At 33.8% G+C, this 57,671-nt stretch carries 50 protein-coding genes (2 of these 50 running past the window's edge); 32 read left to right on the forward strand and 18 right to left on the reverse strand.

All coding sequences use genetic code 11. From position 1 onward, the window contains the following. The 9 genes from IPN70_02560 to IPN70_02600 all read left to right on the forward strand — a co-directional run. A protein-coding gene (locus tag IPN70_02560; GenBank protein ID QQS61775.1) for a DUF87 domain-containing protein crosses the window boundary here: on the forward strand, nucleotides 1-327 show its 3' end. 1,479 nt of this gene lie to the left of the window's left edge; only the last 327 of its 1,806 coding nucleotides appear in the window; its start codon lies off the left edge, out of view; it ends in the stop codon at nucleotides 325-327. Between the two features lie 5 nt (nucleotides 328-332). Then, nucleotides 333-956, forward strand: a complete 624-nt coding sequence (locus tag IPN70_02565) for a hypothetical protein (protein QQS61776.1) — start codon at nucleotides 333-335, stop codon at nucleotides 954-956. Between the two features lie 17 nt (nucleotides 957-973). Further along, a complete protein-coding gene (locus IPN70_02570; protein QQS61777.1) occupies nucleotides 974-1,639 on the forward strand; it encodes a hypothetical protein in 666 nt (221 codons plus the stop codon). Between the two features lie 43 nt (nucleotides 1,640-1,682). Further along, on the forward strand, nucleotides 1,683-4,685 hold the full coding sequence (locus tag IPN70_02575; protein QQS61778.1) for a hypothetical protein: 3,003 nt from the start codon (nucleotides 1,683-1,685) through the stop codon (nucleotides 4,683-4,685). A gap of 19 nt (nucleotides 4,686-4,704) precedes the next feature. Further along, nucleotides 4,705-5,841 carry a hypothetical protein gene (locus IPN70_02580; protein QQS61779.1) on the forward strand — a complete coding sequence of 379 codons (1,137 nt, stop codon included), beginning with the start codon at nucleotides 4,705-4,707 and terminating at the stop codon, nucleotides 5,839-5,841. A gap of 165 nt (nucleotides 5,842-6,006) precedes the next feature. Then, a complete protein-coding gene (locus IPN70_02585; protein QQS61780.1) occupies nucleotides 6,007-7,134 on the forward strand; it encodes a hypothetical protein in 1,128 nt (375 codons plus the stop codon). Between the two features lie 10 nt (nucleotides 7,135-7,144). Next, nucleotides 7,145-7,699 (forward strand): hypothetical protein, encoded by a 555-nt coding sequence (locus IPN70_02590; GenBank protein ID QQS61781.1) that lies wholly within the window; start codon nucleotides 7,145-7,147, stop codon nucleotides 7,697-7,699. 151 nt (nucleotides 7,700-7,850) lie between these two features. Beyond that, nucleotides 7,851-9,065, forward strand: a complete 1,215-nt coding sequence (locus IPN70_02595; protein QQS61782.1) for a hypothetical protein — start codon at nucleotides 7,851-7,853, stop codon at nucleotides 9,063-9,065. A gap of 9 nt (nucleotides 9,066-9,074) precedes the next feature. After that, a complete protein-coding gene (locus IPN70_02600) occupies nucleotides 9,075-9,791 on the forward strand; it encodes a hypothetical protein (protein ID QQS61783.1) in 717 nt (238 codons plus the stop codon). Here IPN70_02600 and IPN70_02605 read toward each other — a convergent pair. The 9 genes from IPN70_02605 to rpmH form a co-directional block, all read right to left on the reverse strand. Beyond that, on the reverse strand, nucleotides 9,730-10,998 hold the full coding sequence (locus tag IPN70_02605; protein ID QQS61784.1) for an O-antigen ligase family protein: 1,269 nt from the start codon (nucleotides 10,996-10,998) through the stop codon (nucleotides 9,730-9,732). The genes IPN70_02600 and IPN70_02605 overlap by 62 nt on opposite strands. Continuing rightward, nucleotides 10,995-12,281, reverse strand: coding sequence for an O-antigen ligase family protein (locus IPN70_02610; GenBank protein ID QQS61785.1), 1,287 nt, complete (start codon nucleotides 12,279-12,281; stop codon nucleotides 10,995-10,997). The genes IPN70_02605 and IPN70_02610 overlap by 4 nt, the downstream gene beginning before the upstream one ends. After that, entirely contained in the window at nucleotides 12,278-13,087 is an 810-nt protein-coding gene (locus tag IPN70_02615; GenBank protein ID QQS61786.1) for a glycosyltransferase, read from the reverse strand. The genes IPN70_02610 and IPN70_02615 overlap by 4 nt, the downstream gene beginning before the upstream one ends. Then, a complete protein-coding gene (locus tag IPN70_02620; protein ID QQS61787.1) occupies nucleotides 13,077-13,937 on the reverse strand; it encodes a glycosyltransferase family 2 protein in 861 nt (286 codons plus the stop codon). The genes IPN70_02615 and IPN70_02620 overlap by 11 nt, the downstream gene beginning before the upstream one ends. A 32-nt stretch (nucleotides 13,938-13,969) precedes the next feature. Further along, nucleotides 13,970-15,397, reverse strand: a complete 1,428-nt coding sequence (locus IPN70_02625; GenBank protein ID QQS61788.1) for a flippase — start codon at nucleotides 15,395-15,397, stop codon at nucleotides 13,970-13,972. 111 nt (nucleotides 15,398-15,508) lie between these two features. Continuing rightward, nucleotides 15,509-15,997 (reverse strand): hypothetical protein, encoded by a 489-nt coding sequence (locus tag IPN70_02630; protein QQS61789.1) that lies wholly within the window; start codon nucleotides 15,995-15,997, stop codon nucleotides 15,509-15,511. Between the two features lie 18 nt (nucleotides 15,998-16,015). After that, complete coding sequence (locus IPN70_02635; GenBank protein ID QQS61790.1) at nucleotides 16,016-16,768, reverse strand: membrane protein insertase YidC; 753 nt, start codon at nucleotides 16,766-16,768, stop codon at nucleotides 16,016-16,018. Next, entirely contained in the window at nucleotides 16,765-17,103 is a 339-nt protein-coding gene (gene rnpA, locus IPN70_02640) for a ribonuclease P protein component (GenBank protein QQS61791.1), read from the reverse strand. The genes IPN70_02635 and rnpA overlap by 4 nt, the downstream gene beginning before the upstream one ends. A gap of 19 nt (nucleotides 17,104-17,122) precedes the next feature. After that, nucleotides 17,123-17,254 (reverse strand): 50S ribosomal protein L34, encoded by a 132-nt coding sequence (gene rpmH / locus IPN70_02645; GenBank protein QQS61792.1) that lies wholly within the window; start codon nucleotides 17,252-17,254, stop codon nucleotides 17,123-17,125. A gap of 440 nt (nucleotides 17,255-17,694) precedes the next feature. Between rpmH and dnaA the strand changes: the two genes are divergently transcribed. The 3 genes from dnaA to IPN70_02660 all read left to right on the forward strand — a co-directional run bounded on the left by dnaA (nucleotide 17,695) and on the right by IPN70_02660 (nucleotide 20,829). After that, the gene (dnaA, locus tag IPN70_02650; protein QQS61793.1) at nucleotides 17,695-19,092 is read left to right on the forward strand and encodes a chromosomal replication initiator protein DnaA; all 1,398 of its coding nucleotides are present in this window, start codon (nucleotides 17,695-17,697) and stop codon (nucleotides 19,090-19,092) included. 300 nt (nucleotides 19,093-19,392) lie between these two features. Next, on the forward strand, nucleotides 19,393-20,535 hold the full coding sequence (gene dnaN / locus IPN70_02655; GenBank protein QQS61794.1) for a DNA polymerase III subunit beta: 1,143 nt from the start codon (nucleotides 19,393-19,395) through the stop codon (nucleotides 20,533-20,535). 9 nt (nucleotides 20,536-20,544) lie between these two features. Continuing rightward, nucleotides 20,545-20,829 carry a hypothetical protein gene (locus IPN70_02660; GenBank protein ID QQS61795.1) on the forward strand — a complete coding sequence of 95 codons (285 nt, stop codon included), beginning with the start codon at nucleotides 20,545-20,547 and terminating at the stop codon, nucleotides 20,827-20,829. 114 nt (nucleotides 20,830-20,943) lie between these two features. Here IPN70_02660 and IPN70_02665 read toward each other — a convergent pair whose 3' ends face one another. The 6 genes from IPN70_02665 to IPN70_02690 form a co-directional block, all read right to left on the reverse strand. Beyond that, nucleotides 20,944-23,544: a PBP1A family penicillin-binding protein gene (locus IPN70_02665; protein QQS61796.1), complete on the reverse strand. Its 2,601-nt coding sequence runs from the start codon at nucleotides 23,542-23,544 to the stop codon at nucleotides 20,944-20,946. 92 nt (nucleotides 23,545-23,636) lie between these two features. Beyond that, nucleotides 23,637-25,052 carry an ATP-dependent zinc protease gene (locus IPN70_02670; GenBank protein ID QQS61797.1) on the reverse strand — a complete coding sequence of 472 codons (1,416 nt, stop codon included), beginning with the start codon at nucleotides 25,050-25,052 and terminating at the stop codon, nucleotides 23,637-23,639. Between the two features lie 9 nt (nucleotides 25,053-25,061). After that, nucleotides 25,062-25,709, reverse strand: a complete 648-nt coding sequence (locus IPN70_02675) for a hypothetical protein (protein ID QQS61798.1) — start codon at nucleotides 25,707-25,709, stop codon at nucleotides 25,062-25,064. Nucleotides 25,710-25,730: 21 nt separating this feature from the next. After that, the gene (gene ruvC, locus IPN70_02680; GenBank protein ID QQS61846.1) at nucleotides 25,731-26,213 is read right to left on the reverse strand and encodes a crossover junction endodeoxyribonuclease RuvC; all 483 of its coding nucleotides are present in this window, start codon (nucleotides 26,211-26,213) and stop codon (nucleotides 25,731-25,733) included. Nucleotides 26,214-26,276: 63 nt separating this feature from the next. After that, nucleotides 26,277-27,005, reverse strand: coding sequence for a YebC/PmpR family DNA-binding transcriptional regulator (locus IPN70_02685; protein ID QQS61799.1), 729 nt, complete (start codon nucleotides 27,003-27,005; stop codon nucleotides 26,277-26,279). Between the two features lie 259 nt (nucleotides 27,006-27,264). Further along, complete coding sequence (locus tag IPN70_02690) at nucleotides 27,265-27,747, reverse strand: hypothetical protein (GenBank protein ID QQS61800.1); 483 nt, start codon at nucleotides 27,745-27,747, stop codon at nucleotides 27,265-27,267. A gap of 338 nt (nucleotides 27,748-28,085) precedes the next feature. Between IPN70_02690 and polA the strand changes: the two genes are divergently transcribed. From polA to IPN70_02710, 4 genes are all read left to right on the forward strand, one after another. Continuing rightward, nucleotides 28,086-30,800, forward strand: a complete 2,715-nt coding sequence (gene polA / locus IPN70_02695) for a DNA polymerase I (protein QQS61801.1) — start codon at nucleotides 28,086-28,088, stop codon at nucleotides 30,798-30,800. A gap of 258 nt (nucleotides 30,801-31,058) precedes the next feature. Further along, complete coding sequence (locus tag IPN70_02700; GenBank protein QQS61802.1) at nucleotides 31,059-32,327, forward strand: DUF3048 domain-containing protein; 1,269 nt, start codon at nucleotides 31,059-31,061, stop codon at nucleotides 32,325-32,327. A gap of 9 nt (nucleotides 32,328-32,336) precedes the next feature. Then, complete coding sequence (gene holA, locus IPN70_02705) at nucleotides 32,337-33,308, forward strand: DNA polymerase III subunit delta (GenBank protein ID QQS61803.1); 972 nt, start codon at nucleotides 32,337-32,339, stop codon at nucleotides 33,306-33,308. Between the two features lie 30 nt (nucleotides 33,309-33,338). Then, complete coding sequence (locus IPN70_02710; GenBank protein ID QQS61804.1) at nucleotides 33,339-33,974, forward strand: thermonuclease family protein; 636 nt, start codon at nucleotides 33,339-33,341, stop codon at nucleotides 33,972-33,974. A gap of 111 nt (nucleotides 33,975-34,085) precedes the next feature. Here the strand turns inward: IPN70_02710 and rpsT are convergent, their stop codons facing one another. Further along, complete coding sequence (gene rpsT / locus IPN70_02715) at nucleotides 34,086-34,364, reverse strand: 30S ribosomal protein S20 (protein ID QQS61805.1); 279 nt, start codon at nucleotides 34,362-34,364, stop codon at nucleotides 34,086-34,088. A 52-nt stretch (nucleotides 34,365-34,416) separates the two neighbouring features. Between rpsT and ruvA the strand changes: the two genes are divergently transcribed. From ruvA to IPN70_02730, 3 genes are all read left to right on the forward strand, one after another. After that, on the forward strand, nucleotides 34,417-35,085 hold the full coding sequence (ruvA, locus tag IPN70_02720) for a Holliday junction branch migration protein RuvA (GenBank protein ID QQS61806.1): 669 nt from the start codon (nucleotides 34,417-34,419) through the stop codon (nucleotides 35,083-35,085). Between the two features lie 193 nt (nucleotides 35,086-35,278). Continuing rightward, the gene (locus IPN70_02725; GenBank protein ID QQS61807.1) at nucleotides 35,279-36,262 is read left to right on the forward strand and encodes a peptidoglycan bridge formation glycyltransferase FemA/FemB family protein; all 984 of its coding nucleotides are present in this window, start codon (nucleotides 35,279-35,281) and stop codon (nucleotides 36,260-36,262) included. Next, nucleotides 36,259-37,551, forward strand: coding sequence for a UDP-N-acetylmuramoyl-L-alanyl-D-glutamate--2,6-diaminopimelate ligase (locus IPN70_02730; protein QQS61808.1), 1,293 nt, complete (start codon nucleotides 36,259-36,261; stop codon nucleotides 37,549-37,551). Before IPN70_02725 ends, IPN70_02730 begins: the two co-directional genes overlap by 4 nt. Before the next feature lie 97 nt (nucleotides 37,552-37,648). Here IPN70_02730 and IPN70_02735 read toward each other — a convergent pair whose 3' ends face one another. Next, entirely contained in the window at nucleotides 37,649-38,098 is a 450-nt protein-coding gene (locus tag IPN70_02735) for a divergent PAP2 family protein (GenBank protein QQS61809.1), read from the reverse strand. A gap of 110 nt (nucleotides 38,099-38,208) precedes the next feature. Between IPN70_02735 and IPN70_02740 the strand changes: the two genes are divergently transcribed. The 9 genes from IPN70_02740 to IPN70_02780 all read left to right on the forward strand — a co-directional run bounded on the left by IPN70_02740 (nucleotide 38,209) and on the right by IPN70_02780 (nucleotide 47,475). Then, on the forward strand, nucleotides 38,209-38,766 hold the full coding sequence (locus tag IPN70_02740; protein QQS61810.1) for a LemA family protein: 558 nt from the start codon (nucleotides 38,209-38,211) through the stop codon (nucleotides 38,764-38,766). A 157-nt stretch (nucleotides 38,767-38,923) separates the two neighbouring features. After that, nucleotides 38,924-39,823, forward strand: coding sequence for a M48 family metallopeptidase (locus IPN70_02745; protein QQS61811.1), 900 nt, complete (start codon nucleotides 38,924-38,926; stop codon nucleotides 39,821-39,823). Nucleotides 39,824-40,168: 345 nt separating this feature from the next. After that, nucleotides 40,169-40,636 carry a CBS domain-containing protein gene (locus IPN70_02750; protein QQS61812.1) on the forward strand — a complete coding sequence of 156 codons (468 nt, stop codon included), beginning with the start codon at nucleotides 40,169-40,171 and terminating at the stop codon, nucleotides 40,634-40,636. Further along, nucleotides 40,633-42,297, forward strand: a complete 1,665-nt coding sequence (locus tag IPN70_02755) for a hypothetical protein (GenBank protein ID QQS61813.1) — start codon at nucleotides 40,633-40,635, stop codon at nucleotides 42,295-42,297. Before IPN70_02750 ends, IPN70_02755 begins: the two co-directional genes overlap by 4 nt. A 242-nt stretch (nucleotides 42,298-42,539) precedes the next feature. Next, nucleotides 42,540-43,052 carry a DUF4258 domain-containing protein gene (locus IPN70_02760; protein QQS61814.1) on the forward strand — a complete coding sequence of 171 codons (513 nt, stop codon included), beginning with the start codon at nucleotides 42,540-42,542 and terminating at the stop codon, nucleotides 43,050-43,052. 18 nt (nucleotides 43,053-43,070) lie between these two features. Next, nucleotides 43,071-44,060 carry a Holliday junction branch migration DNA helicase RuvB gene (gene ruvB, locus IPN70_02765; GenBank protein QQS61815.1) on the forward strand — a complete coding sequence of 330 codons (990 nt, stop codon included), beginning with the start codon at nucleotides 43,071-43,073 and terminating at the stop codon, nucleotides 44,058-44,060. A 27-nt stretch (nucleotides 44,061-44,087) separates the two neighbouring features. Next, nucleotides 44,088-44,327 (forward strand): hypothetical protein, encoded by a 240-nt coding sequence (locus tag IPN70_02770; GenBank protein ID QQS61816.1) that lies wholly within the window; start codon nucleotides 44,088-44,090, stop codon nucleotides 44,325-44,327. Nucleotides 44,328-44,336: 9 nt separating this feature from the next. Beyond that, the gene (locus IPN70_02775) at nucleotides 44,337-44,906 is read left to right on the forward strand and encodes a PH domain-containing protein (protein QQS61817.1); all 570 of its coding nucleotides are present in this window, start codon (nucleotides 44,337-44,339) and stop codon (nucleotides 44,904-44,906) included. A 1-nt stretch (nucleotide 44,907) separates the two neighbouring features. Continuing rightward, entirely contained in the window at nucleotides 44,908-47,475 is a 2,568-nt protein-coding gene (locus IPN70_02780; GenBank protein ID QQS61818.1) for a lamin tail domain-containing protein, read from the forward strand. Here IPN70_02780 and tsaE read toward each other — a convergent pair. Continuing rightward, complete coding sequence (gene tsaE / locus IPN70_02785) at nucleotides 47,417-47,890, reverse strand: tRNA (adenosine(37)-N6)-threonylcarbamoyltransferase complex ATPase subunit type 1 TsaE (protein ID QQS61819.1); 474 nt, start codon at nucleotides 47,888-47,890, stop codon at nucleotides 47,417-47,419. The genes IPN70_02780 and tsaE overlap by 59 nt on opposite strands. Before the next feature lie 367 nt (nucleotides 47,891-48,257). Between tsaE and IPN70_02790 the strand changes: the two genes are divergently transcribed. The 4 genes from IPN70_02790 to tadA form a co-directional block, all read left to right on the forward strand. Continuing rightward, a complete protein-coding gene (locus IPN70_02790; GenBank protein ID QQS61820.1) occupies nucleotides 48,258-49,388 on the forward strand; it encodes a hypothetical protein in 1,131 nt (376 codons plus the stop codon). A 157-nt stretch (nucleotides 49,389-49,545) separates the two neighbouring features. Next, nucleotides 49,546-51,996 (forward strand): hypothetical protein, encoded by a 2,451-nt coding sequence (locus IPN70_02795; protein QQS61821.1) that lies wholly within the window; start codon nucleotides 49,546-49,548, stop codon nucleotides 51,994-51,996. Further along, on the forward strand, nucleotides 51,983-56,902 hold the full coding sequence (locus IPN70_02800; GenBank protein QQS61822.1) for a fibronectin type III domain-containing protein: 4,920 nt from the start codon (nucleotides 51,983-51,985) through the stop codon (nucleotides 56,900-56,902). The genes IPN70_02795 and IPN70_02800 overlap by 14 nt, the downstream gene beginning before the upstream one ends. A 205-nt stretch (nucleotides 56,903-57,107) precedes the next feature. Then, nucleotides 57,108-57,671, forward strand: the start of a protein-coding gene (gene tadA / locus IPN70_02805) for a Flp pilus assembly complex ATPase component TadA (GenBank protein ID QQS61823.1). 2,490 nt of this gene lie beyond the right edge of the window; 564 of the gene's 3,054 nt are visible here — the first part of the coding sequence; the start codon lies at nucleotides 57,108-57,110; its stop codon lies off the right edge, out of view.

Genomic DNA, 57,671 nt, shown 5'->3' on the forward strand with positions numbered 1-57,671 from the left:
GGATTGACTACTATAACACAAGATATTGCTGATTTTATGAGCTCCCGTTATGGAAAACCTATTGTCACAAACTCATCTATTCAATTTCTTCTTCGTCAATCACCTGCATCTATTGATGTTATTCAAGATACTTTTTATCTTACAGATCAAGAAAAATTTCTCCTCCTTGAAAGTAATGTAGGGGAAGGAATTTTCTTTGCTGGCCTCAAACATGTTGCTATACGTGTCGTCGCTTCTTACTCAGAAGATCAAATTATCACCTCAAATCCTCAACAAATTCTAGAAATTGAACAGGCTAAATCTGATTTTGAAAAAAGTAATCTCTAAACTCTATGGAAAATGATAATTTCCAAAGAGAATTCGAATATCAGCAACAACTCCAAAATCTACAAATCAATCAAAGGATGCGCTCTCAAAAAATAAATGAGAATTTGCAAAGAGGTGAAAAAACCTTACGCAAAGGATCCAGGATTGTTACTGATTTTAAAGGAATTTCTAAATCAAATCTTCTCAACGTCGTTAAATTAGCGAGAGAACATAGAGAGGCTATTAAGTATGGGGATTTTTCTGTTTTTTTTCTTCCTTTTGTTCTCGCTCTAGGAAAAGACGTGCCTCTTGACATGCTTGGGAATATTCCTATCTTTGGGCAACTTATAACAGCTATTCCTAGTTTTGCTATAACATTGTATCTTTTTGTATTTCTTTTTGGACATGGCTTGTGGTGGCGTAAAAGACTTTTACGAGCATTACTCAAAATTTTACTTTTTTTACTTGATTATCTTCCTTTTCTCAATTTTCTACCTTGGACAACTTTGGGTGTTTTTCTTATTTATCGCGATGCCAAAAAAGACAAACGTGTAGCGGAAGAAGCTGAAAGAAAATTATTAGAAGAAGATAAAAAACAAAGATTACAAAATCGAAGACGTTTAGCACAAGCACAAGATTCGTTTATTTAATTAATTATTACCTTTTTATGATTATTAAAAAAGAAATATTTCGATTTCTCTTCATTATCTTCGTAGCCGTTCTTGCTATGTTTTTTACTTTCCGATTTACTTCTAATGGTATTTTTGAAGGAATTCTTATTTATTTTATGTTTTTCTTCCTCTTTCCCTTATTATTTATTCTTTTTGTTCTCAAAGAAAAACTCACAAACTTCGGTTTTAAAATGAATATTTCCAAAACATCTCTCATTTGGTTTTCTGGAATACTCTTTGGTGCGGTATTCTTTTTCTCTTTATTTTTATGGTTTTTTAACAAAGAAACAGAATTTATGCCACCCTCTGTTTTGACAGCATCTTTTTGGCCATTTTTTCTCTATTTTTTCATTTTATTGGGAAGTATTTCTCTTTTTTATGAAATATTCTTTCGTGGTTTTATCGAGCTTGGAACAAAAAAAATTCTTGGCTATTGGTCAATCCTCTTTCAATGGCTTCTTTTCATTTCCTTTCTCTATTTTACGAAAGATCTTTTTTTTGAGAATGGTTTTTTTAATTGGTTAATTCTTTTAGATATAACTTCTGCACTCTCATCAGGATTACTTATTTATAAAACGGGATCTCTTTTTTTATCATTTCTTTTTTCTTGGTTTTTTGGTATACTTATTTCACTGATTTCGATAATCATCTATACTCTTTAATAGATTTGAAAATACAAAAATTATTATTTTTAGAAAAATAAATATGCGCACAAGAAAAATTTCACGAATATTTGCATTTTTTCTTTTGATCAGCCTTAATATTACTTATATTTCTCCCGTTTTTGCCCAATTTAGTGGTCTTATTGAGGAAGCTGCGAGTATTATTGAGAGACGTTATCATCTCAATCTTGGATCCATACAAAACCAGGGTGAGTATTTTAATGTTTCCGATCAGAAAAAACTTGCTCCCGAACTTATTATGAATTTCACCCCAACAGATCCGAAGCCTGGGCAAGAACTTACAGCGAAATCTTTTCCTATGTATTTCGAAAATAATAAAGAAGAATTATATTATACATGGTATCTACAAAAAGAAGGTTGTGATGATCTAGATTCTAAAAATAATTTAGAAAAATGTGATGCCGATGGAGATGGTACGCTTACCATTGAAGATTGGAAGGTGGAAGCTTCCCGTATAATTGCTAATAGCGTTATTGAAAGAGATGAAATTAAATATGACAATGATGATGATAATGATGGATTTGCTTATGTCCATACTGGTAAAAAAGTAGCTGTCTATGGTGGGGCTGCTCGAAGGCAAATACTTGAACGATGTTATATTCTGGATCGAGAAACTGGAGAACAACATGAATTAATTAAAGGAAAGGCTCCAGATGGAACTCCCGGAAATAATCAAAATCCATTCGATTGTGATCTGACAACACATAACGTTCGTTGTCTCGATCGTGCTGCTACACCCTCTGGATGTAGTTTACCTACTTGTTTTTCACATCCTTCACCCTATTTTACAGCGTTAGCTCCTGATTGTCTCTCTGATAATAAAATTTCTTGTGTAAGAGGAAAACCCTATTGTATAGCAAAAATCTATACACTTGATGATGACCCCGCGACTTATTTAGAAAAAGAACAATGTCATGATGACTACCCTGACTTTTGTGGCTCTCTTTATATAGATGCTAAAGAGTTAACTTCTTGTGATAATGGAGGTAATAATGGAAGTACTTATGCGACAGCTGGCTGTAAACACCTTTTTCCCAATGCTAAAGGAAAAGAATTTATAACAAACAACAAACAGGGGACTTCAGTCAATGAAGTTACAGGGGATGGGGAATACGAATTACAAGAAGAAAAATTTTGGGTTACCGATCCTCATAACGATGATACCGCCAACACAGGAAATGGTGATGAATCCAATATTGTTGGTATGGGCATAGACACTTTTACATGGAATTATCAATTAGGCGATAAGGTTGGTTTGGTTATCGAAGGAACTTCCCAAATTCCAACTAAATATGATAATCATTCCAAAATGATTATGTGGGCTTTTTCTAAAAATGATTGTCCCGTAACAGGAAAGGGTGTTTATTATCCCCAGGTAAAAGACTATGCCGTTAAAATCCATACTACTACAATGGATCTTGATAGTTGTCTTGAAAAAAATCTTATCGATCCTCGAGAAGGGGGTCAAAAAAATAATATCGATGTAAGCTTGGTATATTCTCCTGAAAAACCAATGAATAATTCTCGTGTTGTTGGTGGTGAAGATACTGCTCCAGATAAAGATGATAGCCTTGGTTTTGGCGAAACACTTACGATTAATTCTTCTATTTCAAATTCAAAAAAAGACGAGTCTCATATTTCTTATACCTGGAAAGTTTTTATTAGCAAAGATGGGACTTTCGATCCTAGAAAATATGTAAGGGAATCGGATCCTATTAAAACGGGAGATGAATCTACCGCAGGATGGGTTGAAATAACAAAAGAGCTTGTAAAATATAAACTCGTCGATCTCGTTGAGGGAAATAATATTTCAGATTTAGATATATCTCTCAATATAACTGAAAAGCTTTTAAAAGAAGCTGATCCTTCTCTAACTATTGAAAAGGTTTTTCCTGATTCTTTAGGAAATATTGGACATTTGCGAGTACGTCTTTATGTAAAAGAAGAATTTGCACCCGATGTATCTGCTGATGGAGTTTCTACGATTATAATACCCGTTAATAATAGCGGGAAGAGACTTACCTCCTCATTAGCATTTCTTGATGATATAAAACCTAAAACTTTCATTAATGAAGATCCTAAATCTACAGCTAATAATAAAAAAGTTCTTATCTGTGAAGATAAACTTACTCTTGCTTCTGGCATTTGTTATGTAACCAAAAATGAAGTTATCGCTGCTGAATTAGGAAAGTTGGAAAATGAAGATGCTACTGAAAAACTTACTAATTTCTCATGGGAGCTTGACGGGAAACCCCTTCTTTGTGATAAGAATGTTTCTAGAAAATATTGTGAGGATGACAAACAAACTCGATACAATTTTTTTGCTATCACAGGAAAACCAGGAGAGCGTCATTCTTTAACACTAACAGCATTAGAAGAAGTAACTGGTCAAGTAAAAACATTTACACAAACCTATGAAGTTGTCGATCCTTTTATAGAAATAATCCCCTTTGATGATAATGTTTGGCCTAAATATCTTGGAGCTTATCGAGACGCTCAAGGTAAATATCATGAAGATATAAGCACTGAAGTTTTTCAAGGTTATTTTGGGGACTCTGCCTATCTACAGGCTGTATTTTTTCCTGATTTCTTGAAAAAAAGAGCTCGAAAACAATGGCTCTGCTCATCAAATCTTTGCGATACTACTCACATGGAGATTGGCGCAAATGAACTTCCTACCGTTTATTTCCCTATGATAGATCCTCCGGGACATACTTATAATGTATCTATGGAAGCGATTTATCAACAGAACAGGGAAGTACGAGAGGCTATGCAAAGAATATGGGGAATGCGTATATTTGAAACTACTGATTATTGGATAAAGAAGGCTGTTCGTATTGAAGTTCTTGAAAATAATGAAGAGGAAGATATAGCTCTTTTAACTCCAAAAACATTTTTTGCCTCTGTTCTTTCAAACACCCCTAAACATATTTGGTTTGCAACGCAAGCATTTTTAAGCATTCTCGTTTCTATATTCATATTAGGAATTCTTTATTCTTTAGGAAGATCTAATCGTTCATCATAAACAAAAAAAACATTTTGCAATGAAAAATATTTTTATTATAAGCTCTGTTCTCTTTAGTATTACTCTACTTTCTTGGTTATTATTTGTTTTTTTTGTTAAAGATCCCAAAGAGATAGAAGAGAAGCCTTCTCCCATTAGTGAGATTCAAGAAAAAGAAGAACCCAAAGAAACCAGCTCGCCTTTTCAAATTTTTAGTGATTTCCCTATTCTTTCTCCACTTCTTTCGGAAGACGGTTCTTCTATTTTTGGTTATCACAAAGAAACGTCCACACTTTATTCTCTTAATGTAGAAAGTGGAGAAAAAAAAGTCCTTCAAGACACACAACTCACAAATCCCCTCATTGCTCTCTGGGCAAAAGATCCTCGTATTTCCATACTCAAAACTTCTCCCCAAAAAAATGCTGAGTATTTTCTCGTGGATAGTAATTCTCAAACAACAACACCTCTTCCTTCCAATATTACCTATTTAAATTGGGATAATCTATCTGAAAAAATTATTTTCATTCAAAGAAAAAAGCCTGAGGAGATACTTTTTTCCACGGCAAAACCTGATGGATCAGAACCAAAAGAACTTCTTACTATCACAGAGAAAGGAAGAATTTCTCTTATTCCTGTACCACAATCCCCAGCTATAGCTTATTGGCCACAAAGCGCTAATACAAAAATTTCACCACTTTTTCATATTAATCTTAGTTCCGGCACAAAAACGGAAATATTTTCAGGAAGATATGGGGGAGATTATCTCTATTCTCCTGATGGAGAAAAAATTCTTCTTAGTTGGTCTCCAGAAAAAAACAGTTCCAAACTCACACTCGCTCTCTTAAATAAATATGGCGGTCAATATAAAGATCTTGGCCTTCCTACATTAGTATCTAAATGTGCATGGGGAAAAAATACTGTACATATTTATTGCGCTGTTCCCACAGGAATACCCCAAACAGCTGTTATGCCCGATGATTATCTTAATGGAAAAGTATCTACCGTAGATTCTCTTTGGAAAATAAACGTAGAAACTGGAAAAAAGGAACGTGTCGTAGAACTCTCTGATATAAAAGAAACTTTTGATGTTACTAATATTTTTATCGATGCAAGCGAGCAATTTCTTTATTTTACGAACAAATCCACAAATATCCTCTATAAAGTAAAACTCCCTTAATCCAATAGCTCTCTTTTGAAAATAAGAAAAAATATAGTAACCTCTATGTTTAAAAATAAAATATTTAAAAAAATAAACATCCTTCTTTTGAATATCAAAGAAAGAATTATTTTTTTTGTTTTTATTCTATCTTTTTTTATTATTCAAAGCCCCTCTGTTTTTGCCATGACTGAAGCTGAATGCGAAGCAAAAAGTGGTGCTGGTCCGAATGAGAAAGCTTATTGCTCTTCTACTATGTGCTCTACTGGGGAAGGGAAAGAGACTTATTTAGGAGAATGTGATTCACTTATCTCGCCACATTGTTGTAAAAAAGGAGATTACACTACAACTACAAGTTGCGCTGCTTTGGGTGGTACTTGTAGTGGCCACGCTAGTTGCCCCAGCCTCACCTCTCGTGTTGGTCTCTGTGATAAATTAGCTGATGGTGGAACTGATACTTGTTGTAAACCAACAAAGATTGTTTATCCTGATGGATCAACACCAAAAGCCAATTCAACCTCTTCTTTCGACTATACCCCCCTCGAACCCATTCCAGGTGCTACAAATGATACATCTACTCTTGCAGGATTTCTTGAAGGTCTTTATTTTTTTGTTATGTGGAGTGCAGGAGTGATGGCTATGTTCATGATAGGGTTGGGAGGTTTCTGGTATCTTACTTCAGCAGGAAACACTTCTCGTGTAGGAGAAGCTAAAACTATTATTGTTAATGCTCTTTTGGGACTTTTAGTTCTTACGTTTACATGGCTTATTCTCTACATCATTAATCCAGATCTTACTAAGTTAGATTGGAGTAGCTTGGAGGAAATTCTCATTGATCGAAAGGGGTCCTCCTTTAACAATCCTCCTCAAATTGGTCCAGGAAATCCTAATAATGGTAATGGATCTTGTAGCCCAGTTTCCAATGGACCTTGTTCGGTTGAAAATTTAAAACAAACCTGTCTTTCTTCAAATGTAAATGTATTTTCACAAATATGTAATAAAGAAAGTAGTGGAGACCCTCTAAAACCAAGTGTCGTTGATCGTTGTAAAAAAAGAGGTAATAATGAGCCCTTTTCTATAGGTCTTTATCAAATCAATCTTACTGTTCATACTATAGGCGGTCTTAATTGTCCTTCTGCCTTCAATGGAAAAAATTATGATTGTATAGTAATTAATAAGGATCTTTATGAAAAATGCGTTAAGGCGGCACAAGATCCCAATCTTAATATAAAAAAGGCTTGCGAAATTTCAGGTAATGGTAATAATATAGGTCCTTGGAAAAATACAGCTATTACTTGCGGTCTTTATAAATAAAAATAGCTTTATGAAAATAAATTATCGATTTTTTATTCTTTTTTTTCTTTCTCTTATTTTTTTAGTTGGGACTTTTTTTATAACACTACAGTATATTAACTTTCCTTTACTCCCAAATAAAAAAGAAACTCTAGAAAAAAAAGTGGGTGAAGAAAATAAACCTAAAAAAGAAAGAATTATTGAAATTCTAGACCATTCCAAATACACTCATGAAAAAATAGGCTCGGATATAATATCTCAATCAAGAAAAATAGATGATACTATTTATATCTTTCTCGAAAAAAATAAAATTAGTGAATATGAAAATCCTGATTATGTCATTTATTATTTTTTAAAAAAAAGTCCTAATGGGGAGATAAAACCTGAGGGCTCCGTAAGAATCATTCTTCAAAAAAAGCCATTTGAAGAGCTTAGAGCCCTTGCGGAAAAAGATTTTCTTGATAAACTTGCTCTTACAAAAGAGGATGCTTGTCAACTTGATATTTCAGAAACTATTTTATTTGAGATAGATCCAGAGCATGGTGGGGTTGATTTTGGATTAAGTTTTTGTGAAAACTCTTTATAAAGATTTCACTATTATTATAAATCCCTTCATAAAAACTTCTTCTAACATACTTTATTTTTCTTTCCAAAAAACGCATTGTCTTTTATAATTTAAAATAAGATATTTCAAATTATAAAATTAAATTGTCTTATTGTTTTTAAAATAAAATAATATGAAAAATAAATTCTTTCCTTTTTTCTTTTCTTTTCTATTATTTTATTCATTCCTTCCGATTCAAGCTCAAGCAGGATTTACTTCAGATGCGGAATGTTTTGATGCTTTTGGAGTACCAACAGCAAAGAATTCTGCTTGTGCGCAAGGGTATTATGAAGGTGGTGATATTTGTTACAAATTAGCTGATGGTACAATTAACTGTAACTTAACAAAGTGTTGTATAGACGAAGAAAAAGGAAATAAAAATGATTTAACAAAAAAATGCCAAACTGAAATGGGGGGGACTTATATCACAGGGAATATCTGCTCTACTGGTGATGATGAGAAAGGAACATTAAAAGATCCAAAAAATCCAACATATACCTACAAATGTTGTAAAAAAAATTATACAACTCCTTCATCAGATTCTTCTTTCGACTATACCCCCCTCGAACCCATTCCAGGTGCTACAAATGATACATCTACTCTTGCAGGATTTCTTGAAGGTCTTTATTTTTTTGTTATGTGGAGTGCAGGAGTGATGGCTATGTTCATGATAGGGTTGGGAGGTTTCTGGTATCTTACTTCAGCAGGAAACACTTCTCGTGTAGGAGAAGCTAAAACTATTATTGTTAATGCTCTTTTGGGACTTTTAGTTCTTACGTTTACATGGCTTATTCTCTACATCATTAATCCAGATCTTACTAAGTTAGATTGGAGTAGCTTGGAGGAAATTGCAGTAGATGTGGGCTCTGAAACAGGAACAGGAAATAAATCAACAATTGATACACCAACAACCGTGGGTTGTGGGAAAATAGTTGAAGCTGCGCATGCTATGGTAACTAGTGGCTGTAAATATAGCCAAGCGAAACGAAATGCTTGTACTGGAAATCCAGGGTATACAGATTGTTCTGATTTTACATATCATGCCTATAAAAAAGCTGGTTGTAGCACTGGTTTTGGGAATACCACAGCTACTATGGTAGGTAAAACACCTACATTTAATGGAGATCAATCAAGTCTTAAAGCTGGTGATGCTCTTGTTTATAATAATGGGGGTAGTGGTCATGTTGTTATATGTGAACAAGATGGCTGTAATACAATAACTCATGCGTCGGGAGAAAAAGCTGGTTTAAAAAAGGGAGCTTCCTCTGGTTACATATTTAAAAAACCGAACCTTCATGTTATTCGAGCAGAAACATTTTGTGCCAATGCTAAAGATGCTTCTTGTTAACTTAAAAATATGACAAAAAAAATTATTTTTCTTATCGTTATCTTTCTATTCCTTCTAATTTTGGGAATATTCTTTTTTTTCCAAAAAAACAAAATAACACAAGAAGATTCTCCCACTAAAAATATACAAAAAATAGAAATTCCTACTGAGAAGGAAAAAGAAACAGCACTTATTTCAAATGATTTACAAAATTTTCTTTCTACGCCGACATCAGAAGAAATAACGTGGTTCTCTCCAAAAAATACAGAAAAGAATGAGATTCTTCCTATAAGAGAATTTTTTCAAAAAAATTCTCTTCGTCTTTCTGTTGAAATGCAGACAAAGATCGATTGGAAAGACTATGATCTTTTTTTATGCCCATCTCCAGATGAAAATGGAGTGGGAGTCCGTCTTACTCAAATAGCAAATCCCCAAACAGGAAAACCTACTTATGAAGAAATACTTCAAGCTCTCGATACTTGGTCAAGCGTAATACCAATAGATCTTTGGTTATTATTTTTCAAAAATCCTGAAGAAACAAAAAATATACAATCCGTTTTTGTTGAAAATAAAGAGTATTCTTATGATTCTGCCTATGAATGGAGATATAAAAAAGCAATTGTAACATTTGTTAGTGGAGAGAAAAAAGAATTTTATTATGGAACAGTTGCTCATAATATCCTTATTACGCAATCTCTTTCTTGTGTTCACAAAGTCTCCAAACAACTTTACGATCTTGTCCCATAAAACAAACGAACCAAAATAAAAAACTTATATCATTCCTCCAATAGGGAGTGTCTATTAAACCCCAGATTACTATCATACTAAGAAAAGAAAAAACAAAGAGATACAGTTCTTTGTTTTTTTTATCTCTTTCAAAAGAAAAAGTTAAAGAGTGTAGCGTACTTCCTAACACACAAAGAAAGCCTATAAAACCAACAAAGCCTGATTGCATATAAAAAGAAAGAAAAATATTGTGAGGATGTGGCACTGCCCATTCAAGATAAAAAGGATATTTATTTTGGTATTCCAGATACTTTTCTTGAAAATTTCCTGGTCCTATGCCCCAGAAAAAATTATCTTTGGTTATATCCCAAGCTGATTGCCATATCATCAAACGAGAAACAAAGGATGATCTTGTTTCCATATCAAAAAATACAACTTCTTTTTCAAAGGTAAGAAAAAAGAAAACAACTACACAAAAAAGGAGGAGAAAGAAAAAATGCATACATATTAATAGTCCTTTTCTATTCTTTACCAAAGATAAAACACCTAAAGCAGTTAAGAGGCTCAAAAATGCACCGTAAGACATTGTAAGTATCAAAGTTGAGATGATTATAGTAAAAAGAATATGATGGCCGTATTTCTCAAAAATAGAGCTTCTCATTGATATTTTCTTTTGTATTTTCTGCCAAAGATAGAGAAGGGCAGGTGCTATATATAAAGCAAGTTGATTAGGAGAATCATACCATCCTCGAAGACGATTATCGTACGTCATGCCAAAATCAAAAAAACTCAAAAAAAGAAGGGAAAAAGAAACCGCACCCGCACTTAAAACATAACTATACAGAAAGTTTTTCCATTCTTTTTCTTTTTTGTAAAAAGTAAAAAGAAGAAAAGTAAAAAGAAAGGGCAAAAAAAACCAACTCTTTATTATTCCCCATTCTCTGGAAGATATTCCTTCAGAAAAAAAGGCGGAAAAAAAAGTTCCAAAGAAAAGTAAAAGAACTCCAAAGAAAAAAAGTTTATTTTTTATTATTAAACACTGAAAACGGTATTGTAATTCTTTGGAGGAAAAAATTCGTACAAGAAAAAGAAAAATACCTACAAGCAAAAGCACGTCTAGCATATTTGTTTTTATGCCAAAAAATTCAAACCGAATCACATATGTTGGTACAAGAAAAATAACTATATACGGATAATATTTTTCTCCTTTGGAAAAAAAATTTTTCATAGTATTTCTTCTTTCTGTTCTTTCTCAAACCAAAAAACACTTGAAAGAACAAGAAAAAGAACACTTATAATGTGAATAGAAAATAACGGGGTATCAAAAAACGTGTGCAGAGAAAAAACTCCGAGAGAAAACATCATGGATAAAGCGTAAAGATTTTTTTTCCTCTGTTGTAATCCAATCAAAAAAGATGCTCCTATCCACATAACCCAAAGAAAAAGTGAAAAAAGTCCCATTTCTACGGCGATATCTAAATATATATTATGAGCATAAATAGGATCTCTATATTCAGCGCTAGGAAGAATTTCCAATGCATATCCACCCATACCCACACCCCAGGGCTTTTCCATAATTATATACCATGATTGTTTCCACATATCCAATCGTCCTGCATTAGAATTATCTAGAGTAGAAAAAGAGGAAAGAGCTCTCTCAAAAAAAGGATTTTCATAAAAAATAAAGGAAAAACAAAGAAATAAACTTATAAAAAGTCCTACAATAAGGCGAAATTTTCTCATTTGAACAAGAAAAAAAGATATTCCTAAAAAGGCGAAAAAGAAAAGTGCTATATAAGCACCTCGAGAAAATGTCAAGAGGAGAGCTAATAAAATAATACTTGCAATCATTGCGTATCCCCATGATTTTTTTGAATAAGCATATATTAAGGTCCAAACCAAACAAAATTCCCAATAAAACGCGGCAATATGAGGATCTGGAAAAAATCCTATAGCACGAAAAACTGTTTCCCCTCCCACATTAACTAACCAACTCGAATATTCAATAACCGATTCCGAAAATGATTCTCCTAAAAAAAGAGGTGCTACAAGAGTCCTCCACCATAAAAGTGTTTTTTCTATACCAAAAAAGAATGGGAGTGTGAACTGAAAAATAGCAACGAGAGAGGATAAACATCCTGAAAATGCAAGTGCCTTTGAAAGAGCTTCGGGTGTCCATTTTTTTTGAAAAAACATCCAGGAAGCCATAAAAAAAAGGAGGAAAAAATTTATAAGAAAAAAAACTTTTCTTAGAGCCCATTCTTGGTTTTGGGCCCATAGAAAAGATAATGCAGCAAAAAAAAGGAAGGAAATACCTAGCCAAAAAGCCTTTGACTTTGGAAGTTCTAATTTTCCCGATATAAGAACTGTATGAATCCAAAAGAAAAAAGCTAAAAAAATAATCAAACGAGTAATGCCTACATCAAAAGTTTCTGAAATATTAAGCGCGAATTGAAAAGGAAGAAAAAGAAGAAAAAGAAGAAGGAATTTATCGTTAAAAAATGATTTCATAATCGTGATCGTCTCAAATAAACATACAAAGAAAAAAATTTTTTCTCCAAAAAAGAAAGGTGTTTCTTACTGTATCGTTCCATTGAGTCATAATAGGCTGTTTTTTGCAATTTTTTATTTTCTTGAAAGCTTTTTCCCCCTTGATGACAAAATGTTATTTGAGGATAATACCAACAGTTTTTTCCTTTTATCTCCTTCGTTCTCAAACAAAAATCCATATCTTCAAAATAGAGGAAAAAATTCTCATCAAAACCACCAAGATCAAAAAAGGTTTTTTTCCTAACAAAAAGAGTTGCCCCTGTCACCCATCCCGTCAATAAAGGTTTTTGAGGATCTGCCACAAAACCCGATACGAAGATACTATACCGAAAAATCCACCAAAAAAAATTTAAGAAATCTCCATAAATCCAAGGCTGAATGGTTCCTTTTTTTTCCACAAGTCGAAAACCCATAATTTCCACTTTTTGAGAAAGAAAAAAATTAAACGACTCTTTTATATCTCCGCTAAGATATTCTGTGTCAGGATTAATAAACCAAAGGTATTCTCCTTTTGCTTTTTTTGCAGCAAAATTACAAGCGCCTCCAAATCCAACATTTCCGCGTGGATGTAAAAATATTTGTAAAGAATATTTTTTCTTTTTATTTTCATCTATGAGAATACTCTCTGAAAAATCATTATTAATAATAATCCATTCAAACAAAAATCCTTCTTTTTCAAGACGAGTAGATAAAGAAAAAATGCATCGTTCAAGAAGAGATGCTGATGCATAATTTACCACTATAAGAGAAAAAGTTTTATTCTTCATATGGGAGCGAACGTATAGCGAGATACACTGAACGTATCATAGCATTATTCGAATTCCCCCTAAAAAGATACCCACTTTTTATTTTGCGAACTATTTGAAAAATATACAGCCAAGGTCGCCACAATAAAGACATATTCTTATGAAAAAATAAGTTTCCGGAACGAATAAGAAAATAAGTCTTTTTTGGCTTATTAGACTCACTTACTTCTTCATGAACAATGGAATTTTTCGAAACAACATACACACCAAAACCCGCATTTTTTGAGCGAAAACAAAAATCTACATCTTCATAATAAAGAAAAAATCTTTCATCAAAGAGTCCTATTTTTTTGTATACTTCTTTGGAAACCAACATCACACAACCAGGCACATAATCTGAAGGATAACAATCTTTATTTATTTTATTATCTTCGTGAATAGCCCTCAAACGAAACCAGTCAATCTTACCATAAGAAAACCATATGGATCCATTAGGAAAAAGTATTTTTGGACTATAAACTCCTGGACCATATTTTTTTTGGGCGAAAGAAAGCTCTTTTATTGTGTTAGGGGAAAGAAAAGCATCATTATTAACAAGGAGAATATCATCCGCTCCTTTTTCTAAAGAAAATCGAATTCCTAAATTCATTCCAGCGGAAAATCCTGAGTTTTTTCCATTTATAATAAAATGTGCTCGTGAAAAATTTTTTTTCGCCAACTCCAAAGATCCATCAAAAGAGGCATTATCTACAACAACAACCTCGAAGTTTGGATATTTTGAAGCATAAATATGTTTAAGACAGGAAATTATAGTTGCCTTCCCATTATAATTTAAGACAACAACAAATACACGTCGATTTTTATAGTTCATAGGCTTTTTTTATTTTTTTAGTATAACACATCTTAAACAGGGAAACGATTAGGGAAAAATTGTTGCAATTCTTCCCTTGTAACTGCTCGAGTAAGGAAAATACTTACACCATAAACAAACATAGCAATTCCCAATGTTACAAAAAAATGAAAATGCTCAGCACAAAGAAAGATAGCAAGAGCCATAAATCCTCCAGAAATTAAAATTCTCTCAATTCTTTTTGTCGCAAGAAAATATCCTATTTTCCTTTTCACAGCCCACCCAGTCAAGAGAGTAACGCAAAATTCTGTTATCACTGATGTCATCGCTGCTCCCAAAAATGAATATTTTGGTATAAGAATGACATTAAGTGCAAGATTTCCTAATGCACAAAAAAAGAGAAATTTCATAAGAAACATTTCTTTATTAGCGACTATTAAAATGGCATTAAAAAGATGTCCAAAAAACATACAACCAAGAGCAAAAAGGAGTATCTGCAAAACAGGAACAGATTCTATAAACGCAGCACCTCCAATAAGAAGAATAATTTGTTCTGCTAACATAAAACCTCCTATTAACATAGGAATAACAATAAGAAAAAAAGTTTTTGCCGTTGCATCAGCAATTCTTTGAAAGCCTTTTTTGTCATCAAAAATTTTATGAGCAAGTAGTGGTAGCACTAAACCAATAATCATTGCTGGAAAGAAGACTACATTTTCTATTATTTTATAAGCAGCCCCATAAATACCAACCGCTTCCGGACCCTTTATAAAAGAAAGGAGGATGGCATCAAATTTAAAATAAAAAAAGGTTATAAGAACCGAAATACCCAAAGGAAATGATCGGCGAAGAAACACTTTCCAAAAAGAAATATCAAAACGAAAAGAAAAAGTAATAAATTTTCTACTCCAAAAAAAGAGAACGAAAAAATTAAATGCCATAAAAACAACAAGCGAACTCATTATGGCAAGTAATCCCATATTCATCTTTATAGCAATAAAAATTATAGCTACTTGAATACATTTTCCTATCAATTCAGTTAATGCTACACGATCCATGGAAAGATTTTTTTGAAAAATTCCATTCAAAACGGTATAAGAAGATGAAAAGAAGAAAGCGATCAAAGAAAGGATTATGGCTATTTTATGATAAGAAGAATAGGGAAGAAAAAAAACGAATACTGGTACTATTAAAATAACACTGAGTGATATAATCAATCGTAAAGTAAAAACATTCCCCATAATAAAAGCTTCATCGGCTTTTTTTCTTGATATTTCCCGAGTAGAGGCCGCGTTTAAACCAAAATCTGCTATTGCCATAAACAAAGCAAAAAATGCTAATGTTGTTGTGTATTCCCCAAAACCTTCTGGCCCAAGATATCGAGTAATTAAACCTATAGAAACAAGGGCTAATACTGTGGATAAGACTTTGGAAAAAGCACTAAAACCAACATTATATGCAATTTTTCTAGCAGTACTCATAGTTTTCTATTGAAAAATACTTATTCCTCTAGTATCCACGAAAAGAAGAAAAAAGTCGAGAAAAAAACCGCAAAAATTGCGGCTTTTTTTTCTATCTTTTTTTGGAAAAGTTTATTTCTTTCCTCCTACTGGCCTTATTATAACTTTTCTTTTTTCCCCTTCTCCAACACTTTCCGTTACTACATCCTCATTTTGAGAAAGACGCAAATGAACAAGTCTTCTCTCGTAAGCACTCATAGGACGCAAAGAAACGGCTTTATTTTCAGTTTTTGCCTCTTGAGCAGCTTGGTCTATCACATCAAAAATTAATTTATCTTTTTGTTGTCTATATCCATTAATATCAATAAGAAAAGGAAATTGATCTTCATGAAAAAGATGTTTTCTTACTAAAAGACGAATAATATATTGTAAAGAACGTAAATTTTCTCCACTTTGTCCAATAAGAATATTAGCAGGTCCTGATGATTGAATATTAAAAATAACAACATCATCCAATGAAGAAGATGTAGAAACTTCCACTGAACAATCTTTCAGATCAGCCTTTTCAAGGATTTTTTCCAAGAATTTCTGTATTCTTTCTATAGCTTCATTTTGTTCCATATCTTTCTGCTTTATCCCTTATAAAACACTTTTCCTTTTCATAACATACCACTGTTGCGTAATCATAAAAAGAGTAGTTGTTAACCAGTAGAGTATCAGACCAGCACCAAACGTCAACCCTATAAACAAAGTAAGTGCAGGAAAAATATAAAGCATTTGCGTATTCATCATTTCTGCAAAATCGGGAGTTGCTGATTTTTCATCTTTTTTATCCTCTTCTTTTTGCTTAATACTTTCATTTTTCTTTTTATTATTCATCATTTTCATTTGAAAATATTGTGCTACAGCTGTAATAAATGCCAGTATCGCATTTGGCTGATTGAGATCTAATATTCCCAAAAATAATGTATCTACTTTTCCAGGATTAGGTACTATGGAATAAAGAAGTGTCTCATCTACAAGAAATCCTGCTCCAGAAATATTTATAAGTACTCTATAAATAGCGATGAAAAAAATAAGCTGTATAATAAGCGGCAAACACCCCCCCAAAGGATTCACTCCCTCTTTTTTATAAAGAGCCATAAGTTCTCGGGCTTGTTTCTCTTTATCTTCTTTATACTTTTTTTGTAAAGCTTTAATTTTCGGTTGTATTTCTTGAAGTCCTTTTTGTGATTCAATTTGTTTTTTAGAGAGGGGTATAAGCACTATTTTAAGAAGTATAGTTGTCAAGATGATAGCGATACCAAAATCTTCAAAAGAAACCGTATCATACAAACCTATAAGAATATTATAAAGTGGGTCATAAACAAGTGTGTGAAAAATTGAATTCATAAAAAAATATTTTTTCTTTGGTTTAATAACGTCTCAATATCCTTTTTTACCTTATCAAAAACAATATCTTCTTTATTTCCACGAAAAACAAAAATGATATCGTATGTCGGTCTTATAAAAGGCAAAAGCGGATAAACCGCCTCACGAAGAATTCTTTTTATTCTATTTCTCTCATGAGCGCGTCGCCATTTCTTTGAACTTACAGCAACGCCCCAATGGAAACCTTTTTGAGAATTATTACAGAGCTGTATTCCACATACTCCATAAGAGAAAAAATGACCTTCACGATACACCTTCTGAAATGAACGAAGTGTATAAGTATGTTTTTTTTTCATAAAAATGAAAAAAGAAACTCTAAACGAGCTCTTTTCTTCCTTTTCTTCTTCTTGCTTGAAGTACACGCTTCCCTGCTGAGGTTAGGCTTCTTTTTAAGAAACCATGTGTATTTCTTCGCTTAATTTTCTTCGGCTGATATGTTCGCTTCATACTTTTTTGGATGATCTCTTAACTCGGAAAGAATATCTGTTTTTTTACTTATTGTCAATGCATTTTTCTTTTTATAAAAATATTTTTATTCTTCAGTACTCTATAAGAACGATTTTTTATTTTCAAATACGAGGTACAAGTTGTTAAAATAAAAAACTATTTATTTTTATTTTAAGGAATGTATATATTGAAAATTTGCTTTTTTATACGTATTTCGTATACATTTCGTATACTTTTCCACAGGTTTTCCACATGCATATTCTTTATTTCTTTTTATGCTTTAAATAAAGAATATTCTTCTTTATTTTTAAATAATTTATTGGCTTTTAAAAAGAAAATAATGACATTATCCACAAGTTATCCCATATATACACCAAAAAACAATTTTCTCTGTGGTATACTGTTTTTTGAAAGATATCATTTATTCCTTTTTTGCTATTATGAAATTTGATGAGATATGGAATGCCGTCCTAGGATCTATTGAGCTTTCGATCTCAAAAGCTCAATTTGGAACATGGTTTAAAGGAACAAGAATACTTTCTTTAGAAAAAGATTCTGTTTATATTCGTGTTCCTAATGGATTTGCAAAAGAGTGGCTTGAAAATAAATTCAATATTATCATATTACGATCTCTTCATGACCTTGGTTATCCTGTAAAAGAAATTCATTGTAAGGTTGATGATTCTTTTATTCCTAAAGAAAAAGTTTTTTCTGAAAAACAAAGCATTCCAACAAAAAGCATTCCTACATTTTCTTCGGAAATAAAAAATTTTCAACCAACTTCAAAAAATTATCAGACTAATTCTTCCTCAAACCTTAATCCTCGTTATACCTTTGAGAACTTCATCATAGGAAATCATAATGAATTAGCATATTCAGCTTGTGTTGCTGTTTATCAAGATTTGGGAAATGCTTATAATCCACTTTTTATTTACGGAGGAGTAGGTTTAGGAAAAACGCATCTTCTTCAATCTATAGGGAATGCCATACTTAAAAATACTCCTGAAAAAAAAGTTCTTTACATAACAAGTGAGAAATTTACACAAGAACTTATTAATTCTATAAAGAACCATACGGTAGACACTTTTAAAAGTTTTTATCAAAACATAGATCTTCTTATTATTGATGATATTCAATTCCTTTCAGGAAGAGAAAAAACCCAACAAGAGTTTTTTCACATTTTTAATACTCTCTATCAACAAAACAAACAAATTGTATTAAGTAGTGATCGTCCACCAAAAGCAATCGCTACCTTAGAAGATCGCTTACGTTCTCGTTTTGAGGGTGGTATGATTGCAGATATTAATAGACCTGATTTAGAAACAAGAATAGCCATTCTTCAAGAAAAAGCTCAACAAAAAAATATCTCTCTTTCTGATGAAATTTTTTCCTATATTGCCGAAAATATAACAAATAATGTAAGGGAGCTTGAAGGAGCACTTACTCGAATAACAGCACTTCAACAGTTTCATCACATAACACATCCTACTATAAAAGATGTTGAGGATATTTTGAAAGAAATAGTTTCAAGTGGTAAAAAAAAGGCTATAAGCCAAGAAGATATTATACATTCTATCTCTTCATTTTATGGTATATCTTCAGAAGATCTCAAACAAAAGGGAAGAAAAAAGGAAATTGCAGAAGCTCGTCAAATGGCTATGTATCTTATGCGAAAAGAACTTCATCTTCCTTATACTGGAATTGGTAGATGTTTTGGAGGAAGAGATCATACAACAGCACTTCATGCTTTTGAAAAAATTGAAAAATTATTAGATACTGATGAAAAAACAAGAAAAGATGTTTCTTTTTTGAAGGAAAAAATTTATTGCATAGAATAATTTTATTAGTGGAAAAGTTTTTTTTCTCTGTGTATTTTAAAAAATATTGGATAAGTCGTGTATAACTATGGAATAACTCTCGTATATCCATTGAATATTTCTGTTATTATTTTATTTTTTCTGTGTATAACGATAGTATCATTTTTCAAATATATTTTTTCCCACAATTTCTATTTATTTTTCCCAATAACCATTAATCTATTTTTATTTTATTAAAAGCTCTAATTTATGATATACACTTATCCACCTCACTAATAGTAATAAGTATTAATATATATAATTCTTATATCTTTCTCTTATATGAAATTCATTTGTACTCAAGAAAACATAGCACAAGCACTTCATTACGTTTCTCGTATTGCAAAGAAACACGCAACTCTTCCTATTTTGGAAAATATTCTCATTCAAGTAGATAAAACAAAAATAAATATTATAGGCACAGATCTTGAAATGGGTATTTATCATTCTTTTCGAGCAAAAATTGAAGAAATTGGGGAGATTACTGTTCCTGCAAAAATAATAAGCGGTTTTATTTCACATATTCCTGCAGAAAATTCCCTCACTTTTGAATTAAAAGAAAAAGATCTTTATATAGAAAGTGGAAAATATAAAGCTGTTATTGTGGGTTTGAGTGCTGAAGATTTTCCTATTATCCCAAAACCAGAAAATCAAGAGAGGGAATTTTGTTGGGAAGTTTCTCTTTCTGAATTTCGAAAAAGAATAACACAGGCTATGGTTTGTATAGCTCCTAATGATGTTAGAATTGAGTTCTCCGGGGTTTTTGTTCGTTTCTTGAAAGAGTCTATGGTTTTTGTTTCAACGGACGGATTTCGCCTTCTAGAGGTTCTATGTCCTTATGAGAAAAATAATAGTAAAGAGGAAGAAGATATTATCATACCTCTCAAAACTCTTTCTGAGCTTTTGCGATGTTTACCTACAAATTCTCAAGAAAATATTCAAATACGAAAAGAAGAAGGGCAAATATTTTTCTTTATCGGAGAGAATACTATGATAGTTTCTCAGCTTATAAAAGGAAATTTTCCTGATTATTCTCAGATAATACCAAAAACTCATCATACTATAGTGGATTTGGATACAAAAGACTGTATTCGTGTTATGAAATTAGCTGGTGTTTTTGGGAGTAGTGTTATTTCAGAAGTCATTGTTCGAATAAATGCACAAGATAAAATTGTTCAATTTGAATCCAAGAGTGGAATTTCAGGAAAAAATACATCAATTCTCGAACCCCTTTATCTTAAAGGGGTTGATCAAGAGATAATTTTTAATCCGAAATATATAAGTGATGCCCTCTCACTTTTTTCTAGCGATTCATTTCGTTGGGTGTTTGTAAATGAATCATCACCAGCTCTTCTTGGAGAGATTGGAGAAAATGATGAAATTCATTCGGGATTTCAGTATGTACTCATGCCTATTAAAAAATAAAAAAGAAATATGGAACTTCTTTCTCATTATTTAAAATCACACGAGAAGAGAAAAATAGTTTTAGATGAGTCTACTGTACTTATTGCTGTTTCTCGTTGTATACAAGATCAATTTGGAGCACAAGGAATGTGTAATATAAAAGCAGTTTCATGGAATAATGGAACGGTTATTTTGGAAATCCAAAAATCAATTTGGGCGGGGGAATTTCTTCAACAAAAAAAAACTTTTCTAGAATGTTGTAATAACTATTTTCAATCAGAACAACCTATTAAAAAAATTTTTGTTCGATCTTAAATGATGAAGAGATAGTAAGAAATTATATTTGCTCTTTTAAATTTTTACTATGAATTAAAAATACAAAAAACTTGGATAGGTCTTTATAATTCCCGTAAAAAATAAAAATGAATTTTAAAAAGACACTTCAATTTTTTTCTCATCTTCTGCTGTATTTCCTACTTCATCTTGAAGTTTAACTTTGATAGAAAGTGTAGATCCATTTTTATCCTCTGGTATTGAATAAGAAATTGATTTAGAGGATGTTTTTTCTATTACATTTCCATCCACGATGTATTCAATAGAATCGATATCATAAGGAGAGTCTACATCAGTACTTATAACGAGAGATCGTTGTGTGATTTGATTAGGGATAGAGAGTGATATTTTTGGTTTATACTCAGAAAAATCATCTTTTTTACATTCATCCTCAGGAGCTTCATCAAAAATATAATCTTCATCTTTATAATATTTCTGAACAGCTTTTTCCCAATTTTTATATTGAGGATCACTTTCGGGATTTTTTGGTTTCTCTCCTAGAGGATCTTTAATATCAACAAAATAAAGTATGGTATGTGCGTTAGCAAAATCTTTTTTTTCTTCATCATTATTGTCAGTACAATATTTATTAGCAAGACAATATTTATCCTTTTTTCCTGGTATTTTACAAACTTTCACATTTTCTTTTATAGAGAGCTCACCATTAAGAATATCTTTTTCTCTTTTAAATTTTTCTTTATCGTATTCTGGAAAAGACTCCTTATTTGTATTTTTTAAAACTTCCTCAAGAAAAGAACGCCAAATAGGCGCGGCGATAACGCTACCATCAGCACCTATTTTCATAGAACGATTATCATTATTACCAACCCAAACACCAACAGAAAGTGTTGGTGTATAACCCATTGTCCAAGCATCTCTGAATTCATTCGTTGTTCCTGTTTTTGCAGCGACTTGATAATTATCAAAACGAAGAAAGTTTTTTTCTCCAAATACAGGGGATCGGTATGCATTAGTTGAAAGAACATGATCTAACATAGCGACGTATTCTTCCTCTACAACACGAACACCTTGAGAAGATGTAAATTCTTCTAGGATTTTATTATCTTTCGTAACAACTCGAAGAATAGATGTTTTTTCACGTCGAATACCACCCGATGCTAATGTCGCATAAGCATGAGTATGATCAAGAAGTTTTACTTCTCCACCACCAAGAACAAGAGAGAGGCCATAGCGACTAGGGTTATTGAGAGAGGTTATACCAAGACTTTTGGAAAGATTAATACTTTCTTTTGTACCAGCAAGATAAAGAGTTTTTACGGCAGGAATATTTAAAGATTGTGCTAAAGCTTCTTTCATAGGAACAGGACCACTAAATGTCCCATTATAATTTTGAGGAGAGTAGCCACCTTCTTTTTCATTATCAAATTGTGTTTCAACATCAAAAAGTATAGTTTCGGGTGTATATCCTTTTGTGAAAGCTGTAAGATATACAAAGGGTTTTATGGAGGATCCTGGTTGACGATCACGAAGAGCTACATTTACTTGACCATCAATATCTTCACTAAAAAAATCTTTTGATCCAACCATGGCTACTATTTGACTATTTTTTGGATCTATAGCAACGAGTGCCGCATTCTCAGCATTCCATGAAGTTTTGTTTTTTTCTGCGCCTTCTCGAACAACTTTTTCTGCAAGTTGTTGTTTTTCCCAATCAAGTGTGGTGATAACAGAAAGACCTCCTTGTTCTAGCATTTCAACACCATATTTTTCTTCAAGATATTCTTTTACATACATAACAAAATGAGGTGCAAAAATATTATGAAGCTGAGGTTTTATTTTCTCAAGCGTATTTATATTTTTTGAATTTTCATATTCTTCTTGGGAGATGTAGCCTTTTTCTAGCATTTTGGATAAGGCTAATTGTTGTCTAGCGATAAGCTTCTCTGTTCGTGACCCGAATGGAGAAAGTGTTGAGGGTGCTTGGGGGAGTGATGCAAGAAGCGCAGATTCGTCAAGTGTCAAATCTTTAGCATTCTTATTAAAGAATGTTTGTGATGCTGATTCTATTCCATAAGCATTTGATCCGTAGGGAATCTCATTAAGATACATAGAGAGTATTTCATCTTTGGAAAATTTTTGCTCTACTCGAAGAGAAAGAATAACCTCTTTAATTTTTCGTGTGTATGTTTTTTCAGATGTCAAGAGGGAATTTTTTATGAGCTGTTGTGTTATAGTGGAGGCTCCACGTTCTATATTCATTTTTATAATATTATTAAGAGCAACTCTTAATATGGAATCAATTTTTATACCTCGATGGTAATAAAAATCTTGATCCTCAAGTACTATCGTTGCATATTTCACACTAGAGGGAATATCGGAAAAAGGAATAAGTGTTCGTTTTTGTTCCCCATGAATTTCATAAAGAAGATGTTGACCTGTTCGATCATAAATTTTTGTGGACTCTGGTATTACTCGATCATTTACTTGACCTGGTGAGGGGAGATCTTTTGAAAAATAAAAAAACATTCCAATTAAAAAGATACTACCCAGACCAAAAAGAATACCAAGAATAGTAAAAAATTTTTTCCATGAAATTTTAAATCCTTTTTTTTCTTTTTGAGAATTGTTTTCGGGTGCTAATTTTCCATTTTTTGAAGAAGAAGATTCAAAAGAAGACTTCTTAATAACTGAGTTTTTTCTCTCGGGAAGATATTTTTTTGTAAAGATATAATTCATAAAATGATAGAATAAAGTATATTTAACCATATTTTCTCTAAAAAGAAATTTTCTTTTTAGAGAAATGGCTATGTGAGATACAATTTTACTTCTTATTTTACTTCAATAAGAAATTTCTTTAAATCACGTCGTCCAATAAGAACAGGATATTTTAAATGTTCTCGACTTGATATATTTAATTTAGAAGCAATATTCCTTTCATTCATAATAAACTCTACAAGAACTACTGGACGAAGAGAAACGCCTGTGGCTGAAAAAACGAGAGAAACATCTTCTAAATGGGGAATTTTGTCATGATATTTTTCAAAAATCTGTTTTTCTAAAATTCTTCCGTATTTACTATTTTGAATATTAAATATTTCATCCGCAGTAAGTTTTTCAAAAATCTCTAAAGTTTTTTCGAAACCAAGTTTTTTTGCAAGATCTGTATCTATAGATGTTGAGTATGCTCCAGTATCTATTTTTGCCTTTACTTCAATTTGTCTATTATTTCTTCCAAATAATTGAATCATTTCCATGGTTCCTATAACTTTTCTTCCAGAGATTTCTTCCAAGCTCTCCTCGATTTCTCCTCCGAAAAGATTTTTGCCTACGCGAGTGCCATGTTCCACACTTTTTATTTTTAAACCTGCCACGCGATCAAGCCGTTCACGAAGTCCTGAACGATTAGCTACTTGAATTTGAAGACCGGGACGGGAGTTTAATTCAAGAAAAACTGGACCTTTTTCTCTATCAATAGCAATGTCAGCACCAAGAAATCCTAAGCCAGAAACTTTTTGAGCTTCTATGGCGAGATGAAGAATTTCCGTCCAATGAGGAATTTTTATTCCCGAAAGAGGCATTTCTGTTCCGGGAAGATATTCCACAGGACGAGCTTTTTTCCCATAGACTGCTGTTGTGGTAACGCCAGATGCCATATCAATTCCTAATCCCAAGGCTCCTTGTTGTAAATTTGCTTTTCCTTCAGATTCTTTTGTGGGGAGGCGGAGCATGGCCATAACAGGAACATTGTTAAAAACAATAACGCGAATATCAGGAATTCCTTTAAAGGTATAGGGTTTAAATGTTTTACTTAGGCGCATGCGTTCTTCAAAAAAAGCAGTATCAGAAGTTCCTGATAAGGAAAAGGATCCGTCTAAAATATTATGAATATGCTCTTTTAGATCATACATCCCCACTTTTGAGCCATCAGCTTTTATCCACGTAAGAGGATCTTTTTTTGATTTAGCATAGACAACAAGTATTCCACCACCACCAAATCCTCTATTTGGTTTTAAAACAAAAGTAGAGGGAAGAGATTCCCAATTGAACTGTTCAAGATCTTTATGTGTCTTTATGGAAGTTATCAAATCAGGCACAGGAAGGCCGTGTTTCTTAAAAAGCTTTTTACTAAGAAGTTTGTTATCAGCTAAAATTCTTGCTTTTCGAAGATTATTGGGTCGAATAAAATGAAGGTTCCGGGCATTCATTCCAAGAACAGACTTGCTTTTGTGAAAAAAATCGAACATAAAAATAAACTATTTCAAAATATCTCGAAAACGCCAATATTCACTAATACGTAGACCTGTCCATTTCCCTACAGCAATATTGAGAACAATGGTAAGAAAAACAATCCAGGGAGATGCTAAAAGAAGGGTTTGAAAAGAAGGAATGCTGGTAAAATAATAACTTACTAAAGAAATAAGGAGTGTTTGACCAGAAACAATGAAAGCTTCCTTCGTTCCTTTTTCCATTTGAGTAACAATAATTTTTTCAACTAAGGCAATCATAATGATAATAGGCGCTATAGACATAGCAGCAAAACCTGTTCGTTGAACAGAGCCACTTAAAGCCAAAAGGAGAAGTATAACGAAAGAAATAAAAGTTAATGTAATAGCTACTCGAGGAAGATAAAGGAGTCGAAATTTTTTAAGAAGGAAACGAGAAATCATTCCAACAAGAATAACGGTAGCAAAAATAGCAACGCCATATTTTACCCCAACAACAAGAAAAGAAAATGTTATAAGTGTGGGCGTATAAATTCCAAAAGCCTTTATTCCAAAAACTTGTCTAAAAAAAGCAACGAGCGTTACTACAAAAGGAAGAAGAAGGAGATGTAATACTGTTTCTTCAGGGACATTATGACTTATTATGTTGAGTATCCAGGGATGATAGAATGATTCCATAGTGAATAATTATAAAATTTACTATTTGAAAGGATTATTTTTTCTACTATGAGCATGACAAAGCGCTATTGCTAAGGCGTCGGCTGTATCGTCAGGGGTTGGTATCTCTGGAAGAGAGAAAAGAGATGTTATCATTATCTGCATTTGATACTTTTCTGCTCTACCATAGCCCGTTATCGATTGTTTTACCTGAAGCGGAGTGTATTCGGCGATACTAAGACCTTCATTAGCTAGTGTCAAGAGTATAGCACCTCGAGCCTGTGCTACTGTTATTATAGTCTTTTGGTTCTTAAAAAAAAAGAGCTTCTCAATTGCAGCCTCTTGGGGTTTATATTTCTTGCAAATATTTCGTATATCAAAAATTATTTCTTGAAGTCTTTCCACATCTTTATTTTTAGAAGATGTTTGAATGTGGCCATAAGCGATAGCTTTAGGTTTGATATCTACTTCTATAACTGCCCATCCCGTAGTGGCTGTCCCAGGATCAATTCCAAGAATAATTATTTTAGGTGAAGTTTCTTTTTTCATTATTTTACAAAAATATCACTACAATAGAAAAAGTGATATTTAAATATTGTCGTAAATATTTTGAACATCTTCTTGTTCATCAAACTGCTCAAGGAGTGTTTCATAGCGAGAATATTCTTCATCAGAAAGAGAGATTTTTTGAGTACTTCGATATCCGATAGTAGAACTTAGTATGGAAATGTTTTTTTTCACAAGATTTTCCTGAGTTGTTTTTAAATTTTTTATTTCCGTATAGACAATAATAACATCATCTCTTATTTCTATATCAGAAGCACCAGCATCAATAATTATCATTTCCAAATCTTCTTGAGAAACTACTTGATCTTGAGAAAGTTCAATAATACCAACATTATCAAAAAGGTATCCAACAGATCCATTTGGAACCATTTGGCCCCCAGACTTTTTGAGAAAAGTTTTAATTTCAGAAACGGCACGATTTTTGTTATCAGTTGCAACAAGAATCATAAGAGAAATCTGACCAGCTGAAACGGGAATAAGTCCTTCATAAACAATTTCTTGTATATCCCCACCTTCTTTTAACTCACCCGTACCTCTTTTTATAGCCCTTTCTATATTTTCTTTTGGCATATTCGCACTTCGAGCCTGGTCAACAAGGAGACGAAGACGAACATTCATAGAAACATCCCCTCCACCATCTTTAGCCGCTATAGTGATAAGTTTTCCAAATTTTGTGAATACAGAAGCCCTTTTTGCGTCAGTGATGGCTTTTTTGTGGCGAATACCATGCCAATGAGAATGTCCAGACATACAATTATAATAAGTTGTTAATTACAGTATTCTATAATAAGAATAATGCTTGAAATACTATAAAAAATCAATACAAACTATTTAAGTGACAAGAGGAGAATAAGAAATAATAAAGTATTTGAAAATTATAAAGTTCATAAATGTAAATATAGGTAATGAATTTTTTTAATATAAAAATAACTAATTTTTTAAAGAATGTTAAAATTTGCACAAAGAAAAAGAGGAAATAATATAATTTCCTCTTCGTAAGGACGTCCTTTTAATATAAAGCTTTTATTATATTTTTCGAGAGCTGAGTGTGTTCTTCTCTCCATTTTAAATCTTGTGGAGAAAGATACTTAAAACGACCATCACACACATCAGCAATGCGTTGTAAATCAGCTCGCGCAAGTGCGCCGATACTCATTCTTCCGTAAAGTTTTTTATTCTCCGTTATCCGACGAGGAACACTAAGTGTCTCAAAAAAAAGAATAGGGCTACCCCCGCCATCGCGACGATAAAGATATTTCTCCATGTCTTTATCGAGAGGAATATCCCAATCTAATTCAGAATTGAGACGAAAACATCCAGGAAATCCGAGTTTTCTATCATTGAGGGGAAAAGAATTCTCGAGTAAAATTTCATGTCCTATGTATCTGGGATATTTTCTTTCCAGATAATGATCAATGAAATTTGTAACAACAACGAGAATTTTCTCAAAAAGAAATACTGTGCCTGGCTCTACGTTTTTTCTTTGATACATGGAACACCTCCTATTTTTTGCGAGATCTCTTCGAAAGAACTATTGGTAACAGTTTACTCAAAAAAACATATATGGCAAGTTTTTTGCTTTTTGAGAGAGAAGAAGCGTCAATTCGAAATATTTTTTGGTGTTTTTAAAATAAACATTTTTTGATTTGATGTTGAGAATAAAGAGAAAACCTTTTATAGTTGAATACACAAAAGAAAAAAATAGAAGGATAGAAATTTGAGAAATTTCTTTTATGACGTACATTAAGAGTAAGAAAAAATGATAGAGTAAGGATAAAGAAGAGTTTTTTCGCGAAGATACATTACTGGTTATTTATGAAATGTTCCTCTATGACTATACAAAAAAACAATAATACGCTTCTCCTCCTTGATGGAAATGCTATTATCCATCGCGCGTTTCACGCTCTTCCACCTCTTACAACAAAAGATGGTAGGATTGTTAATGCTGTATATGGGTTTTCCATGACACTTCTTTCGGTTATTGAAAAGTTTCAACCTACCCATGTAGTAGCCTCATTCGATCTTTCTGGACCTACGTTTAGACATGAAGCTTACGAAGGGTATAAAGCAAAAAGAGTAAAAGCGCCTGATGAATTGTATGCCCAAATTCCTTTGGTAAAAGAAGTTGTTCGAGCTTTTGATATTCCTATTTATGAAAAAAAAGGATTTGAGGCGGATGATATGATTGGAAGTATAGCGAAATTAGCTTCAAAAAAAGGATTTAGAGTTATAATTGTTACGGGAGATAATGATGCTTTACAGCTAGTGGATAGTAATATAAAAGTATTTACTATGCGAAGGGGGATAAAAGACACCGTTCTTTTTGATAGTGAAAAAGTAATAGAGAAATATGGATTTTCTCCAGAAAAAATTCCTGATTATAAGGGACTTGCTGGGGATTCCTCGGATAATATTCCAGGGGTTTCTGGAATCGGACCAAAAACTGCGAGTGATCTTTTGGTCCGATATGGAACTCTTGAGAATATATACGAACATCTTAATGAAATTTCTCTTACTACAAGAGAAAGACTTTCTCGAGATAAAGATATTGCATTTCAATCTAAAGATTTGGGTACGATACGAATAGACAGCGTGGAAAGTGTTGATTGGGATTCTTGTAAATTTTCATTTTCTCAAATTGTACAAGAAAAAATACGTTCACATTTTATACATTTTGGTTTCTTCTCCCTTATTAAAAGATTGGGAGGATCTTCACAAGATAAAGAGATAGAAAATAAAAAAACAAACGCTTCGAAAAAAATACATAAGAAAAAATTTCAAAAAATTATCTGTCAAGAGGATTGGGATTCTATAGAAAAAAGTATCAGAAAAACGAAATTGTTTACTTTTGAATTTTTGTGGAAAGGAGCCTCTTCTCGTAGTGCAAACGTGGAAGGTTTAGGTCTTTATACGAAAGAACTTTGTGTTTATATTCCCTGGGAGAAGGAAAATCAAGAAAAAATAGAGTCTTTATTTTTGATAAAAGATAGTATTAAAATAACTTATAATTTAAAAGATGCCTTTCATATCGCTTTTTGTTTGGGTATGCAATTGCCCACAACGAATATACAGGATATTTTATTGATGGCGTACGTTCTTTTTGGGGGAGGAAATCTTTCTCTTGAACATTTACTTTTATCAGAGTTAGGTCAAATGAGTGAATTCTCGCGAGCACAAGAAACTCTTTTTGTTTTTGAAGAAAAAGAAAAATTAACACCAGCTCAAGAAATGATTTGTTTTAAAGCGCAAAGTGTTGCTCAACTTTATGAAGTTCTTGTAAAAAAAATACAAGAAGAAAGTCAAGAAAAAAAACCAAAAGCATCTTTGGATCATGTACTTCATTTGTTAGAAACTCCACTTGCTCGAATTCTAGCAGAGATGGAACGCTCGGGTATAGGTTTTGATAAAAATGTTTTTTCGCGAGTGTCTCAAAAATTAGAAGAAGATATAGCACAAATTCGTCAAAATATTTATGATTTTACTGGTCGTGAATTTAATATTAATTCTACAAAACAACTTCGCGAAATTCTTTTTGAGTATTTATTGGTGGATACGAAAAATATAAAAAAAACCAAATCGGGATATTCTACTGCATCGAGCGAGCTTCAGAAATTAAAGAAAAAATATCCAATAGCCTCGAAGATTGAAGAATACCGAGAATTATTTAAGTTAAAAACAACATACGTGGATGTTTTACCTAACCTTGTGGGAAGTGATGGAAGGTTGCGGACAACATTTAATCAAGCAGTGACAGCAACAGGAAGACTTTCTTCTTCAGAGCCTAATTTACAAAACATTCCCATACGAACAAAACTTGGTAAACTTCTCCGAACAGCTTTTGTCGCGGAAGAAGGAAAAATTTTAGTAGGAGCGGATTATTCACAGATAGATTTACGATGCGCAGCTCATGTAAGTGAAGATAAAAAAATGATGGATGCTTTCTTAAAAGGAGAAGATATTCATACTGCTACAGCAAGTGAAGTATTTGGAGTAAGTTTAAATGAGGTTACTACAGCTATGCGTAGACAGGCAAAAGTTTTAAACTTCGGAGTTCTTTATGGTATGGGCACTTTTGGTTTTATGAATGCCGCTGGGGTTTCCCGAAAAGAGGCTCAAGAATTTATTGAGGCGTATAAGAAAAAATTTTCAGGATTAGCAAGTTATCTAGAGGATATCAAGATTCAAACAAAAGAGCGGGGTTATGTAGAAACAGAACTCGGAAGACGTCGATATGTTCCTGAAATTCGTTCGGATAACGCACAAATTGTTGCTTCTGGAGAACGTATGGCTATTAATCTTCCTATTCAAGGACTTGCTGCTGATATTATGAAACTTGCTATGATTGCTTCCGATGAGGTTGTTCAAAAATATAAAGGGGAAATCAGAATGATCCTTCAAATTCATGATGAACTTATTTTTGAATTACCAGAATCTTTGAAAGAAGAATTTTCTCATCAAATAAAAATAAGAATGCAGGATGTGTATCCTCTCCGTGTACCACTTGTAGTTGATATAGCTATGGGAAAAAATTGGAGTGAAATATAAAAGGACTATTGCTAATTTCCATTTTCTACCGAAATTTCAAAATTTTTCACTGTAGATTTGATGAAAATTTAACAAAATATCCAGATATTTCTTATAAATTTTCATAATTTTCGCGAATTTGAAAATTTCATTTACGAAAGGAGATTGGTAATAGTCTTATAAAAATACACACAAAAAATTTAGCTGAAAGTTTGTCTGAAAATTACTTCAATGGTATAGTAAAAAGCGTTCTATTTTTTGTTATTAAAAAAATTATATATGAGTATATTTGAAGGTTCAGACGCTCTTAGAAAAAAGGCTATTATTACAGGAATAGTTGTTCTTATAATTTTTATTTTGAGTTATTTTCTTTTCTTTCGAGAGATGCTTCGAAAAAGTAGAACAGATGAAGTTCGACAAAAAGTTGAACAAAGTAGCACAAAAGAAACTGTTCGTTTAGTAGAGGGAAATCGAAGCCCGCTTTCTGGAGAAGAATGTGAAAATTGGAATAAGCGACCTGTCGCTGTTATGCAACCTTCCGATATGCAAGCTCGACCAGCCGCAGGATTTTCTGAGGCTGATATGGTATTTGAATTACCAGCATATACCTCAAGTGTAACTCGACTTATGGGTGTTTATGTTTGTAATATTCCTAAAGAAATAGGAGCGATGCGAAGTTCTCGACATGATTATATTCACATTGCCAAAGGTTTGGATGCAATTTTTGTTCATTGGGGAGGTTCCGTTTTTGCCCTTGAAATACTTAAAAAAGGTGTTATCGATAATATTGATTGTTTAGTGTATTCGGGAAAATATTGTGATCGTTGGGACTGGGAAAATGATCCTGTTATGCGCATGGAAGACTCTGGTCATGTTAAAAGTGAGGCACTTCTTTCAGGAATTCAAGATCTTGGATATAGAAAAGATACGAATTTCGAAGGATACCCTCACCAATTAGATGCACCTCTAGAAGAAAGGCCTGAAGGAGGAAATCTTCGTGTGGCATTTGCTAATCCATATGATGTGGAATATGAATACGATAAAGAATCAAATTCATATATTCGTTTTTGGAATGAAATAGCAGATAAAGATAGAAATAATGGAAATCGCATAGCTCCAAAAAATGTTGTTGTTTTGATAGCAAAATCAGAACAAATTAATCTTTCCACAGATTATGTCGCAAGAGGTGTGGATAATCCATGGGATCTCGTTCCTGAAGATCATCGTGATGGAATAGGATCAGGAGTGGGTAGATATAATAATCTTGAGTTCGGAGATCCTTGGTTTGATACTGTGGATACAGGACAAGCATTTTATTATATGAACGGTAAAGAATTTCGAGGAACATGGAAGAAAAATAAGGAAGATATTAACAGTAAGTTATATTTTTACGATGAGGCTGGAAAAGAAATTCCTTTTGTTGTTGGGCAGGTCTGGGTAGATGTTTTGGAGCCAGGACAAGCTCTTCGTTGGACAGTAAAATCAGAAGAAGCAAGTCCAGTACAGGAAAATACAAACGCTGAAGCAGGTTCTGGAACTACTGAATAAATAATAGTTATGTTAGTTTTTTTGTACGGACCAGACGCGTATCGATCCCAAGAAAAACAGCTCCTTTTCCAGGAGCGTTTTTTATCTGAAGGAGGTTCTTCTTCGGGTATTCGTCATATTGATGTAGAAGAATGGAATGAAGAAGATGTTATTTCTAAATTCAAAACCATTCTTACAACGAGAGATCTTTTCAATGTGAAAACATGCATTTGTATTCGTGGTTTTTTTTCTCTTCCTAAAAATAATAGGGATGCTTTAGCTGATTTTTTTGCCAAAGAATATAATGATAATGAGGAAAGAATGATTATTATTCGGGAAACCGCAGTGAATAAAGTTTTTCGTATCTTTAAAATACTTAAGAAAAAAGCTGCGCTAGCGGAAGAATTTTTTCTTCTTAAAGAAAAAGATCTCACTCTTTGGGCAAAACAATATTGTTCTAAGCAGTATCCTGATTTTCGTTTTGAAGAAGACGCACTTTTGTATATTTTAAAGCAATCAATGGGTGATCTCTTTCGTTTTATTCATGAAGTTGAAAAACTTTCTTTGATCTGTGATGAAAAGAAATATATAACAAAAGAAGATACGAATCGTTATATTGCAAGAACTCCATCATCAGCAATTTTTGATCTTTTAGATAGTTTGGGGTCGGGTAATCGAGGATTATCTTTTGATCTTTTGAGTGAACAATATGATCAAGAGATACCACCAGAACAAATCTTTGCTATGCTTTTTTATCATGTAAATAACTGTGCAAGAATTATTTCTCTTTATGAAGAAGAGAATATTCATAACTATTATGAGATTGCAAGTAAAGCAAGAGTTCATCCTTATGTAGCACAAAAAACTATACAAGGAAGATCAAAAATATCCCTTCAGAGAGCTAAAAGTATGATACAAATTCTTGCTCGATTTGATAGGGCAATTAAGAGCGGGAAGATTCATGTGAAAGCAGCGATAGAAGAATTTATTTCTAGAGCATAAAAATGACACTCCAAATAACTATAGAAAAAGATGATAAAAAATAGAAAAAAACTTTATTTTTTAATCGGGATACTCTTTGTAGTTTTTAGTGTTTTTTTTCAAAGAGAGGAGAAAATAAGTAAAGATTTTATTGGGCAATTTACTTTACAAGAGACTTGGCTAGAAATACAAGAAATCCTCTTTTCTTTTTTGGATGAAGGAAAAATAAAGGGGGATGGTAGAGAAGAAGACACTACTTTATATAAGGTAAAAAACGTGGTGGACGGAGATACTGTAAAAGTTTTTATGAATGATAAAGTTGAAACTGTTCGGCTTATTGGAATAAATACCCCGGAAACAGTGGATCCAAGAAAAGAAGTGGAATGCTTTGGAAAAGAAGCAAGTGAGAAAGTAAAAGAATTACTTGCGGGAAAAAGTGTTCGTCTTGAAATTGATACCACGCAAAGTGAAAGAGATAAATACAAGAGACTTCTTCGGTATGTTTATTTGGAAGACGGAACATTACTTAACCTTTTTCTTATAAAAGAAGGATATGCTTATGAATACACATATGAGAGCAATCCTTATAAATATCAAAAAGATTTCAAAGAAGCCTCTTTATTCGCAAGAAAAGAAAAGAAGGGTTTGTGGAATGAGAATGTATGTAATGGAGATATAAAAAAATAAAATAATTTTAATTCACATTACTACCACTTTTTTTGAGAATATTTTTGTCAAGAAGGAAGAAAAAAAACCGCCGTATGGCGATTTTTTTAAATTCATGTAAAAAAGAAAAAACTATTTTTTTTCTGATAAAACAGCTTTTTTTACGGTAGCATTTATACGAGATTTCTTTCGAGCAGCGGTATTTTTCTTTAATACCTTTTTTGCTACAGCCTTATCTATCCCTTTTATAGCCTTTTTAAGCCATTCTTTTGCTTCTTCAAGATTTTGACCCGTTACAGCTTCTCGAGTCTTTTTGAGAGCGTTTCGAAATATACCAACAATTTTCTTATTCTTTTCCGTCTTTGCATCGGTTACACGAACATATTTCTTAGCAGATTGCTTTATAGGCATAGGATTTAAATTGAAAAATTATATACTAAAAATAAAACGACAAAGATTCGCTATGAATATTTTTAGCATAGGATTAGTTTTTTGGCAAGAGAGAGGAAAAAGTGATAGTATGAGAAAAGATTTATTGATAAAAAGCGTTTCTATGATAGCTACATTGCATGGGCGAGTGGAAAGTATTCGAGGGGAGTCGGTTATTATATCCATAGGAGGTATTGGATATCGTGTTTTTGTTACTCAGTATGCTTTGGGAAAAATTTCTATGGTAGAAACAGTTTTTCTTTATATTTATACACATGTTCGAGAAGATATATTGGCGCTTTATGGTTTTTTGGATGAAGAAGAGCTTACAATGTTTGAATTTCTTATAGGTGTTTCTGGAGTAGGACCGAAAGCGGCTCTTTCAATTTTGTCCGTTGCGGATCCAGCAACATTACAAAGTGCTGTAATTAATGAAGATGTTTCTATTCTTACTCGAGTTTCAGGTATTGGGAAAAAAATTGCAGGAAGAATTGTCTTGGACTTGAAGAGTAAGGTTGAAAAAATGGGGTTTTCAGGTGAAAAAAGAACGTCACAAGATACGGATGCTATTGACGCGCTTATGGCAATGGGATATTCCGTTAGTGATGCTCGTGATGTTCTTAAGGATATTCCCAAAGAAATAACTGATGTTGGAGATCGGGTGAAGAGAGCGCTTAGAAATCTCGGGAATCGTAATTCATAATTTGAAATTGCGAGAAAATAAGAATATACGCATAAATGTTGAATTATTCTTAAAATAAAGTATTTTTTAAATAAAATTCTACACAGGACTAGTCTATTGGATAAAAATAGCGTGGAAAATATAGAGAGGAGCTTTAAAAAAATAATGAATCAAAATGTAGAGAATGCGTGTTTTCAGGAATAATAAAAAAGATATGAATGTTGATACACAGGTTTCAAATAAAAATATAGAACAAAAATTTCTCCAATCTTTTGAATGGGAACAATTTCAACAATTACTTGGAAATGAAACTTTTCGCATTAAAGAAAATTTGTTTATAGTACAAAAATTACCTTTGGTAGGAAAATACGCATATTCTCCAAGGGGGCCTATTTTTGAAAAAGAATATATCCCGACTTTACTTGTGGAAATAAAAAGAAAAGGTTTTGGATGGATTCGCATAGAACCAGAAGATGAGAATACTCGAAGACTTTTTGAAAAGACTTTGCCAAAAAATATAAAAATGTATGCAGCTTCAAAAAATGTACAACCAAAAGAAATTCTGGTAATGAATATTTCTAAAACAGAGGAGATGTTACTTAGTGAAATGAAGTCTAAAACTCGATATAATATCCGACTAGCTCAAAAGAAAGGAGTGCAAATAATAGTTTCCAATGAAAAAAAATATCAAGACCGTTTCATTGAACTTGTTTATATAACAGCTAAGCGTGCTGGTATACGACCACACACAAAAGAGCATTATAGAAAAATATTTAATGTCTTTGGTGATTCAGCTATGCTATACAATGCTTTTTATGAGGGAAAAATTATAGCTTCTCATATGATGATATTTTTGAATGGTGGAGCGATCTACCTCCATGGTGGATCAGGTAATGAATATCGAAATGTGATGGCACCATTCTTGCTTCAATGGAAAGCTATGCAAGACGCTAAGGAGCGAGGATGTTTATGGTATGATTTTGGAGGAGTGTCTACGGAGTTTTCAAAAAAAGAAGTTCAAGAATCTAAAATTAAAAATCCTCAAAATTTAAATGATTGGTCTGGAATTACATTGTTCAAGCAAGGTTTTTGTTGTAAGACCGAATCAATACAATTTCCTGGGACGTATGATATTGTTTTAAGTCCTTGGAAGTATAGAGTGTATCGAATAATAAATAAACTTCGAAAGCTCGTATGAAACATTTTCTTAAAAATCTCATCCCTCAATCGATAAAAAATATATATCACCTTATTCAGGCTGGAATAGCTTCCTATTGGTATGGTTTTCCTAGTAAAAAACTTAAAATTATTGGAATAACTGGAACGGATGGAAAAACAACAACTGCTAACATGATTGCTAAAATTTTGGAGAAATCTGGGTATCGGGTTGCTTTAGCGTCAACTATTAATTTCCGTATAAATGGAGAAGAGGAGATAAATAAAACGAAATTTACGACACAATCATCATTTGAGGTACAAAAATTTTTAGCACGTGCTTATGAAAAAAAATGTGAATATGTAATTATCGAGGTTTCCTCACATGCGCTTGATCAGAATCGTTTATGGGGAATTCATTTTGATAGTGCAGTTCTTACTAATATTACTAGAGAACATCTCGATTATCACAAAACGATGCATTCTTATAGAGAGGCTAAAAAGAAGCTTTTTAAGAAGGCACATACCATCATCCTTAATGAAACCCTTTCAGATATTGAAGATTTTTTACATGTTTTTGCTAAGAAAAAAATAACATACGGAATTAAAGTGAAAAGTCGAAAAGGAAATGAAGAATATATCCAGGCAAAAAATATACAAGACCACTTCAAGGGATCAACTTTTTTAATTAAGGAACAATTATTTACATTGCATATTCCAGGAATATTTAATATTGAAAATGCTTTGGCAGCAATTGCTACAGCAAATGCTTTGGAGATAAATTTACAAAATTGTGCTGAGGCTCTTTCAGAAATATCGGAAATTTCTGGAAGAATGGAAATGATTTCAAATGATCGAGGTATTGTAATTCTTATTGATTATGCCGTTACCCTCGAAGCCTTGAATCAAGTGTACTCACTCATAACAAAATCAAAAGGGTATGCAAGAATTATCTCAGTGTTTGGTGCTTGTGGAGATCGTGATCGAGGAAAACGACCCTTAATGGGATCTATTGTAGATGAATATGCTGATATAATTATTCTTACTAATGAAGATCCCTATTGGGAAAATCCAGAACGAATTATCGATGAAATAGAAGTGGGTATACAGAAAAAAAGAAAAGGAGAAAATCTCTTTCGAATTTTTGATCGAAAAGAAGCTATTAAAAAGGCTTTAGAAATGGCAAAAAATAATGATTTTGTTGTGATTACAGGAAAAGGTGCTGAAGAAACAATGAATGTTTGTGGAAAAATGATTCCATGGAATGATAAACGTGTTGTAGAAAAAATCCTTTCCTCTCCTAAGAAACTACATAAACTTTCTTCGAAATAAAAATTCAATTTTGATAGTGAGGGTTTCAAAATTTTTGTTCGAAAATAGAGGGTATATGTTCTCAAATGAGAATGAACCAAGTCTTTAGAATCAATCACTAAGCAAGAAGAAAAATAAAGAAGAAGGCTAGGAGTGAACCAAAAATTCCTCCAATAATAACTTCACTAATGCGATGGCCGATACGTTCTTTAAGACGAGGGAAATGTTCTTCGTCTATATCAAGTTGGCGAATAAGCATGTTGAGATAACGCCCCTGATCACCCATATACATACGAAGACGAACAGCATCATCAATAACAATAACAGCAAGAATGATAGAAATAGCGAAGGCGCCAGAATCCATACCAGCATACCAACCAACTGAAGTTACTAAAGAAGTTACAAATGCTGTATGAGCACTCGGCATATGTCCATGGGTGAAGGCATATTGGGGATTCCATCCATGTTTGAGTGAATAGACAATGAATTTTATAGCTTGTGTTATTGTTCCTACAGCAATGGGAATGAGAAATACAGCCCAAGAATCCAAAAGAGAGAAGAAATCCATAAAGAAAAAAAATTATTTTTTGATTATCTTTATAGTTTACAGTATTTGAAAAGTATTGTCATGAGGCAATAACTCATCTATACTTAAAAAGTAATGAGTAAAAAAAATATATGACAGGTATTATTGTTTTAGGTATCATTGGGCTTTTCGTTTTTTGGGCTGTTTTTTCTTATAATGGACTTATAGCATTTCGAAATCGTGTAGAAGAAGCATGGAGTGATATCGAGGTTCAAATGAAACGAAGATATGATCTTATACCCAATCTAGTTAATACAGTAAAAGGGTATGCAACTCATGAAAAAGAAACTTTTGAAAATGTAACTCAAGCCAGGTCTCAGGCTATGCAAGCATCTACTCCTGAAGAGCATGCTAAAGCGGAAAATTTTCTTTCAGATACCCTCAAAAGTTTATTTGCTGTTTCAGAAAATTATCCTGATCTTAAGGCAAATCAAAATTTTTTAGAGCTTCAAAAAGAGCTCGCGGATACTGAAAATAAAATTCAGGCATCAAGGAGATTTTATAATGGAAATGTGAGAGATTATAACACGAAGATTGAAACGGTTCCTACAAATATTATTGCGAATATGTTTTCTTTTACAAAACGAGAATTTTTTGATCTTGGGGATGAAGAGGAAGAAGCGAAAAAACCAGTTGAGGTAAAGTTTTAAGAAAATACCCAAAACAAAAAATAGTAACTCAATCTGAATAAAAAGAGGAGTTAATGAAGAGTGTATAAAGAAAAAATGATGAAAGCTATTTTTAGCAGAAATTAATTTTGATATTATTTTTTCTAGAAGTTTTAGTTTATGATCTTGTATTTCAAGTATGGCAACTCTTTATACTCAAGCAGATAAGAATGTTCGTCTTACGTGGATATATATCACAGGCTTTTTAGTTTTCGTAATCGGTGTTGGATATGTATTTTCTCAAGCGATGCAATCAAGTGGAATTTTATATTTTGCTGTTATTTTTTCTGTAGTGATGAGTTTCGGATCTTATTGGTGGAGCGACTCGATTGTTCTTTCTATGAGCGGAGCAAAAGAGGTGACAAGAGAAAATGCTCGTGAAATATATACTATTGTGGAAAACTTGTGTATAACCGCAGGCATTCCTATTCCAAAGATATATGTAATACAAGACAGTGCTCTCAATGCTTTCGCCACAGGAAGGAATCCGGATCATAGCGCTATAGCCTTTACTACAGGGATTCTTGAGCGTCTCGAAAAACTTGAGTTGGAAGGTGTTGTGGCTCATGAACTCTCTCATATAAAAAATAAAGACATACTTTTATCTACCGTTGTTGTTATTCTTGTTGGTTTTGTAACTCTTTTGGCTGATTTTTTCGGACGATGGGCTTTTTGGGGTGGAAATCGTCGAAATAGCGGAGGTCAAGATGGAAGAGTTCAGCTTATCTTTATGATTATAGCGATAGTTTTTTGGTTATTAGCCCCTCTTACGGCGATGTTATTGCAACTGGCCATTTCTCGAAAACGGGAGTTTCTTGCTGATGCAAGTGGAGCGCTTCTTACTCGTTATCCCGAAGGACTTGCAAGTGCTCTTGAAAAAATTTCTTCAGATCCTAAGCCTTTGGACAGAGCAAATCGAGCCACAGCACATCTTTTTATAGCGAATCCTTTTAAGGGGAGTAAAATATCAAAACTTTTTATGACGCATCCTCCAGTAGAAGACCGCATACAACAATTACGTGGAGGAAAAGATGTATAATAAATAGGAAAAGTTGTGCAAAGAGAGATCTAGCTTTTTTTGGTTTTTGTTAAGATTAAAAGAAGAATGAGTGTATATTCTTGGTAAAGTAAAGAAGAAATATAATTTTATTAGTTAAAATTGTAACTACTAATTAATAAAATTTTTTCAAAATATTCTGACAATCTTCAACTTTTTTCTTAATGCATCTTAGAAATTATAGAATGTCTACCGTAAAACAAAGGTGTAAATAAATTCCAAATAATTACAAAAACAAACAACGTTACAAAAACATAGTAACTTGATATAATGGAATGAGGATTCCATTGGAGGAAAGGGCTTTATGCTAATAATAAAAATCACTTTATGAAAGTTCAAGATATAATGACAAGAGAAGTAGTCTCTATTTCTTCAGATACTTCAGTTTCAGAAGTAGCTACTATAATGTCTAAGAATCGATTTCATGGAGTGCCTGTACTTGAAGAAGGAAGGCTTATCGGAATTATAACGGAAACAGATTTTTATGTGCGTGGAACTAATATTTTTCTCCCCTCTTTTATAACTTTTTTACAAGATATCGATACGGTTGGCCCCATGCATTCGAAAAAGAAGGGCTTCCTTAAACGTGTTATACAAGCAAAGGCAAAAGATATCATGACTTCACAATGTATTACTGTAGATGAAACGATGAGTCTTTCAGATCTTCTTTCCTTTTTTCAAGAAACAAATTATCACACACTTCCTGTTGTAGATAAAGATAAAAAGATGATTGGTATTGTTACACGAACGGATTTACTAAAACTTATCAGTATTCAAAAAGACGAGATTGTATGAGTAAGTTCAATGCATTTTTAAATAAAGTGTCACAAGGACGTCTTTCTAAAAATAAAGAATTTTCTCCTGAAAGAACTATCGATCGAGATGCTATGGAAATATATTCGTGGTGGAAACATACCTACGTTTATATTCGAAAAAATAAAATACGCGCTTGGCAAGTAGTTTTTCTTTTGGCTTTTATCGCGGGAATTATCGTTACAACTTTATGGCTTATAACGATACGAATTGAAAATAAATCCGATGCTACTGACGGGGGAAAAGAAATTTCAATGGATATCATTAAGTATAAAGGATGTATCGCTGACGGTGTCTTATCTGGATATGGAGATGATACAGATAATTCCATTCTTTTGCTTGAGAGATCTGAATGTCAGTATCTTCATAGAGCGGTGGAAACGTGGACAGCACATCCAAATTTTACTCTTGTAGAAGAAAATTTGAAAAAGTTTAAACGAGAGGATTTTATATTTGGGATGTTTTTAGCAGAAGCGTTGGATCCGAGATTGGAATATAAAGATGATAATAAAAAATTTGTTTTTTCTAAAATGTGCAAAGAGGGAAGTGAAGGTTTCTGGGGCCCTGATACCTGTAAAGCTGATTTTTCAAAAAAAGAATATCGAAAATATCTAGATCATATAACGCAAAGAGCTATGGATTTGGGGATTCAGAGCTTTCTTTTCGGTCAAATAATGTTTCAAGATGACAAAATAAATACAGATTCTTATGCATATGATATAGTTTCAGATATGAGAGATTATGCTCAAAAAACGGGAAAAAAAATTATCATTGGAGCTCAAACAAACACAATAACAAACGAATCTTATTTGCGGATGTTTGATTATATTGAAGGTGGTGTTGGTATTAATACTGTAGGTGATATTGAAAATGGTCCTTGTTTTTCTTTTCAGGGAAATGACCAATTTAAAAATTGGTGTTGGGCATTGCTCTGGAACGAAAGATATGCCTCTCGAGCAAATAATGTACTTTTACATTTAGATTGGCGTGGGGACAAAACAGATGATATGAGTATTTTTGCAAGGATGGATCAAAATGTAAGAAAAAAAACACTTAGAAATCTTTATAATTTTTTTCGAGAGAAGGAGATGGGATTTCTCTTACCGATGCTTGCAGTAGTCGCAAAGGATAATAATGGAGGGTGTTATGGGCCAAAAGAAAATTTTTATTCCCCGGATAATAATTTAGGCTGTCAAGATGAGAATGCTATTAATAATATTCTTGCCTTGCGTGAGGATGAAGAGTTTATTCTTGTAAACAAGGAAGTTATTCCGGAAAATAAAGAAGTTCAAACGAATGACGCCGTATTTATTTCACAGATTGTACCTCAAGAAATGATAGCGGGGCAAAAATATACTATTTCTCTTTCTTTAAAAAATTCAGGAAAAGCATCGTGGACTAATACTGAGAAATATGCACTTGGTTCACAAAGTCCTCAAGATAATAATCTTTGGGGAGGAAGAATATTTCTTACTCCTGAAGAAGTGGTAGCTCCAGGACAAACAAAACATTTTATATTTATTGTAACAGCACCAAAAGAAAGTGGAGAGTATATGTTTCAATGGAGAATGGTACAAGAATTTAAAGAATGGTTTGGGAATTTTACAACCAAAACTCCTATTCGTGTTATAAATCTTAGTTGAAAAGAAACTTCAATAAAGATGCTGTAGGTATTTTTGGTAGATACTAATCTTTTGCAAAAATTTTTAATACGAAAAACTTCTTGAAAAGAAGGATATTTTGAAAGTTTTTTAGAAAAATAACATTTTTAAGTGGAGAAAATTATTGACAAAGTGTCAGATAAGATATTTAAATTTCTCATAAGAAGATGGTTTGAAGGTTGAAAAAAAGAATATCTGGAGAGGGAAAAGGGCAAAAGAAAATTATGGAGCAATATCTTTGGACACGGCATAGTCAATTTAAGATGAAACAATACGGTTTAAGTGAACAACGAATCAAAAGAGTGATACGAAACCCTGAAAGAGTGGAAAAAGGTATTGTTCCTGGAATGATCGCATCTATGCAGATTTCTGGAACATCCAAAAATAAATACGAAGTTTGGGTTATGTATGAGGTAAAGACTTTTAATGGAAAACAGAAATCTCATAAAGAAGATTCTGGCTTTTACGGCTCAAATAATGGAAATTCAGAATTGAGTTATGGGAATTTTTATAAGAAAAATAAGGTAAAATTTCAAACATCATCTTTTAAATCTCAGACGATGTCACCTGCTCAGAAATTTCGTTTGGAGCGACAAGAAGCTTTTTTGATAGAAAGGGATATGAGTTATAGAGGAAAAAAATTGTGCATTATTAGTACTTGGAAATATCCAGGAGAAAGTCCAAAAAGAGATCCTATTCCACAAGATATTTTGAAAGAAATTCGAAAATTTCGATGATGTGGTATACTTGAGCGTATGATAACAGATTCATCACAACAACCCGAAGAAGAGAAAATCGAAATAACGTTGAGACCGAGAAATTTTGATGAGTATGTGGGTCAGGAAAAAATTAAGAAAAATCTTGCTATTGTTATTGGTGCCGCCAAAAAACGAGGAGATCCTATCGAACATACATTATTGTACGGTCCTCCAGGATTGGGAAAAACAACACTTGCTCATATTATTGCCAGAGAGATGAATGCAAATATAAAAATAACTTCAGGACCTGCTATTGAGCGAATTGGTGATCTTGGATCCATCCTCACCAATTTGAATGATGGAGACGTTCTTTTTATCGATGAAATTCACAGACTCAATAAAACGGTAGAAGAGATACTCTATCCAGCAATGGAGGATCATAAACTAGATATTATTATTGGAAAAGGACCTTCTGCTAGAACGCTTCAATTAGATCTGCCAAATTTCACAATAATCGGAGCAACTACAAGGCTAGGATCATTATCAGCACCACTTAGGGATCGCTTTGGTATTGTGCATCGATTGGAATTTTATGAAACCTATGAAGTAGAAGAAATACTTGAAAGAGCTGGGAAGATACTCGGAGTAAGAGTGGATTCTGAAGGAAAATCAATTATTGCTAAATGTTCTCGTTGTACCCCAAGAATAGCTAATAGATTGCTCAAAAGAGTTCGAGATGTGGCTCAAATAGAGGATGCTCCTATTATTACTCAAGATATTGCAAAAAGAGCCTTAGATATGTTAGAAATTGATGAAATAGGTTTAGATCCATCAGATCGAAGAATCCTTGATGCAATTATTACAAAATTTGGAGGTGGTCCTGTGGGGGTACAAACAATAGCTGCTGCAACGTCTGAAGAGGTACAAACGATCGAAGATGTTTATGAGCCCTATCTTATGAAGCTTGGTTTTTTGGAACGAACTTCGAGAGGGCGTATGGTTACAGAGGCTTGTCTTCTTCATTTAGGAAAACGGGTCTTGAAATAAATGGTAATTCTTTGGTAGAATTCTTATATGATACTACTTATTTCTTCTTTCTTTGTTTTTTTTCTTCTTATTGTGGGTATTTTTGCTTTATTTATCGTGTATCATTTGCGTCAATACAATACTCATAGTGGATTTGCCAATCTTCAAATTACTATCTTTCTTTTTGTTTTAGGCTTTTTGATTATAATGAGCATACTTTCCTTTGCTGGACTTCCTTTGGATGAGTTTCTTGGAAACGGTAATGCATCAGATATTTCATTTCCTTAAAGAAAAAATATGGTAGGATCATATCATTTTAAAGGTCAAGAAGATGGAGAAGAAATTATCCGTGTGATTCGCCGACATTGGTTTGATATTACTATGCAGTTTCTTCCTATTATAGGAGCGATACTTGCACTTTCTGTACTTTTTCCCATACTTTCTTCAACACTTATTTTGGATATACAAGCCTCTGTTTATTGGTTTTTTGCTTCTTTTTTGGGAATTTGTTTTTGGTTAGTTGCAAGTATTATCTGGATCGATTACTATCTGGATGTGTGGATTATGACGAATAGACGCGTAGTGAATGTTACGCAAAAAGGACTCTTTTTTCGCCACGTGAGCGATCTTCGCTACAATAAAATTCAAGACATTACAACGGAAGTGACAGGACTCATTCCTACATTTCTTAATTATGGTGATGTATTTATTCAAACAGCGGGAACTGAGCCAAGATTTATTTTTCATAATGTGGGGAATCCTTATTTAATCAAGGATGAACTTGTAGCACTGCAAAAAAGAATGAGACGAGGAGATATTACCGAAATGAAAAGACTGCTTCACGATGATGGAACGGCTGATATATAAGATGAGACGGGAGAAAAAGAGAAGGATAATTTTTGGAATAAGTTTTCTTTGTTTTTTATTTTTGGGAAATTCTTGTGTGTATGCTGAGGAAAAAGAAATTTTTTCTCTTCGTATAAATGAAGTTCGTCTTACAGGAGGGACGGGAAAATCAAATGAAGATTTTGTAGAAATATATAACTTTGGAAAAGAATCGATTGATTTAAAGGGGTGGTCACTGCGAAAAGAAACTTCAGGTAAAAAAGAATACTCACTTTATAGCTTTAGTTCGGAATATATTCTCAAACCAGGAGAATTTTTTCTTTGGGCAAATAAAGATAATAATTATGCAGATTCTCTTGGTGCAGATGCAAAAAATGGAAATACTCTAACGTATGAAAATAGAATCTTTCTTCAAAATAAAGAAGAAGATGAAATAGATTCTTATTTTTTTGAAAAAAGTAATCAGTACACAAGCGCCTTTGATGGGGAAAAATGGAAATGGGTTTGCAATGAAACTCCAAAGAAAGAAAATAATTTTTCTGGTTTTTTGGGTGAAAGAACGCTTCGATTAGAAGAACTTTTACCAGATCCAGAATCAGATCAAAATGAATTTGTAGAACTGTATAATTATGGAGAAAAAGAAATTAATCTTTCAGGATGGTTTGTGAGTGATGCTGTCGAGAAAAAGGCTTTATCAGGAATTCTTGCTCCTGGTGAATATAGAGCGGATTCTTTTGGCCTTTCTCTCAATAATACAAAAGAAAAAATCTCTCTTATCGATAAATGTGAAGGATCTGTGGATACGTTTGAATACGAAGATTCTCACAAAGGAAAAAGTTGGTCTTTTGATGAAGAAAAATGGCGAGAAACACCTTTTGTAACAAAGGGAGAAAAAAATAATTTTCCCCAAAAAATACAAGAACCAACTATTCGATTAAACGAGATAATGCCAAGTCCTTCAGAAGATCAAGAAAATAACGAATTTATTGAGATATATAATTTCGGAAAGAGTGCTGTGGATATAGGATATTGGTCATTAAAAGATGCGTCTGATACAGGATACGTTTTTCCACGACAAACAATAATAACTCCAAACGAATATAAAGTTTTTTATAGAAAGGATTTTTCTTTTGCTTTAAATGATAGTGGAAAAGAAACAGTATATCTTTTGGATCCTGCTGATTTTGAAGTAGATTCTACTTTGTATGAAGAGACAAAAAAAGATTTCTCTTTCTCTTTCGATGAAGAAAAAAAAGAATGGAAATTAACACCTTACACAAGTCCTCACGATAAAAATATCTTTCCTCTTCATCAAAAAGACGTAAAGATTCGATTGAATGAAATTTTACCAGATCCTGATGGGGATGAAGCAAAAAATGAATATATAGAACTCTATAATTTTGATAACAAAGAAATTGATATTTCTTATTGGGGAATTCAGGACACATCGGGTGTTGAATATATTTTTCCTCAAGGAACTCGTATTGCTTCGGGCGAATACTTTTCTTTTTCTAGAAATATATTTAAATTTTCCCTCAATAACACAAAAGAAAAAATTTCTCTCAAAGATGCTACTGGTTACGAAATTGATTTTGTGACATACGAAAATACCAAAAAGAATATAAGTTGGAATAGAAATGAAAAAAATGAATGGAGAAAAAGTGCACATCTTACTCCTGGAAAGAAAAATAAATTTAATAATCTTCCTAAAATTTCAGAAAAGGATATTCCAAAAAAAGGATATGTTCATATGAAAACACTTTTTTCTGCTCATGCTAAAGATGAGGATGGAGATGAAATAAAATACCGATGGGAATTTGGAGATGGAAAAAAGAGCTATTTAGAAAATACTTCTCATATATATGAAAAGAAAGGAAGATACGAAGTATCTTTATATGTAAATGATGGCATAGAAGAAGTTGTTTTTTCGAAGTCCCTTGTTATTTCTAAATATCCTGAATTTAAGGCAAAAATAGTAGCCTTTGTTCCAAATCCTGCAGGACGTGATACCGATAATGAGTGGATAGAAATTATAAATGAAGATGAAAAAACACTTGATTTGTCTTTCTGGTCTATTGCTACAGGAGCTGATGCAAAAAAACTTGTCAATCATCCCCTTCGTGATGTTGTAAAGATTGAACCTGGAAAAACAGAGAAAATATATCGAACGCAAAGTTCTTTTTCCTTGAGAAACTCTTCAGGAATAATTGAACTTCGTCGGCCAAATCAAACAGTTGCTCATACTGTTTCGTATGAAAAGGAGAAAATAAATGAAGGTGATACCTATCAATTTTCTTCTGGTTTATGGGGGTGGATATCGAAAGAAAAAGGAAAAGAAGTATTGTCTAAAGAAGAATCTGTCGTAGAGGAAAAAGAAGAATTTGTTTTGGGATCTTCAATTGAGAGAGAACGATATTTTTATAAAGGAATATTTATTTTGGAATACGAAAAAAGGAGACATCTTTTGGGATATGAAGAAAAGAAATATGTAGACAAAAGAGGTGATCAATTTGTTTTTACAAGAGGTGGTCTTATAAAACAACATTCGTGGTGGACTCGATGTCTTTGGGGGGCATGTTTGGAAGGGTAATGCTTCTTGTCGAGTCACTTTCCCATACGAAAGAAAGAAAAAGAGCTTTTTTGTTCAGTACAGAAGAAATATTTTCTGGCCATTCGAGAAGTATGAGTGTTTCAGGTTTCTGTATTATTTCCTCCCATCCGAGATTGAGAATGTCGGACGATTGTATTCTGTACGCATCGATATGATACAAAAAAGAAATACCATTTTTCTTTTTTGAAAGAGGATATTCTTTGATAAGGGAGAAAGTAGGGCTGGTATAGGGAGGATCAGCATTGAAAAAAGAAAGGATTCCTTGTGTGAAAGTAGTTTTTCCACTACCAAGACCTCCTTCGAGACAAAGAAGTGTTTGCCCTGAAAGTGTCCTTGAAAAGGTTTGGGCAAGATCTTTTGTTTCTTCAACGGAATTTGTTCTATAGAGTTTCATAAAAAAACTTTAGCATACTGTGAAAAAAAGAAAAAGCCTTCACAGGACTATTATTAACTCTCATTTACAGAAAGAAGATTGGCAATAAACACTTTATTTTATGGATATAAAAAAAGGATAAAAAATGAGAATAAAAATGTTTTTATATCATTTTGTGTTGTTTGACAATAAGACTCTCTTTTCGTACACTAACCCTCCGCTTGTTTATTCTCAAAAAGCTGAAAAGGAAGAAAAAAATATTTTTTTGAGATAGAAATAAGAATGTAATTATACAATTTGAAAACTTTGTTCGAAAGGGGAAACGGAAAGATAGTGGTGGTAAAAAGGGTGTTTCTGAGTTAAGATTTTTCATTTTCTTTCTATAATTATGGCACTTGATACTGATACTCAATTTTTTTCTGCTTTAGAGGGATCGAAATATCCTCTTGTTGTTCTCCCAGAAAATCCTTCGGGCGATAGTATCTGTGCTGGACGTGCTCTTTCTTTGGTTTTAGAAAGATTAGGAAAGGAAGTTTCTCTTGTTTACTCTCAAACATTTGATTCTGCTTTTAATTTTGATTTTCTTTCTTGTCCAAAAGAAATACGACATAATCTCTTGGGTGTAAGAGATTTTGTTTTCATTTTTAATACAACAAGAAATCCTATTGGAAATGTTCGAACGGAACAAAGTGATGGAGAATTTCGTATTTATCTTACTCCACAGAAGGGATCAATTGACCCTCGAGATTTTTCTTTTATACCAACAGATATAAAATATGACAGGATTTTTCTTCTGGGTGTTCGGGATAAAGAATCTCTCGGAAATCTTTATGAGGAAAATGCAGATGTTTTTTTTGAAGTACCTCTTATAAATATTGATGTTCGTTCTGATAATGAACAATATGCTCAAACGAACATTGTAGAAGTTACTTCTTCGAGTGTTTCAGAATTAATAACTAACCTTCTTTCTCGAGCAAAGAAGAATTATATTTCCGAAGAAATAGCACAATGCCTTTTGGCAGGAATTATTTGTGGAACGGAAAGTTTTCAATCAAGTGTGACGACGCCAAAATCACTTCAATTCGCATCTTTTCTTATAGATAAAGGAGCTGATCAGCATGAGATTGTGAGAAATCTTTATAAGAAGCAATCTTTTTCTCTTCTTAAATTATTGGGAAAAGTTCTAGCCAAACTTCAATGGGAAGAGTCTTTGTCTATGATATGGGCTATGATTGAAATGAAAGACTTTTCTGAGAGTAAGGCAAGTTTTAAAGATCTTCCTGCTATTATGGAGCGTATTCGAAGCTATACTTCGTCAGCTTCTTGTATTCTACTTTTATATGCTAATGAAGAAGGATTTTTTTCGGGAATTCTTCGGGCTAAAGATAAAAATATGTATATGAAACTCAATCTTATTATCCCGGGAGCAACCTTGGGAGACTATTATGTTTTTCACTGCAAAGAAAAATACACAGAAGAAGTGCAAAAAAATCTTTTGGAAAAGATAAAAACTCTCTAGATTTTTTCTAAGAATTTTTCATAAAAATTTATATTTTAGGGCTATTTAAAAAAGAAAAAGAGAAGAATGTAAACGAAAAAATATTCTATTTCAAAAAAATAAAAAAAGTGGTAGGATACAAGTATTCAAATATCTCTAAAAAACGAAAAAAATAGATGTGAGAAAGAAGTTTAAAAAAAAATCATTTCTTCACTTCTCCCTCCCTGTATTCTCTGGGATTTTTCTTTTTCTCTTTTTTTCTTTTTCTTCTCCTACTCATGCTTCCACTGTAACCTGGACAGGAACAACAAGCACTGCTTGGACTACAGTAACGAACTGGAATACAGGAACTGTTCCTACAAGCACAGATGATGTTGTTATAAATTACACAGGAACGAATCAACCTACACTCGATGTAAATGGTGGAACCATTACTATACAATCTCTTACTCTTGGAGGAGGAGCATCAACTTCTACTCTTACGCTTTCTTATGGATCGCCTACAAACAAATTTATTGTTACGGGGAATGTAACGATTCTTGATAAAGGGTATCTTACGCATCCCTTTAATGATTCTGTAGAAACGCATAGACTCTTTATGGATGTCGGAGGAAATCTCGATGTTCAAACCGGAGGACAGATTAATGTGGATGGGAAGGGGTATAGTGGTGGTCCAGGATTTGGTACATATGGGGGATCTTATGGAGGACAAAGTGCTACCGGAGGAACTATGGGGATAACATATGGGTCTTACTTAAATCCTGAAAATATTGGGAGTGGAGGGACTTCTATAAGTGGAGCTGGCTCTGTCATTCTTAATGTTACCGGCTCTGTTTTTTTAAATGGCTCCATAACTACAATAGGTTCTGATAGGGGTGCTTCTGCTGGATCTGGAGGGTCTGTAAATATTTCAACAACAACTTTTTCAGGTGCGGGAGTGATAAAGGCGAATGGAGGTGGTGCTAATGGTGGAGGTGGTCGCGTTGCTGTAAAACTTACAAGTGGAAATGACTTTGGATCGGTTACAATGCAAGCATATGGAACAGCAACTGGAACTATTTATACCGAAACCGCAAGTCAAGGATCAGGAAATGGAACGGTGATTATTGATAATAATAATCGAGCATCATCTGTATTTACTGTAATTCCATCTACCCAAACATGGACCATTAAAAATCTTGTTCTAAGAAACAAAGGGCAAATTAGTGTCCCCACAGGAACGACTCTTATTCTTGACAATCCCAACTCTGTAACCGGACTTGCTGGATCATCAGCAATAGATAGTGGCATTGCTCTTCGAGGAGGAACCTTCGATCTTCCCCAAGGATTGCTCAATATTGAAAACTGGGCACTTATTGCAGATCTTCCTCATACACTCAATGGAGATATTATCGTCAAATCCGGAGGATATATGACTCATAGTGCTAATGGAAGTACCGAACTCTATAAAATGAATCTTACGATTAATGGGAATCTCGATGTTCAAACCGGAGGACAGATTAATGTGGATGGGAAGGGGTATAGTGGTGGTCCAGGATTTGGTACATATGGGGGATCTTATGGAGGACAAAGTGCTACCGGAGGAACTATGGGGATAACATATGGGTCTTACTTAAATCCTGAAAATATTGGGAGTGGAGGGACTTCTATAAGTGGAGCTGGCTCTGTCATTCTTAATGTTACCGGCTCTGTTTTTTTAAATGGCTCCATAACTACAATAGGTTCTGATAGGGGTGCTTCTGCTGGATCTGGAGGGTCTGTAAATATTTCAACAACAACTTTTTCAGGTGCGGGAGTGATAAAGGCGAATGGAGGTGGTGCTAATGGTGGAGGTGGTCGCGTTGCTGTAAAACTTACAAGTGGAAATGACTTTGGATCGGTTACAATGCAAGCATATGGAACAGCAACTGGAACTATTTATACCGAAACCGCAAGTCAAGGATCAGGAAATGGAACGGTGATTATTGATAATAATAATCGAGCATCATCTGTATTTACTGTAATTCCATCTACCCAAACATGGACCATTAAAAATCTTGTTCTAAGAAACAAAGGGCAAATTAGTGTTCCCACAGGAACCACTCTTGATCTTACTAATGCAACTATTACCAATGATGGACTCGGAACAAGTGGAATCAATGTAAATGGAGGAACTCTTTTAACTCCCGAAACAGTTACCGTAAATGGAATATTCCTAAACATTACAGCTCCACAAACTATAAATGGAAATCTTATTCTTGGTGGGGGATCTACAACATCTACACTTACTGTAAGTAATGGTTCTCCCACAAATAAATTCACCGTTACCGGAAATGTTACTATTGCCAACAATGGTTATCTTACCCACACAGCAAACACAAATGCAGAAACCCATAGACTCTTCATGGATGTCGGAGGAAATCTCGATGTTCAAATTGGAGGAAAGATTAATGTGGATGGGAGGGGATATGGGGCGGGGTATGGACCGGGAATTTGTAAATACAATAATACTTTTACTGCTTCATATGGAGGAAATAATATAGTGGATTGTGGCGGATTTGTTTACGGATCTCTTTATAATCCAGTTAATTTAGGAACTGGAGGGAATAATAATTCAGGGGGGGGGATCTATTGTTTTGAATGTTGCTGAATCAGTAATTATTTCTGGCTCAGTAACAGCAAATTCTGGATCTTCAAGTAATACAGGCACAGGAGGATCTATTAATATAATTACTGGAAGCATAAGTGGTTCAGGATCTTTAAAGGCAAATATGATTTCTAATGCTGGCGGAAGCAGTGGTGGTCGCATCGCCGTTAAACTTACTTCAGGAAATGATTTTGGGTCGATTGTAATGCAGGTATTTGGAGGACCCTCAGGATGTGGAGCTTTTCCTTGTGGAACCGCAGCAGCCGGCACTATCTACACTGAAACTGCCTCTCAAGGCCCCAACAATGGCACCCTCACCATAGACAATAACAATCAAACAGCTACCGTCCAAACCCTCATCCCCCAAGACAACTTCACCAACAACTCCCTCTCCCTTGGAAACATCATTGTAAAAAACAAAGGACTTCTTGCCATTCCTACAGGAACCACTCTTAACACTACAGGAGACATAACCATAGGAACTCTTAACTCTTCTACTGACACCTCACACATAGTAGCCAATGGAACAGGAACTCTCATTTCTACCAATCTCACTATTCATGGAGTAAGTGGTACAGGAGCATCCATAAACACCAACACGAAAGGTTACACTCCTACTCTTGGAACAGGAGCAGGAACAACAGGCTCTCTTGGATATGGATCAGGAGGAACATATGGAGGAAGAGGAGGAAATAGTAGTGATGGAGCAACTTCCCCTAACACCTATGGAAATGACTTTGTTCCCGAAGATCTTGGAAGTGGAGGAGGAAAGTCTACAGGAGGAACAGGAGGAGGAGATATACGAATCAGAACGAATAACAATCTCAACCTCTATGGAACCATATCCAGTAACGGTAGCGCTGGACTCACCAATGGTGGAGGAGGATCAGGAGGATCTATAAACATACTCTATGCAAAAAACTTCACCATAAACGGTGGAAAGCTTCAAGCCAATGGTGGGGCGGGACAAGGTGGTGGAGGAGGAGGGGGAGGAGGAAGAATCGCCTATGCCTATGAAAACAAAACATTTACCAATCAAACGATTCAAACACTCGGAGGAACAAAAGGAGCTACCGCACCTGCAACTGATGGAAGCGCAGGTTCACTTAAATCTGGATACCTTGCTGGTTCTCTTATCTCTTCAGCATTTGATTCCAGTAGTGATGCTAATGTCATGGGAACAATAGAATGGAAAGAAAATGAAATACTCCCAACAGGTTCTTCAGTAACTCTTTCTCTCAAAACTGCAGGAACGAAAGGAAATCTTTCTTCTTCCCCCTGGATACAAATAGCACAATCTACTCCCTCTTCTCTTACTACACATTGTACAAAAAACAATACAACGGTAAGTTGCACAGCCAGTGCTATCCCTCAAGATATGAAAGATATCTTTGAAGATCGCTTCTTTCAATACAAAGTAGATCTTTCTTCTCCTGACCTTCTTTCTCAACCTCAAGTCGATGATGTAAAAGTAGGCTATGTTGTGAATGCTTTCCCTATGATTCAAAATGTAACCACTACTCCCAATACTGATAAAACAGTAACTATCACGTACGAAACAAAAGATGAAGATACCAATACCGGAACCAATACTCCAGGAATAGTTACTCCGAGCTTTGAATACTACAATGGAAGTAGTTGGATCAATATCGCTTCCAATACTCTAGCTCCCGAAGATATACAAAACAAAACAGTGAATCAAGATACGTACACAACACACAGTGCTACCTGGACTCCTTCTCTCGTAAGTGAATCTTTCTATCTTACCAATGCAAAAATCCGTGTAACCGTAAGTGACAATGAAGGAGCGAATAATATCGCACGAGCTGAATCAAATACCTTTACCCTCGATACAAAAACTCCCACCAATCCCTCCCTCCTTGTTGATGCTTCCACTCAAGACCTCACCATTCCCTCCACCACATCTGTTCTTACTCTTGGAGTCAGTGATGACTCTCCAACACAGATGAAGATTTCTCTTGACGAAAACCTTACCAACTCTCCTTGGGAACCTTTTAATGCAACGGTAACAATAAAACTCGAAACTGATCCCGACATTGTCTATACTCGCTTCAAAGATCAATACGGGAATGAAACACAAACCATACACACAACTACTCCAGAAACTCCTACACGAGTCATTTCTCAAGATACGAGTAATATGCTTCTTACCCCTCCAGAATACCGAGCCTTCGTAGGATTCAAAACAATAGAAGAACCTCCAACAGGATTCGGAAACTACAAACTCTATAGAAGTGATGACGCTACTACCTATACGCTTCAAAATATCATAACCTCAAGAACAACAAACTTCCTTACTGATGCTACCCCACAACCAGACATTCTCTACACCTACAAAGCAAAGACAACAGACACACCAGGAAATGTTTCTTTCTTCTCACAAACCGTTACGATGAAAGCAAATGGTATTCAAGACTTCGGAGAAGGTGGAGGAGGATCAGATCAAACCCCTCCTGTTCTACAAAACGTAACCGTAGAATCTAAAGACACCACAACCGTAACTATCACATGGGAAACAGATGAACTCTCTGACTCTCGTGTAGAATATGCAACCACTCCCAACACCTATACCAAACAAACAGGAGTCTCTACCTATGCTGACACCCAAGCACAATCAGGACTTCATAGAGTCACTCTTACCAACCTCACACCAAACACTCCCTACTTCTTTAGAGTTGCCTCTACTGATCCTCAAGGCAATACCGGAGTCAATGACAATAATGGCAATGGATATGAAGTCACAACGAATCCTGGACCTTCTATCAGTGGTGTAGCGGTATCAAGTGCTTCTAACACACAAGCAACCATATTCTGGAATACGAATGTCCCTGCAGACTCTGTACTCCATTACAGTGAAAACAAGAATGGATCTCTTATCGATCCTATCACTCTCTCCGGATCAAGTGTTCTTACAAAAAATCATCAAGTAACCTTAGATGCTCTTACTCAAGGAACCACCTACTATTTCTACGTTACCTCCACCGACTCACAAGGAAACATTGCCAATGACAATAATGGAGGAAACTATTTTCAATTCTCTACAACACTCGACGAAACACCTCCTACCATAACGAATCTTCAAACATCTCTTATCTCAAATGACAAAGCAGTTATTACAGCAAACACAGATGAAGAAGCATCCTTCCTCCTTCAGTACAGAAAAAAAGGAAGCCTTACCTTCACACAAACAGAACAAGGAACAACATACGATAGATCTCACTACAGGGTACTCGATACTCTTACTCCTGATACAGAGTATGAATATCAAGTGAGTGTTAAAGATATCAATCAAAACGAATCACAGAGTGATATACAAACAATGAAAACAACCTTAGATCCAGAATACAATCATGCACCTCTTTCAAAGATTCATACTATCAGTGATCCTCCTAAAGTACTCACTGATCAAAAAGCAGTCATAACCTTCCAGACGGATCAAGCAGCAAACTGCATCCTTGAATATGGAACCCAATCAAGAAACTACCAAGAAGTTCCTCAAACAGAAGCGACAGGAATCTATGACACACTCCATTCCCTGCATCTTGGAGGACTCATCTTTAACACAACCTACTTCTACAAACTTCTTTGTGAAGATAATCTTGGAACCCTCATAGAGAGTGAAGAAAAAAGCTTCACAACAAAACTCAAACAAGTAGACAGTGGAAGTGAACAAGCAGAATCTACTCCTCCCTCTATCTCAGGAGTCAAAGTCAAAGACATTACAGGAGAGAGTGCAGTCGTCAGTTGGGAGACGGATGAAGTTTCAAACTCACAGGTGAGGTATGGGACGACGAAGGAATTCGGGTCTGGGTCAATAGACGACACAGTCAACTCCTCCCTCCAAAACTACACCACCTCCCACTCCGTAACTCTCCGAGGCCTCATCCCATCTACCAAATACTACTACTCCGCCCTCTCTCTCGACACCGCCGGAAACATAGGCACCTCCTCCCAACAAACCTTCCAAACGCAATCTCCTTCTTCCATCTCTTCCATTAAAGCTTCTTCCAAACAAATAGGGGAAACAACTATCACATGGAAAACTTCCACTCCCACTACCTCTATTGTTGAATATGGAAACACAGAAAACTATGGACAAACAAGAAAAAGTGAAGAACTCAAAAAAGATCATGAAATTATCATAAACAATCTTTTAGAAAACTCTACCTACCACTTCCGAGTAAAAGGAGAAGATGAATCAAAAAATCTCTTCTCTTCTTCCGACTCTACCTTTGAACCAAAGTCTCCACCACAAATCAAAGAAATCAAGATAGAAGTTCTTTCAGACAGAGAAGCAAAAGTAAACTTCCTTACTGATACTCTTACCGACTCTCTTGTAACCTACAAAAACAAAAACAAAGAAGAAGATCAAAAGAGTGAAGGAAATCCCTCCCTCCTCCAAACTCACTCCCTCACCCTCAAAGAACTCACTCCTGGAGAAAACTACGTTCTTACTGTACGAGTCAGAGATGATATGGGAAATGAAACTCTCTCTGATGAGATAGAATTCACTATGCAAAAAGATGAAACTTCTCCTACAGTAGAAAGAGTCTCTACCGACTCCGCTCTTTCACAAAACGGAAAAGTACAAATGATTATTAACTGGCAAACAGATGAAGATGCTTCTTCCTCCCTCATCTACAAAGAAGGAAGAGCAGGAGAAGAAAAAACAGTGAATGTAAGTTCTTCCCCAACAAAGAATCACATCATTGTACTCACCTCTTGGAAACCAGGAACTCTCTACTCTTACAAAGTCATAGTAAAAGATCTGAGTGGGAATGAAACCATAACCAAAGACTACATCACCCTTACACCACAAACAAAAGAATCTGTTGTAGAACTCATCATAAAGAACTTCAAAGAAATCTTTGCTTGGACGGGAGGGTAGGAGGGGAGAGAATGAATCCTTTCTCTCTTGTTTCCCTTGTGAAGGTGGGGGTCTATTTGATCCATTAGAACTTGAGGATTTCTTATTTTTTTAGAAACCGTATAGAAACTTTATCGTTTTATAAAAATGAGATATACTTTAGGAAGAAAGAAATACTTTTCTTGCAGGTTAGGTTATTTTTTCAAAAAAATAGAATATAAAGCGTATGGTTCAAGTTATTCGCGGACAGGCAAAAGATGATACACGACAAGAGCGAACATTCCTTGCTAAAAAGGTCATGGAAAAGATGCGGAGTCGGAGCGAAGAAGAGCAAGCCTCTTTATTAGCTCAAAGTCTAGGTTTTCCTTATGTGGACCTTAATATTATACCAATCAATACCGACTATGTCCGACTTATGTCTGTAAAGATGGCGTTGGAAAATGAAACGGGAATATTTTTGCGAAGAGCTCATGTAATTTATGCTGTTTTGACGAGACTAGATAATGAAAATGCAAAAAAAGTTGTTCAAGAAATAGCTGATGAGAATGGATGGACAGTTTTGTGGCATATTGTATCAAAAACTTCCCTCATACGTTTACATGAGCGATATAAGAAATTCTCTTTTTTTGAGAGCATTGACAACATGAAGCTCGATCTTTCTGCTGATGATTTTTCTGCATTGCAAAAAAAGTTTTCTGATATACTGGCACTCAAAAAAAATATCCTTAGCATGACAACAACGCAAACACTTTCTCTTGTGGTTGCAAGTGCTGTTTCTCTGAGGGCAAGT

The sequence above is a fragment of the Candidatus Moraniibacteriota bacterium genome, assembly GCA_016699795.1.
In the GTDB taxonomy this organism is placed as follows: Bacteria; Patescibacteriota; Minisyncoccia; order Moranbacterales.

Excerpts from the sequence above, each read along its gene's own strand:
- IPN70_02710 (QQS61804.1), top strand. The coding sequence starts at position 33,339 with ATGATAAAAAATAGAAAAAAACTTTATTTTTTAATCGGGATACTCTTT.
- rpmH (QQS61792.1), bottom strand. The coding sequence starts at position 17,254 with ATGAAGCGAACATATCAGCCGAAGAAAATTAAGCGAAGAAATACACAT.
- IPN70_02725 (QQS61807.1), top strand. The coding sequence starts at position 35,279 with ATGAATGTTGATACACAGGTTTCAAATAAAAATATAGAACAAAAATTT.
- IPN70_02630 (QQS61789.1), bottom strand. The coding sequence starts at position 15,997 with ATGGAACAAAATGAAGCTATAGAAAGAATACAGAAATTCTTGGAAAAA.
- IPN70_02690 (QQS61800.1), bottom strand. The coding sequence starts at position 27,747 with ATGTATCAAAGAAAAAACGTAGAGCCAGGCACAGTATTTCTTTTTGAG.
- IPN70_02565 (QQS61776.1), top strand. The coding sequence starts at position 333 with ATGGAAAATGATAATTTCCAAAGAGAATTCGAATATCAGCAACAACTC.
- IPN70_02780 (QQS61818.1), top strand. The coding sequence starts at position 44,908 with ATGAGACGGGAGAAAAAGAGAAGGATAATTTTTGGAATAAGTTTTCTT.
- tsaE (QQS61819.1), bottom strand. The coding sequence starts at position 47,890 with ATGAAACTCTATAGAACAAATTCCGTTGAAGAAACAAAAGATCTTGCC.
- IPN70_02730 (QQS61808.1), top strand. The coding sequence starts at position 36,259 with ATGAAACATTTTCTTAAAAATCTCATCCCTCAATCGATAAAAAATATA.
- IPN70_02625 (QQS61788.1), bottom strand. The coding sequence starts at position 15,397 with ATGAGTACTGCTAGAAAAATTGCATATAATGTTGGTTTTAGTGCTTTT.
- IPN70_02660 (QQS61795.1), top strand. The coding sequence starts at position 20,545 with ATGGAACTTCTTTCTCATTATTTAAAATCACACGAGAAGAGAAAAATA.
- IPN70_02750 (QQS61812.1), top strand. The coding sequence starts at position 40,169 with ATGAAAGTTCAAGATATAATGACAAGAGAAGTAGTCTCTATTTCTTCA.
- IPN70_02610 (QQS61785.1), bottom strand. The coding sequence starts at position 12,281 with ATGAAATCATTTTTTAACGATAAATTCCTTCTTCTTTTTCTTCTTTTT.
- dnaA (QQS61793.1), top strand. The coding sequence starts at position 17,695 with ATGAAATTTGATGAGATATGGAATGCCGTCCTAGGATCTATTGAGCTT.
- ruvB (QQS61815.1), top strand. The coding sequence starts at position 43,071 with ATGATAACAGATTCATCACAACAACCCGAAGAAGAGAAAATCGAAATA.
- IPN70_02605 (QQS61784.1), bottom strand. The coding sequence starts at position 10,998 with ATGAAAAATTTTTTTTCCAAAGGAGAAAAATATTATCCGTATATAGTT.
- IPN70_02685 (QQS61799.1), bottom strand. The coding sequence starts at position 27,005 with ATGTCTGGACATTCTCATTGGCATGGTATTCGCCACAAAAAAGCCATC.
- holA (QQS61803.1), top strand. The coding sequence starts at position 32,337 with ATGTTAGTTTTTTTGTACGGACCAGACGCGTATCGATCCCAAGAAAAA.
- IPN70_02635 (QQS61790.1), bottom strand. The coding sequence starts at position 16,768 with ATGAATTCAATTTTTCACACACTTGTTTATGACCCACTTTATAATATT.
- IPN70_02790 (QQS61820.1), top strand. The coding sequence starts at position 48,258 with ATGGCACTTGATACTGATACTCAATTTTTTTCTGCTTTAGAGGGATCG.
- rpsT (QQS61805.1), bottom strand. The coding sequence starts at position 34,364 with ATGCCTATAAAGCAATCTGCTAAGAAATATGTTCGTGTAACCGATGCA.
- IPN70_02580 (QQS61779.1), top strand. The coding sequence starts at position 4,705 with ATGAAAAATATTTTTATTATAAGCTCTGTTCTCTTTAGTATTACTCTA.
- IPN70_02585 (QQS61780.1), top strand. The coding sequence starts at position 6,007 with ATGACTGAAGCTGAATGCGAAGCAAAAAGTGGTGCTGGTCCGAATGAG.
- IPN70_02745 (QQS61811.1), top strand. The coding sequence starts at position 38,924 with ATGGCAACTCTTTATACTCAAGCAGATAAGAATGTTCGTCTTACGTGG.
- IPN70_02570 (QQS61777.1), top strand. The coding sequence starts at position 974 with ATGATTATTAAAAAAGAAATATTTCGATTTCTCTTCATTATCTTCGTA.
- IPN70_02735 (QQS61809.1), bottom strand. The coding sequence starts at position 38,098 with ATGGATTTCTTCTCTCTTTTGGATTCTTGGGCTGTATTTCTCATTCCC.
- IPN70_02590 (QQS61781.1), top strand. The coding sequence starts at position 7,145 with ATGAAAATAAATTATCGATTTTTTATTCTTTTTTTTCTTTCTCTTATT.
- IPN70_02665 (QQS61796.1), bottom strand. The coding sequence starts at position 23,544 with ATGAATTATATCTTTACAAAAAAATATCTTCCCGAGAGAAAAAACTCA.
- IPN70_02700 (QQS61802.1), top strand. The coding sequence starts at position 31,059 with ATGAGTATATTTGAAGGTTCAGACGCTCTTAGAAAAAAGGCTATTATT.
- IPN70_02595 (QQS61782.1), top strand. The coding sequence starts at position 7,851 with ATGAAAAATAAATTCTTTCCTTTTTTCTTTTCTTTTCTATTATTTTAT.
- IPN70_02675 (QQS61798.1), bottom strand. The coding sequence starts at position 25,709 with ATGGAATCATTCTATCATCCCTGGATACTCAACATAATAAGTCATAAT.
- IPN70_02755 (QQS61813.1), top strand. The coding sequence starts at position 40,633 with ATGAGTAAGTTCAATGCATTTTTAAATAAAGTGTCACAAGGACGTCTT.
- IPN70_02600 (QQS61783.1), top strand. The coding sequence starts at position 9,075 with ATGACAAAAAAAATTATTTTTCTTATCGTTATCTTTCTATTCCTTCTA.
- IPN70_02620 (QQS61787.1), bottom strand. The coding sequence starts at position 13,937 with ATGAACTATAAAAATCGACGTGTATTTGTTGTTGTCTTAAATTATAAT.
- IPN70_02670 (QQS61797.1), bottom strand. The coding sequence starts at position 25,052 with ATGTTCGATTTTTTTCACAAAAGCAAGTCTGTTCTTGGAATGAATGCC.
- IPN70_02740 (QQS61810.1), top strand. The coding sequence starts at position 38,209 with ATGACAGGTATTATTGTTTTAGGTATCATTGGGCTTTTCGTTTTTTGG.
- IPN70_02575 (QQS61778.1), top strand. The coding sequence starts at position 1,683 with ATGCGCACAAGAAAAATTTCACGAATATTTGCATTTTTTCTTTTGATC.
- IPN70_02760 (QQS61814.1), top strand. The coding sequence starts at position 42,540 with ATGGAGCAATATCTTTGGACACGGCATAGTCAATTTAAGATGAAACAA.
- IPN70_02770 (QQS61816.1), top strand. The coding sequence starts at position 44,088 with ATGATACTACTTATTTCTTCTTTCTTTGTTTTTTTTCTTCTTATTGTG.
- ruvA (QQS61806.1), top strand. The coding sequence starts at position 34,417 with ATGAATATTTTTAGCATAGGATTAGTTTTTTGGCAAGAGAGAGGAAAA.
- polA (QQS61801.1), top strand. The coding sequence starts at position 28,086 with ATGACTATACAAAAAAACAATAATACGCTTCTCCTCCTTGATGGAAAT.
- dnaN (QQS61794.1), top strand. The coding sequence starts at position 19,393 with ATGAAATTCATTTGTACTCAAGAAAACATAGCACAAGCACTTCATTAC.
- IPN70_02615 (QQS61786.1), bottom strand. The coding sequence starts at position 13,087 with ATGAAGAATAAAACTTTTTCTCTTATAGTGGTAAATTATGCATCAGCA.
- IPN70_02775 (QQS61817.1), top strand. The coding sequence starts at position 44,337 with ATGGTAGGATCATATCATTTTAAAGGTCAAGAAGATGGAGAAGAAATT.
- rnpA (QQS61791.1), bottom strand. The coding sequence starts at position 17,103 with ATGAAAAAAAAACATACTTATACACTTCGTTCATTTCAGAAGGTGTAT.